The sequence below is a fragment of the Sphingobium phenoxybenzoativorans genome (assembly GCF_001757355.1).
Classification (GTDB): Bacteria; Pseudomonadota; Alphaproteobacteria; order Sphingomonadales; family Sphingomonadaceae; genus Sphingobium; species Sphingobium phenoxybenzoativorans.
Window position 1 is genome coordinate 1 of the sequence record NZ_MINO01000031.1, and the last position, 43,406, is coordinate 43,406.

Below are 43,406 nucleotides of genomic sequence, written 5' to 3' on the forward strand. Positions count from 1 at the left end.
CGATGGCGCGCCCTGGACGGAATTGCGCATTGACGGCGGCATGGCCGCGAATGACTGGATGGCGCAGGACATTGCCGGCATATTGGACATGCCCGTCACCCGCCCCGCCTTCGTCGAAACCACCGCCAAGGGCGCCGCCATGCTCGCCGCTGTCGGCGCGGGCCTGTTCCCGGCGCTGGAAGACGCCTGCGAAGCAATGGCGGGACCGAGCGAACGGTTCATTCCCGCGCTTGACGAGGATGTGAGAGCGAAGCGTCTGGCGGGCTGGGATGAGGCTTTGGCGGGGGTGTTGAAAGGCTAACTGCGTATGTTCCCCGTCACCCCGGGCTTGACCCGGGGTCCCGCTATTTTAGATTTCAACAGTGGAAATTCGACCTGATTGAGCGCAGCAATCCTGACTGACGGGATATGTTCGAATTGCTAAACAGAGAGCAGCGGGACCCCGGCTCAGGGCCGGGGTGACAAGAGGAGAAATGGCGGCGATTTGGCCCTATCCGGCCACCCTACCCCAACACCCCCTTCACCGCCGCCTCGGACCGCGCATGCAGCGCCCAGAAATCGCGCACCTTCTCCCCGGAAAGCACGCCCTGCAGCACCGCCAGATGCGAATGCCATCCGCCGCCGAAATTCGCCATCGGCCCCGGCCCGCTGATGCCGCTATGGGTCAGGACCAGCCGGGTGCGTTCGCCCTCCGGGAACAGCCTGAACTCCGCCACGCCTTCCTTGCCGCCGTCCCATGTGAACGCCAGCAGCCGGGGGGCGTCGAACTGCTCCACCGTCTCCCGCCCCACCGCGCCCTTGCTCGCGGCATATTCCGCCGGATAGGGCACATCGTCGGCCGACAGAGTGTCATGGTCGAACAGCAGCTCGACAGTCCCGCCCACGCATGGCTCCATGGGTCCGCCTGCAAACCACTGGCCGCGCAGCTCCGCGTCCGTCAGGTAACGCCACACCGTCTCGACCGGCGCGTCCAATATCCGTTCGAACCGGATGGTGTCCGCGCCGATGCGTTCGATCTCAACCATGTCCATTCTCCAATAGCGTAGCCAGCGACCCAAGGATCATCGTCCAGCCCTTGCGGGTCTGCGCCTCATAGGCGGCCCATTGCGGGTCCATCTCATGCGTCAGGGTCAGGGTGCATCCGCCCCCGTCAGCGGGCGCGATCGCGATCGACACCCGCGTCCATTCTTCTTCGCCGGAGGGGTCGGCGCGAAACAGGAAGACCAGCCGCTCCGGCCTGTCGATCACCTCATAGCGGCCATAATGATGCGCATCACCGCTCCCTCCGTTCCCGCCGGGCCGCCGCTCTACAATCTCGAAACCGCCGCCTACGCGCGCATCGATCTCCACCTTCACCATCTCCCCGCCCGGCGTCGCGAACAGAAAGCGTCCCGCCATTGCGGGGTCGAGCCAGGCGTCGAACACCCGCTCCGGCGCAGCGTCGAAGGCGCGCGTGACGGTCAAGATCACGGGGGCCTCGCTCATGCCTTCGACTCCTTGTCAGCGGCGAGCAGAGCATCCAGCCGGTCCAGGCTGACCGTCCAGAACCGCTCCCATTGCGCGATCCAGCGTTCGGCCTCGGCCAACGGTTCCGGCTGCAGGCTGCACATCTGCGTCCGGCCCACCTTGCGCCGCGACACCAGTCCCGCCCGCTCCAGCATCTTCACATGTTTGGATGCCCCGGCGAAGGACATGGCATAGGGCTGCGCCAGTTCGCCAATGCTCCGCTCGCCAAGCGCCAGCGCCGCCAGCATGCCGCGCCGGGTGGGATCGGCCAGGGCCATGAAGGTCATATCGAGTCGTTCAACCATATGGTTTAATATTGTGGATTGACGGAAAAAGTCAACCGATCGGCTTACTGTTTATCCTGCGCCTCTCGGCCTGTCCGCCAAATCCGTTCGCTTCGAGCGTGTCGAGAAGCCTTGGCGCCCGTTCCCGGCGCGCTCGAAACGAACGGAAAAGAGCCTGTCTTTGGCCATGCCGTTCATGCCGAAGCTGCCGCAGATATCAGCCCCGATAGGCCGCGCCGCCTATCGCGCTGACAATTCCTGCCGCCCTTCCTTGCGCCAGGCCGCCAGCCGCACCTGATACACCGCATAGGCGTCGTAAAATTCCAGGAAAGGCGCCTCCAGGCTGGCGATCGCTTCCGGCGCATAGGCGCTCAACTCGGACGATTTCCGCGCATTGGCCGCCCTTCCCACCACAATCGCCCGGTCGCAGAACCTCTCCTGCACCGGCGGCAGCGCGAAGAAATTATAGACGCGCGTGTTCAACCGGTCGCGCGCGTCCACGCCCTTCGATCCAAGGCGCTCCTTATATTCCGCGTCGACGGCCTTGTTGGTCTTGGCCAGGATCGTCTTATGCGCGTTAAGCAACTGATTATATTGCACGCGCGCGGCATCCTGCTTCAGGCAGGACAGCGCCGCGACATTCAACGCCATGCGGACATGCCACAGCGTCGCCGCTTCGCTCAATTCCCGGTTCGGGGTGATCCGCTGGCCGTCCTTGCCGACGGCCGGGATGGTCATGCCCGCCGTTGCGCCCATGGGCGGCCTTGGCATGGATGAGGGCTTGGCGGCTGGTTTGGAGACGCTGGCGATCGGCTTTCGTTTGCCGCCTGCGCATCCGGCGAGCAAACCCGCCGTAACCGCCACAGCGATACATTGCCTGATAATGGCGCCCATGAATAAGCCCCCCTCTCCCGCTGGGCCTATTCATACCATTATGGTTAACTTAATTAGTTAATGATTCCATCGACTTACCGCAAAAGCGACTCGGATCACCGCTTTCGCGATATATATGCGAAGGCGTGTGTTGGATTTTCCTGCCAAACCCTTGAACCGCCACGATTAAACCGGCTTGAAAAAAGCCAGATACCGTCGCGTTCCTCATCGCATTTGTTGGGCGCAATGCGTTTAGTCGGCGAACAAAAGGACCGGCGTTTCCAGCAGCTTGCGGATCGCCTGAACGAAACTCGCGGCGTCCCATCCGTCCACGACCCTATGATCGCAACTGATTGACAGGTTCATCAGCTTCGCCGCCACGATCTCGCCATCCTTGATCACTGGCCGCTCAATCACCCGGTTGGGGCCTATGATCGCCACTTCCGGCCGGTTGATGACCGGCGTCGTCGCTACGCCGCCCAGCGGCCCCAGCGAAGTCAGCGTCAGGGTGGAGCCGGACAATTCCTCCGACTTCGCCTTGCCGCTCCGCGCCGCCTCGGCCAGCCGGACGATCTCGCTGGCCAATTGCCAGACATTGCGGTTCTGCGCGTCGCGGATCACCGGCACCATCAGGCCCGCATCGGTCTGCGTCGCCATGCCCAGATGCACCGCCCCATGCCGCGTCACCACGCCCGCCTCGTCATCATAGCGGGCATTGATCATCGGGAAGCCCGGCAACGCCTTGCAGATCGCGACGATCAGCAGCGGCAACATGGTCAGCTTCGGCCGGTCGCCCCGGTTCGCGTTGAGGTCCGCCCGCATCGCCTCTAGGTCAGTGACGTCGATCTCCTCGACATAGGTGAAATGCGGGATATTCCGCTTGGACGCCGCCATATTCTCGGCGATCCGTCGCCGCATGCCAATGACCTTGATCGCCTCGTCAGGCCGGGTCGCCGATCGTCCGGCAGGCCGGTATCCCTCGCCCGCGCCATAGAGCAGATAGGCGTCCAGATCGGCATGACGGATGCGCCCGTCGGCGGTGCGCACCTGCGCCAGATCAACGCCCAGCGCCTTCGCCCGCGCCCGGACAGCCGGGGAAGCGAGGACTTTGGCGCTCTCCTCTCCGTTCGGGCTGAACTTGTCGAAGCCCTGCCCTTTCCCTTCCACAACAGTCGAAGCCAAGGGCAGCCCTTCGACAGGCTCAGGGCGAACGGGAGGGGGAACGGCAATCTGCTCAACCCCCGGATTCTCCGCCTCCAGAACATCTTCCTCCACCGCAGGCGACTCAACCGCCGCGGGCGGCGCGACCTCCCCCTCGCCTTCCGTCTCGATCACCACCAGCATCCCGCCAATGGCGATCTGGTCGCCCGGCTCCCCGGCCAGTTCGACCACCGTTCCGGCGACCGGCGATTCCATCTCGACGGTCGCCTTGTCGGTCATCATGTCGGCGAGCGGCTGGTCCTCCTCCACCGTATCGCCCAGCTTCACATGCCAGCCGACAATCTCCGCCTCGGATATGCCTTCGCCAATGTCGGGAAGGCGGAACGTGAAACGCGCCATGCTGGTCAGTCCTTCAAAATCTTGGCCATGGCCTCGCGGATGCGGATCGGCCCCGGAAAATACGCCCATTCAAGGCTGTGCGGGTAAGGCGTGTCGAAACCTGTCACACGCTCGATCGGCGCCTCCAGATGGTGGAAGCATCGCTCCTGCACCAGCGCCGACAGCTCCGCGCCGAACCCGCCGGTCCGCGTCGCCTCATGGACGATCAGGCAGCGGCCGGTTTTCCTGACGGACGCCTCTATCGCCTCGATATCCAGCGGCACCAAAGTTCGCAGGTCGATGATTTCCGCGTCGATATCCGCTTCCGCCACCGTGCTGGCGACGACATGCACCATCGTACCGTAGCAGAGGATGGTCAGCGCCTCGCCCTCGCGCACCGTGCGCGCCTTGCCCAACGGTATCCGGTAATATCCCTCCGGCACCTGCGCATCGGCATGCCCGGCCCAGCTTTTGGCGGGCCGGTCATAATGGCCGTCAAACGGGCCGTTATAAATGCGCTTGGGTTCGAAAAAGAGCGTCGGATCATTATCCTCGATCGCCGCGATCAACAGGCCCTTGGCATCGTAAGGCGTGGACGGGATCACCGTCTTTATGCCCGATACATGCGTGAAGATGCCTTCCGGGCTTTGGCTGTGCGTCTGCCCGCCGAAAATGCCCCCGCCAAAGGGCGATCGCACCGTCATCGGCGCGATAAACTCGCCCGCCGACCGGTAACGCAGCCGCGCCGCCTCGCTGACGAGCTGGTCCAGCGCCGGATAGATATAATCAGCAAACTGGATCTCCGGCACCGGCCGCAACCCATAGGCCCCCATGCCGACCGCCACGCCGATGATCCCGCATTCGGTGATCGGCGTGTCGAACACCCGGTTCTTGCCATATTTTGCCTGCAGCCCCGCCGTCGCGCGGAACACGCCCCCGAAAAAGCCGACATCCTCGCCCATGACGACGACGTCGGGGTCGCGGCCCATCATCACGTCCAGGGCGCTGTTGATCGCCTGGATCATGTTCATCTGTTTGGCATCGCCCGGCCCTACGGTCTCGGTTCCCGCGCCGGGGACGACTTCTGAAACAACCTCAGCCATGACGACCATACTCCACCCCACAGGCCGTCACCCCTGCGAAGGCAGGGGTCCCGCTTCCTTGGCTGCGCCGGAACAGTAGCAAGATCCCTGCCTTCGCAGGGGTGACGGAATGAATGTGCGGCATGCTCATAGCCCGGCCGCCTTCTTCTCGTCGATCGCCTGCTGAAGCTGCTCCTTCAGGTGCCAGGGCATCTCCTCGAACACATCCTCGAACATCGTTTCGAACGGCTGATGCATGCCATGGCCCAAAATGCCGTTCTTCTCGGCCTCGCGGGCGGCATCCTTCACCATGCTGGCCAGTTCCGCGTCCATCGCGGCGTGCCGCTCCTCGTCCCAGATGCCCAGGCCAATGCAATGCTGCTTCAGCCGCGCGATCGGGTCGCCCAGCGGCCAGTGGCTGCCCTCATCGGCGGAACGATACTGGCCCGGATCATCGGAGGTGCTGTGCCCCTCCACCCGATAGGTAAAATGCTCGATCAGCGTCGGTCCTGCATTACTGCGCGCCCGGTCCGCCGCCCAGCGGGTCGCCGCATAGACGGCCAGCGCGTCATTGCCGTCAATCCGCAGCCCGGCGATGCCATAGCCCACAGCGCGCGCCGCAAAGGTCGTTGCCTCCGCCCCGGCAAAGCCGGAAAAGCTGCTGATCGCCCACTGGTTATTGACGACGTTCAGGATCACGGGTGCCCGATAGACGCTCGCAAAAGTGCAGGCCGAATGGAAATCGCCCTCCGCCGTCGACCCTTCGCCGCACCAGGTCGCCGCGATCCTTGTGTCCCCCCGCGCCGCGCTGGCCATCGCCCAGCCGACCGCCTGCGGATATTGCGTGGTCAGGTTGCCGGAAATGGAGAAAAAGCCTGCTTCCCGGACCGAATACATGATCGGCAACTGCCGTCCGCGCATCCGGTCGGCCTTGTTCGAATAAATCTGGTTCATCATGTCGACGATGGACCAGTCGCGCGCGATCAGCAGGCCCTGCTGCCGGTAGCTGGGAAAGCACATATCGTCACGGTCCAGCGCCATAGCCGCCGCTACCGCGACCGCCTCCTCGCCCGTGCACTTCATGTAGAAGCTGGTCTTGCCCTGCCGCTGCGCCCGGAACATCCGTTCGTCGAACGCACGGGTCAGCGCCATCGCCCTCAGCATTTTCAATAGGGTTTCGGGCGGCAGGTTGGGGTTCCACGCGCCAACGGCATTGCCGCCCTCATCCAGCACGCGGACCAGGCCATAGGCCATGTCGCGCATATCCCCGGCTGCGCTCGTCTCGTCGGGTCGTGGAGCCGCATCTGCGGCGGGAATGTCGAACCCGGAAAAATCGGCCTGATCGCCCGGCCGGAAATGCGGCTCCGGCACATAGAGGCTCAACGGCGGCAGATTGCGCCCCGCACGATCCCCTGCTGTCCGATCTCCGGCTCCGTTTCGCTCAGCCATCCCAGCTCCAGTCAATGCATCGTAATATTGTTACCCTACAGCGTTATCATATTACAGACGTAGGAAAAGGCAAGTTTTGCTGACCTATCTGACTTTGCCTCCCGTCATTTTCCCTTTGCCGTTCCAGCCTAGACCGCGACCGGCGCTGCGATATGGCCCTGCGGCGCATAGTCCAGCACCTCGAAATCCTCGATCGCATAATCGAAAATGCTCGAAGGCCTGCGATTGATCCGCAGGCGGGGCGCGCCGGAGGGAACCCGCGCAATCTGCGCCTCCACCAGATCCGCATGGTTGAGATAAAGGTGAACGTCACCGCCGCTCCACACCACCTCGCCCGGCTCCAGGTCGCATTGCTGCGCCAGCATGCGGGTCAGCATGGAAAGGCCGAAGATATTGAAAGCGAAGCCCAGCCCAAGGTCGCAACTGCGCTGGAACAGCATGCCGGAAAGCTTCCCGTTCGCCACATGGAATTGATAGGTCATGTGGCAGGGCGGAAGCGCCATTCCCGCCAGTTCCGCCACATTCCAGCCGGTGAACAGCAACCGGCGCGATCCGGGGTTGGTGCGGATAGCCTCCACCAATTCGGCGATCTGGTTATATCCCTGCTCCGCACGGCGGAACAGACCTTCCCCCGCCGGTTCATAACGCGGCCAGTTCACCCATTGCGCGCCATAGACAGGGCCAAGGTCGCCCCAGCGGGTCGCAAAAGCCTCATCGTCGATGATCCGCCGTTCAAACGCATCGCGATCTATGTCCTCGCCCGTTTCCCGGCGATAGCTGTCCAGCGGCCAGTCCGTCCAGATGTGGACCCCCTGCTCCACCAGCGGCCGGATATTGGTGTTGCCCGTCAGGAACCACAGCATCTCCCGCGCGGCGGCCTTCCAATAGACCCGCTTGGTAGTGAGCAGGGGAATCGCGTCGTCCGCCAGGGAAAAGCGCATGGTCGCCCCCAGGATGGACCGTGTGCCCACGCCCGTCCGGTCGATCCTCTCATCGCCATGCAGCCATATATGGCGCATCAGGTCGAGATATTGTTGCTCATAATGGGGCGTTTGCCGGGCGTGCGAGTCTGCGATCATGAAGCCGTTCTAGACGAGCGCGGGCGGCAGACCAAGCAGCGCGGCCCTCCCTCCGAAATGGACAAGCATGATGCCAATTGCCTCCATAACGGAGAAAGGCGGCGTGGCGCACGGGCCGCGCTTGCAGCCAAAACCCCAGCATGCGCTCCCATGAAGCCCTGCAGATGATGGCGCCAGAGGCGACCGACAATGAACAAGCTCTGGTGATTTTTATCGACGAGGCATGCAGTCCTGTTCACGTCCTGCCGCTCCGGGGTCGTCCGGGTCATGTCGCGCTTCCCATGCGGACGATCGTGCAGGAGGCGCTGGTCAGGCAGTGCCGCTTCCTGCTGCTCTACCATAGCCATGGCGCTGGCGATCCCTCGCCCAGCCCGGACGATATCCTGACGACGCGCTTGCTCTGCCGTTTGCTGAAACCCCTGCATATCCGTCTGGCCGACCACGTCATATATGCCGGAAAAAGGCGATTCAGCTTTCGCCAGTCGGGGCTGTTATAGGTCCCTGCAATAAACCCGGCCGGGACGCTTGCAACATCCAGACCCCGACTCTATAGACCGCCGCCTGCCTGCCGGACCCGCACATGCGATTCCGGCTCGGTCGGGGAGTAGCTCAGCCTGGTAGAGCACTGTCTTCGGGAGGCAGGGGCCGGAGGTTCGAATCCTCTCTCCCCGACCATTTTACATAACATCAGTCTTGCATCGCGCATTTGCCTGGGTGCGGCGGCCGTCCGGACGGGCAAGACCACTTCTGACGCGATGGCTCGATCGGGGCAAACTACCCACCACGAAAAAGCCTGCGCCGCCGGAGCGACGCAGGCTTCTGCGGTCCCGAAAGGGATGCTTTTTCTTTTTCAGGCCCTCGCGGCCACAACCGTCGATTCTGTGAGCAGCGCATTCAGTGCGGCGGCCTGTGAGGAAAGACTGTCCACGCGGGACAGGGTTTCGGCCACTTCCTCCAGCTTCTCGCGCATGTCCCCGTTCAGCAGCTCCGGCGCGCCGGCAAACCCGGCCGCAACCGCATCCGCCAACAGGCTGATGACCTCGCGGAATTTGACTGCAAGATGGGCGTTCGGTCCGGCCCATGCCGGGGCCGCGCCCCACCACAGGACATCGACGATGCGCGGCAACTCGGCGGCCGCGAAGATCGCCGCGGCAAGACCGCTCACCGCCTCAAGAAGCGCCTGCTTGAGCTGAGGAAAATCAAGTGATTCATCGTCCAGGCTGGCCTTCAGGCGATCCAGCTCCACCTGCAGCGCGGCAGGATCAAACATCTGGATGCGCGCGCCCGCCATGGTCCCGCTGCTGTCGCCAAAACCCGTCGGCGCTTCGAGCGCATTGATCAATGGATGATATTCGACCTCATCGTTCCAGGAAAACTGGCCGCGGAAGAATACCTCGTCATAACCGCTGGGAACGCCGGAGAAATAGACCGCCGCCCGCTTGCCACTCTGGACGATTTTGTAGAGCGCCAGTTCAAGCGTGTTGACCGGCCAGCCAAGGTCGACAGCGGACCAATAGCCGTCAACCGGAGTGGTTTCCGACAGGGCAAGGGCGTTGATCAGAAGATGCGTGGCCTGACGCAGATTCTGCACATTGAAATGCCGGTCCGGACCATGGAGCCCAACCAGCCCTCTTTCGATGCCGTCTACGATATCCTGCGCAACCACGCCATTTTCCATGACATGGGTAAAGCGGGTGCAGCGGAAGCGGGTCGATGTGCTGGCCCGCGCGGCCACCGCCCACTGCGCCTCGGCCAGCTTCTTGCTGCCGGTATACACATGGTCGGTCACATAGGCGAAGCATTTGCCCGTGGAGGAATAGATCGCGTCCTCAACGCCATGCTTCAGGCAAAGGTCGATGACGTTGCGCGTGCCAAAGACATTGGTGTCGATCGCCTCGCGCACCACCACCTCTGCGCGGCCGGGTTCGCGGATGCTGGCAAGGTGGAATATCACCTGCGGCCTGAACGCTGCGACAATCGCATCGAAAGCCGCAAGGTCGTTGATATCGACCCGGTGCACCACCGGCTTCAGGGCGTGCGCCTCTCCGTCGGGCTGATAATCATGTTCGGCAATGTCGACGATCGCGATCTCTGCCGCGCCCAGGCGCGCAAGGATCGGGATCAGCCGCGAACCAACGGCGCCCAGACCGCCAGTGACGAGGATCCGGTTGCCCTTGATGCGGGCGGTCGCAGCCGCTTCATGCAGGTCGACGGTCCGGTTCATCGCCAAAGCGACCGGGCTGTCATCCAGCTTCCCGTCCGCCTTGAACAGGGCGATCAACTGATCGGTCGCATTCTGCAGTTCTTCGGCGACCGCCGCCGATGGCGTGGCGCCGGCGGGGGCAATCGTCGATATCCAGCGAATGACGTCCTCACTCGTGGCGGTCTGCCGTTCCAAATCCATATACCATTCCCCCCGGAACATCCGACTTCAACTAAAAGGAGCGACCCGTTCAGTAGAGCGCGCAGCTTAACGGTTTGCTGCACCCGGCGGACAACGCCCCGCTTTTTTCGACGGCGCTATTCTGTTTCAACAGCGCCGGACCACGCATTCATGCCATTATCCAGATTATAAAGGCGTGAAGGCAGATATCCCGCCGCGGCCAGAGACTTGATGACGGCGCTGCTCCGCATGCCTGACTGGCAGACCAGCACCAGATCGCGATCCTTGGGTAGATCGGTCTCGCCAGTTTCCTGCAGGACCTGTTCCAGATCCGGCTTGGAGAAAGCGCGGGATCCGGCGATCCTGCCCGACAGCCATTCGGACGGATTGCGGACGTCCACGATGACCATGTCGTCCTTGGCCGCCAGCCGTTCCTGCAGCTTCTCGCCAGAGATCGTCCGGCCTACGGGAGCTGCGCAGACCATCACGGTCTCCTTGAGGATGATGTCCTCCGGCGCCTTGCTGCAGGTCGGGCAATTCTCGTCCTTGGCGAGTTGCACCGTCGTAAAGCTGAGGTCGAGACCGTCATAGATCAGCATGCGCCCGATCATCGGCGATCCGATGCCGCTGATCAGCTTGATGGCCTCGGTGGCCTGCAATGCTCCGATAACGCCGGGCATAACGCCCAGAACGCCGGCTTCCGCGCAGTTCGGCGCGAACTCAACCGGCGGGGCTTCCGGGAACATGCACCGGTAGCAAGGGCCATGGCGCGCATCGAACACGCTAAGCTGACCATCAAAGCGCAGAACGCCGCCGAACACATTGGGCTTGCCCAATTTCACGCAGGTGTCGTTGACCAGATACCGGGTCGGGAAATTGTCCGTCCCGTCGATCACCACATCATATTGCGAGATCAGGTCCAGCGCATTGTCGATGTTCAACCGGACGTCATGCCGCTCGATCACCACATCGGGATTGAGGTCCAGCATACGCGCCTCGGCCGAAGCGTTTTTCAGCGTGCCGAGCACTTTATAGCCATGCGCGATCTGCCGCTGCAGATTGGTCTCCTCGACCACATCAGCGTCCACCAGACCGATCCGGCCTATACCGGCCGCAGCCAGATAGAGCGAGGCCGGGCTGCCGAGACCGCCAAGGCCGATGAGCAGGACGCTGCCCGCTTTCAGAGCGCGCTGCCCTTCAATGCCGAACTCCGGCATGATGAGATGGCGGCCGAAGCGGCGAAGCTCCTGATCGCTCAATTCGGGCATCATGCCCATGGAGACGGGGGCGTTCATCCGCCGGCCACGCTGGCGATGATCTGCACTTCGTCGTCATTCCCGATCGGGGTGGACAGGCCATCGAGAAGGCGGATGTCCTTGCCGTTCTTGCAAACCACCACGAATTTGCGCAGCGCATTGCCGGAAAAAAGGTGATTGCGAAGATCGGCGGAGTTCTCGGAAAATCGCGCCAATGCTTCCTCAACCGTGTTGACCGGAATGGTTACGCGCGTCTGCTGCTCCGTGTAACGACGGAGCGAACTTGGTACTATGATGGTTGCCATATAATCCCCCTCAGAATTACCGCCCCTAATAGTAGGGAGCATAATTTTGAGTTAGCAAGGCGCTAGAATTGGCATGAATAGCCTTGCTGTTTCATTCCTGAACAACGTGAAAAAACATTAATGTCTGGTGTGTTTCCGAGTATGGCGCGCCGCTCCGGAAAGGACCATTCTGGAGGAAAATCCGCGAGGAAACGGTCGGCGACTATCCAAAAGGAAAGCTGTCCATAACATCTGGGCGCAAGGCTATGGAATGTCGGCTAAATGTAGCGCTGGATTACCGCATCGGCTTTAATGCCGGAAGATTGTCCTTAAACGGGCATGCCGGGAAAGCATGCAGCGCCACGGAAGAAAAATAATCAGCGTGCGCGGCGCTTTAGCCCCATGAGGGTTCAGGCAAGCCAGTCGTCCCGGCCACCGTCCGCGACAAACCAGGCAACCAGCCCCGCCCCGATGATCAAGCCAGAAATAAACATCATGATCGCGACCTATTTTGGTTAATCTTCTTTTAACTAGAATCGCAGACGTGAAGAATAATGGTTAACAAATGGTTAATTTGAAGGGGCCACTCCCCGCACTAAGACCAAGGTATGCCGCTATTTTATCCTAAATGGCTAGTGAGTAGCGGAAAGACCGCCGGCGACCTGCTCTGGGGTCAACCATCTCAACGGCGATTCGTGCGAGTCGCTTTGGCCTAATTGAATACGACCTGCGGTCCTTGCGATCTTGTCGCACGCCGGGCGGCCAGCGCCAGCACCACGCCAATCAGGACTGTGGACAATAGGGGTTTGGAAATAGGCATAAGGGTCCTCCGGTTCGCGATAGCGCTGAAACGGACAGGAAATGGTTTTGCTCCCGAAACGGCCCAGGCAACCAGATCAGACGCCTCCTATTTCTGGCGGGCCGAAAGGGTTCGGACAATCATACGGTCAAGCGGGCGTGAGGCGCGGCGCAAACAACTCCGCCACCTGCCTCACAGACGTTTCGGCCGCCTGGCGATCCGGCGTCTCATTCGCGTCATTATAGCCGAACCAGTCATTCTCCCCCACTTCCTGCACGACGATGCCGTCGCGCCGGGCCAGGATGTTCAGCGATTTGTGGTAAACCCCATAAGTGACGCCAGCCTGAGGGATAAGCCACGCAATCTGGCCGCGGACGGGAATGACGCTCTCATCCTTCCAAAGCGCCCTCGCGCCATAGCCGGTGCAGTTGATGATGACCTTCTGCTTCAACTTCATGATGTCGTTCGGCTCGTGGAAGGTCATCGGCACCACCTTGCCGCCCGCGATCAGAAAGTCGTTCATCAATTGCCGGGAAAGATCGGCGACGTTGAAGGTCAAAGAACTGTTGCGATAGGCGAACGCGGTCGGAAACGGATGTTCGCCCGGTCCCAGCGGCTGCGAACGCGGCGTGATGTCATGAAGACGATGTTCTAGGCGAGAAAAGCCGGTTGCTTCTTCCGGTCGAGCCGCCTGCCGCTCAACAGGGGAAAGGTCGGACAGGGCATAGCGATCCGTCCACTCGACCGGATCTCCGGCTGATCCCAGAAAACCCTGAAATGCGGCGAATGAGGTCCGCGCCATGCTTTCCCAGCGATCGCCAAAGCCGGGATCGACATCCTTCTCCATCGCGACGCGGGAATCGGGGGACCATGTTCCCGTGGCCCTGGCCGACCGGACATCAGGAAATTGCTCCTTCGCATAGATGGTGACCGCCAGCCCTGCCCGCTGCGCGGTCAATGCAGCGGTAAGACCCATCGCCCCCGCGCCAATCACCGCAACCTCTTTCGGGCTGACCTCCATCGCCTTTCCGACGGCCACCGCCGCCGATCCCCAGGACAGCGACCATCCGCTCCCGCCATGCCCATAATTGTGGATGACCAGCTTGCGGCCGACTTCCTCGGCCTCAATCCTGGGTCCCGCCGCACGAAACGGGCGCAGGCACACCGTCACCCGGAACATCCGGTCGATCGATGCGCGGATGGGAATGATATGAGAATCGCGATCGAGCAGAAGCGATGCGGCGCGCACTGACCCGCCCGCCGACAGACCAAGAGCGCCGGCGCCCAGTATACCGCGACCGAGAAAGCTTCTTCTGTCCATCATTGTCCCCCTGAACATGTCGAGTCGGAATGACCAAAACCTTCATGACACAGGAACGGTCCAGCCGCCGATATCCCTCACGCCATCCTCCCAAATGGCGCGTCCGGCCACGCCGCCACTGGCGCAAGCCGGGCAATGCTGTATTTCATCCGCCACCGGCAACGGTGGAACTCACCACAAATATATTGGCCCAGGACCGCAAGGACACAGACATGAGCGTCGCATTTCGCCGTGAAAGCGATGAGGAACATCTGGAACCCAAGTTCGAGATTCCGATACCTCCCGGCCCCAATCTCGTCACGCCGCGTGGGAAGGCGATATTGGCCCAGAAGGCAGAGGCGGTGCGCGCCGCCATAGAAGAAGCCGCCACCGATGAGGAACGCGACCGGCTGAAACGCGACCTGCGTTACTGGGACACGCGCCTTACCACAGCGGAAATCGCGCCATCCCCTGCAGAGGGCGAGGCGGGCATCGGATCGCGCGTGATCTTCATGATGGGCGGCAAAAAACGCAGCATCGCCATTGTCGGTCATGACGAGGCAGACCCTGCATCTGGCCTCATCGCCTTCTCGGCTCCTCTGGCGCGCGCCTTGATCGGCGGTGCCGTGGGCGAGACCGCGCCATTTAACGGCGTCGCCGATGCACTGGAGATTCTCGACATCGAGGTCGCAGAGGGTTCGCTTGCCCCATAATTATGACGCGATAGTGCTTGGGGCCGGCGCGGCGGGACTGATGTGCGCGGCGACGGCTGGACAAAGGGGTCGCAAGATCCTTCTAATCGATCATGCCGATCAGGTGGGGAAGAAAATCCTCATTTCCGGCGGCGGCCGGTGCAACTTCACCAATCTGCATGTGGCGCCGGACCGCTACCTTTCCGCCAATCCGCATTTCGCCAAATCCGCGCTTGGCCGATACCGGCCAGAGGATTTCATCACCCTGGTCGATCGTCATCGCATCGCCTGGCATGAAAAGACACTGGGCCAGCTTTTCTGTGACGGCTCCGCGCGACAGATCGTTGCGATGCTGCTGGAGGAGTGTCCGGCGGCAGCAGTCGACATAGCCGTAAATCGTACAATCACCGGCATCGACCATGCCGACGGACGGTACCGTATAAGCTGCGGCGCTGACGAGGCGTCTGCACCCGCCCTTGTGCTGGCCATGGGCGGCCCCTCCATTCCGAAAATGGGTGCGACCGGTTTTGCATATGACGTAGCCCGCCGGTTCGGAATGAAGATTGTGGAACCTCGCCCCGCCCTCGTGCCACTGACGCTGGGCGGCGAGGAGACCCTGTTCCGGGCGCTTTCCGGCGTATCCGCGCCAGTCGCCGCGCGGGCGGGTAAGGCCAGTTTCCGGGAAGCAGCGCTGTTCACGCATAAAGGGCTATCCGGCCCGGCGATATTGCAGATATCCTCCTATTGGCGGCATGGTGAAGCCGTGGGCATCGATTTCCTGCCGGACCGCAAGGCAGGCTGGCTGAAGGAAGCCAAGCGCGCACGGCCCCGCTCATCTCTGCGCTCGATATTGTCGGATTGCCTGCCGACCCGGCTTGCGGACGCCCTCGCCGATCAGGCGGCGCTTCCTGGCGAGCTTGGCAATCAGCCCGACCGGATGATCGACGCGGTGGAGCAGCGCATCGCCAACTGGCAATTCCATCCGAATGGCACGGAAGGATTCGCCAAGGCTGAGGTCACTGCCGGCGGCATCAGCACCGCGGACCTCTCATCCCAGACAATGGAAAGCCGCCGCCTGCCAGGTCTTTACGCCATTGGAGAAGCTGTCGACGTGACCGGCTGGCTGGGCGGATATAATTTCCAATGGGCCTGGGCGAGCGGATGGGCGGCGGGACAGGCGATATAGAAGGATGACGTCAAGGGCGGCGATTACGCTTGTCCATAGCCCGCCCCCTGCCTAATTCAGACAACCATATAAAGGAGACATGCGATGACCACCGCCCTGCAGGATATCCCCCTCAAGACGATTCGCAACGAGGACAGTTCGCTGGGCGCCTATGCGGGCAAAGTGGTTCTTGTCGTGAATGTTGCGTCAAAATGCGGGCTGACGCCGCAATATGAGGGGCTGGAAAAGCTTTACGAGACCTATGCCGATCAGGGCCTGGTGGTGACGGGGTTCCCGGCAAATGACTTCGCCGGACAGGAACCCGGCACCGAGGAAGAAATCGCCCAGTTCTGCCAGACCAACTATGCCGTGAAATTTCCGATGTTCGCCAAGATGAGCATCGTAGGGGAAGGCAAGCATCCGCTATATGAGGCGCTGACATCCGCCATGCCAAAGGCACAGGGAGACGGCGACTCTTTCCGGGAAAAGCTGCGCGGATATGGCATGACGCCAAATCCCGAACCGGAGGTGCTGTGGAACTTCGAGAAATTTCTGATCGGGCGGGATGGGAAAGTCGCGGCGCGCTTCGCCCCGACGACCCCGCCGGACGATGCAGCCCTTGTCGCCGCGATTGAAGCAGAACTGGCGCAATAACCTCTTGCAACCCGCCTGTCATGCCATCAGGCGACAACTGCCTGATGGCCGCATAGGGTCGATATCATGACCGACAACCCGTCACAGCCATCGGAGGACTATCGTCCACCGGGCCCGTTTTCGATTCCCATCTTCCGCATGGTGTGGATCGCCAGCCTGGGGTCAAACCTGGGAGGACTGATCCAGTCGGTCGGCGCATCGTGGATGATGACCTCGCTGGCGAGTTCCCCCGCCATGGTGGCGCTGGTGCAATCGTCCACGACTCTGCCCATCATGCTGCTGTCCCTCTGGGCAGGCGCGGTCGCCGATAATCTCGACCGGCGTCTTGTAATGCTGTGGGCGCAAATATTCATGCTCGCCGTATCGGCGGCGCTGGCGATCTTCGCCTGGTATGGCCTGCTGACGCCCTGGCTTCTGTTGACCTTCACTTTCCTGATTGGATGCGGGACGGCGCTGAACGGTCCGGCGTGGCAGGCGTCGGTGGGCGACATGGTGCCAAGACCAGCGCTGCCCGGTGCAGTGGCGCTGAACGCCATGGGTTTCAATATCGCCCGCAGCGCTGGGCCAGCGATTGGCGGCGCCATCGTCGCAGCGGCCGGAGCGGCAACGGCCTTCCTTGTCAACGCGATCAGCTATCTTGGCCTGATCGTGGTCCTCGCGCGCTGGCGGCCCGCCCGGCCCGCCCGTGCTCTGCCGCGTGAAAATCTGGGCGCAGCGATGAATGCGGGCATCCGCTACGTCGCCATGTCGCCCAATCTCCGCAACATCATTTCCCGCGCCGGCCTGTTCGGCCTGGCCTCCAGCGCTGTGCCCGCCCTGATGCCGCTCGTCGCGCGCGACCTTGTGACGGGCGGCCCGCTTTCCTATGGCGCGCTGCTGGGCAGCTTCGGCGTCGGGGCGGTCATCGGGGCGCTCAACAGCCGTGCGCTGCGTGAGCGGTTTTCGACAGAATGGATCGTCCGGCTGGCGACGGTCGTCATCAGCGCTGGGGCGGCCATAGCCGCGATCAGCACATGGCTTCCCCTCACCCTTGCCGCACTGCTGCTCGCTGGCGCCGGTTGGGTGGTCGCCCTTTCCACGCTCAATGTGTCGGTGCAGATGGCCGCGCCCAGATGGGTGGTCGCGCGCGCAGTCGCCCTTTATCAGATGTCGGCTTTTGGCGGCATGGCGGCGGGAAGCTGGATATTCGGTGAAATCGCCGAGCTTCACAGCATCACCATGGCCCTTTTGCTGGCTGCGCTGCTTCAGCTTGTCGGAATGGCTCCCGGTTTCCTGAAACCGCTTCCGGAAGTTCATGATCTCAATCTCGATCTGCTGAACCTGTGGTCCGAGCCGGAAATCGCCGTATCGATCGAACCCCGCAGCGGCCCCATTGTCGTCACCATAGAATATCGCATTGCGGAGCAAGTCATCGTCGAGTTCCTCACCGCGATGAACGAGCGCCGCCGTATCCGCGTGCGCGACGGCGCGCGGCACTGGACGTTGATGCGCGATCTGGGAGAGGCGGACCTGTGGGTGGAGCGCTATCATGTTGCGACCTGGCTGGACTATCTGCGGCATAACCAGCGCCGCACACATGCCGATGCGGACAATTTCGCGATAATCCGGGAACTGCATTCCGGCCCGGACGCGCCGCGGGTTCACCGCATGATCGAACGTCAGACCGGTTCCCTGCCATTCGCGCTGACGGCGGGATCGCGGGAAATTTCCATTCCGCTTACCGACCCGTCCGGTTCGCGCTGATAGTGTACCAACGGGCAGTTTGGCGGATGCCGATCTTCGTGATAGCTTCGCCTTGCTACATCGGAGGCGCGCATTGGACAGAATTGCGATCGTCGATTTCGAGGCTTCCTGCTTGCCGGAGGATGGCGAGTCCTATCCCATAGAGGTGGCCTTGGTGCAGGTGGGCGGTCCAGCAAAAAGCTGGCTGATCCGCCCGGCCCAGAAATGGCAATATTGGGACTGGTCCGATGAGGCGGAGAAACTGCATGGCATCAGCCGGGATCTGCTGATCCGCAAGGGCGTTCCCGCGCAACAGGTGCTGACTGAACTGGCGCAAGCGGCGCAGGGATGCCGGGTGTTCGCCGACAGCGATCTGGACGCTTATTGGCTGGAAACCCTGGCGGAGGCATGCCGCCGTCCCCCGCCATTCCCGATCCTCTACCTGGGTGAGTTGTTCCAGGAAATGCGGACCACGACCGGCGCGATAGAGCGGGCCGAAGCCATCGCTACCGTCCGCCTGCCGCAACAGCATATCGCCTGCAAAGATGCGCGCAGACTTGCCCTGGCGGTGGAACTGCTGGCCGCCGCCTGAATATTCAAGTCAGGGCGCTAGCGGCGGGCACAAATTCCAGACCCAGATCGCGGGCCACGGCTTCATAGGTGACCTTGCCATCCCAGATGTTCAACCCGGCAAGCAAGTGCGGATCGCGGCGAAGGGCTTCCTTCCACCCCAGATCAGCAATGCGAAGGGCATGCGGCAGCGTCACATTGTTAAGGGCATAGGTGCTGGTGCGCGCAACCGCGCCCGGCATGTTCGCCACGCAATAATGGACCACGCCATCGACCACATAGGTCGGGGCGGCGTGAGTAGTCGCCCGGCTTGTTTCGAAACATCCGCCCTGATCGATCGCCACATCAACCAGCACGGCGCCCTTCTTCATGGTCTTGAGCATCGCTGCGCTGACGAGCTTGGGAGCGGCGGCGCCGGGGATCAGCACCGCGCCAATCACCAGATCGGCCTGGGCGACGCATTCGGCCAGATTGGCGCGATTGGAAAAGCGTGTCTTGGCCCGCGCCTCAAAATAGGTGCCCAGTTTCTCCAGCACTTCCGGGCTGCGGTCCAGGATCGTGACGTCCGCGCCCAGTCCCGCCGCCATTTGCGCTGCATTGAAGCCGACCACGCCGCCGCCGATCACAGTAACCTTTGCCGGCAGCACGCCCGGAACGCCGCCCAGAAGGACGCCGCGGCCGCCGTGCGCCTTTTCCAGCGCCGTCGCGCCGGCCTGGATCGACATGCGTCCGGCAACCTGGCTCATCGGCTTCAGCAGCGGCAGGCCGCCGAATGAGTCCGTTACCGTTTCATAGGCGATGCAGGTCGCGCCGCTCGCGATAAGGTCGCGGGTCTGTTCGGGGTCGGGCGCAAGATGGAGATAGGTGTAAAGAATTTGTCCCGGACGCAGCATCGCCCGTTCCGCTTTCTGCGGTTCCTTCACCTTCACGATCATTTCCGCCCGTGCGAATATTTCGGCCGCCGTGGGGAGGAGCGTGGCCCCGGCCCTTTCATAGTCAGCGTCGCTGGCGCCTATGCCTTCTCCGGCTCCGGTCTCGACAAGCACGTCATGGCCATGGGCGGCGAGTTCATGGACGCTCTCCGGGGTGAGACCGACGCGATATTCGTGATTCTTGATCTCCTTCACCGTGCCGACAATCATCATCCATCTCCCGAATATTCGTGCTCCGGCAGTTTATCCCATCTTTGCTGGAATTAATTCCCCACTTACAATCCGATTTCGCGCTATTCGGGAAAAAATTCCTACATCGAGCGATTATCAGGAATATCTGGCATGAACCGCACCGACATCATCATTCTCAACGCGCTTCAGCGCGATTCGAACCAATCCATCGCCCAGATCGCGGAAAAAGCCGCTCTATCGACATCCGCATGCCATCGCCGTCTGCGCGCGCTGGAGGAGGAGGGCTATATCCGCAACTATTCCGCCCGGCTCGATCCCCGCAAGCTCGGCCTTGGACTGCAAGTGTTCGTGGAAATCTCTCTCACGAGCCAGAGCCAGGATGACATGAACAGGTTTGAGGATGCCGTGGGGCGGTTTGACGATATTCTCGAATGCCATCTGATGTCCGGGTCCGCCGACTATATGCTGCGCGTCGCGGCGGCCGACATGGATCATTTTGACGTCATCCACCGTACATGCCTGTCCCGCCTGCCCGGCGTTTCCGCCATGCATAGCAGCTTCGCCATTCGCCGGATCAAGGAATGGACGGGCTATTCACTGGAACGGCTTCAAGCATAAGGTCGCGTCGGACCGCCACCCTCTATCCGGCCAGTTTTGCAGCCCGTTCCCGCCACGCCTCCGCAAGCAGCGGCATCGCCGCCAGTTCCCGTACCGCTGCGGGATCACCTTTATGTCCCCCGCCGATCAGCAGGCGGAATACACGTGCAACCGGCCATTCGGGCTGGGGCCTGTCGATCAGCGCCATGTGGGTATCGACCGAAGCATCGGCTTCCCCCTCCTGCGCCACGCGGAAATATATGCCGCATCGCGCCGTCTTGACGATGGTCGCCATCACATCCTTCGCGCCGAAACGATGATCGAGCTTCCAGCAGGGCTGCCGCCCGTGACTGACTTCCAAGACGGCGCTGCCCAGCGTGAACCGGTCGCCAATGCATATCTCGCTTTCGGTGAGGCCGGATGAGGCAATATTCTCACCAAACGCCCCCGCTTGATCCAGCAGGGCATGGCCCGGTTTGCGCTCCCGCCAGAACGGATAATGGTCCTGCGGATAGAGATGGATGGCCTTGTCCCACCCGCCATGATGCACCCGGTCGGCAACGGCGTCGCCCTCCAAGCCAAGCCATCCGATCCTGACCAGACCTGAGATGGGCATTTTGGCTATGGCGCTATATTCCGCGTCGCGGAACGGCACGGGAGTCCCTCTCAACAGAGCATGTATGGTCATACCGGCCTGGGTCATGACGCCATGGTGGCAGATGATGCGCGGGAACAACAGAGCCGGAACGAATGCATTGGCCCCAAACCGCCCTTGGCGTTTCTTCCGCCCTCGTCTAAGGGGCGTCGATGGATGTCACCGGCCTCCGCATCGCCCTCTTTAGCGGAAACTATAATTATGTGCGCGATGGTGCGAACCAGGCGCTGAACCGGCTTGTCGGCTATCTTCTGCGGCAGGGCGCTCAGGTCCGCGTCTATTCTCCAACGACCAGCACGCCCGCCTTTGAGCCTGCCGGCGATCTGGTGAGCGCGCCCTCCTTTCCCATGCCTGGGCGTGGCGAATATCAAGTGCCCTATCGCATGTCCGCCCGATTGAGGCGGGACATCACGGCGTTCGCGCCCAACCTCGTCCACGTGTCCAGTCCCGATCCGCTGGGCCATCGGGCTGTATCCTATGCCCGCAAGCGCAATCTGCCCATCGTGGCATCCGTCCATACCCGTTTTGAAACCTATCCCCGCTATTATGGTCTCGCGTTTCTGGAGCCGCTGATGGTTGCGGCGCTGCGGCGTTTCTACCGGCGTTGCGACGCTCTGGTTGCGCCATCCGACTCCATGGCGCAGGTTCTGCGCGACCAGCGCATGAGCTATGACATCGGCATCTGGACGCGGGGTATCGACCGGGAGATTTTCAACCCTGGCCGCCGTGACATGGAATGGCGGCGTAGCCTCGGCATCCAGGATGATCTCCCCGTCATTGGCTTTACCGGCCGCCTGGTGATGGAAAAGGGCCTTGACGTATTTTCCGATGCCATCGATCTTCTTCAGGCGCGGCAAGTCCGCCATCGCGTTCTGGTAATCGGCGATGGTCCGGCGCGGAGCTGGTTCGAAAATCGCCTGCCGGATGCGACATTCCTCGGTTTCCAGCAGGGGCAAGATCTGGGCCGCGCGGTGGCCAGCATGGACATGCTGTTCAATCCGTCGGTCACGGAGACATTCGGCAATGTGACGCTGGAGGCGATGGCCTGCGCCCTGCCCGCCGTCGCCGCGCGCGCCACGGGAAGCGAATGCCTTGTCACCGATGGCGTCACCGGCCGCCTGATCCGCCCTGGCGCGATCAACCAGTTCGCGGACGCCCTTCAACATTATTGCACTGATGCCGAAAGCCGCCGCCGTGCGGGACTGGAAGGCAAGACGGAAGCCGACCGTTACGGCTGGGATCAGGTCAATCAGGCGCTTGTAGACACCTATCTGCGCATCGTGCGGCAACGGCAACGAGGTGCAATGGCGGCCGCCAGCCCTGTTCCATAAGATGTCATTCTCCCTATATCCTCGATAGACCGGAGTGAGAATGGCTGATCTTTTCAGGGATGAAGCGCAGAATGGCGAAGAAGCGGTGCGGGAGGATGCGCCGCTCGCCGATCGCCTGCGCCCGCGCAATCTGGGCGAGGTGGTCGGGCAGGAACATCTGACGGGACCGGAAGGCGCGATCGGCCGGATGATCGCGGCGGGACGGCTATCCTCGATCATCTTCTGGGGTCCGCCCGGCACAGGCAAGACAACGATATCCCGCCTGCTTGCCGATGCGGTCGACATGCGCTTCGAACCCATTTCGGCGGTTTTCTCCGGCGTAGCCGATCTCAAGAAGGTTTTCGCCACGGCTCGTGAGCATGCAAAGCTCGGCCGCAAGACCCTCCTTTTCGTGGATGAAATCCACCGCTTCAATCGCGCCCAGCAGGATAGCTTCCTGCCTTTTGTTGAGGACGGCACCGTCACACTGGTCGGCGCGACGACCGAAAATCCCAGCTTCGAACTGAAAGCCGCGCTTCTGTCGCGCGCGCAGGTGCTGATCCTCCGCAGGCTCGACAGCGACGCGCTGGAAAAACTTCTCGACCGTGCGGAAGCGCTGACCGGGCGCCCGCTTCCGCTCAATCCCGCCGCGCGTGAGGCATTGGTCGCAAGCGCAGACGGCGACGGACGCTTTCTGCTCAATCAGGCGGAAACGCTCTATTCGGTGAATATCCCGGAACCAATCGACTCTGCCGGTCTTTCCGCCCTGCTCCACCGCCGGGTCGCGGTTTATGACAAGGACCGGGAGGGGCATTATAATCTGATTTCCGCACTGCATAAGGCGTTGCGCGGTTCCGATCCGCAGGCCGCGCTCTATTATCTTGCCCGCATGCTGGTGGCGGGCGAACAGCCGCTCTACGTTCTGCGCCGCATCGTCCGTTTCGCCAGCGAGGATATCGGCCTTGCCGACCCACAGGCGCTGATCCAGTGCCTTGCCGCCAAGGACGCCTATGAGTTTCTGGGAAGCCCGGAGGGCGAACTCGCGATCGTGCAGGCGTGCCTCTATTGTGCTACGGCGCCCAAATCCAATGCGGCCTACACCGCCCAGAAGGCCGCGTGGAAATCCGCCCGCGACACAGGGTCGCTGATGCCGCCGCAAAACATTCTCAACGCGCCGACGAAGCTGATGAAGGAGATCGGCTATGGCAAAGGCTACGCCTATGACCATGACGTCCCAGAGGGCTTTTCCGGCGACAATTATTGGCCGGAGGAGATGCAGCCGCAATCATTCTACCACCCCGCCGATCGCGGTTTCGAAAAACGGATCGCTGAACGCATCGCCTATTGGAACGATCTGCGGGCGAAGGCGCGGGGCTGATGGCGGCGAAACGCGATGTCGCGCGCGGATAATCGCTTTGCCCGGTTCGTAGCCATTGATTGGTCGGGCGCGAAGGGATCGAAGCATAAGGGCATAGCGATCGCGACCTGCACGCCTGGCGAAGATGCGCCGATGCTGGTGACGCCGCCCATGACCGCATGGTCGCGGCAGACGGTTGCCAACTGGCTTGTGGCGCAGGCCGCTTGCGAACCCACCTTGTTTGGTTTTGATTTCAGCTTCGCGCCGCCTTTTGTCGATCGACAGGGCTATCTTCCCGGTGATGCCGTTCCTCAGACCGCGCCGGAGTTCTGGGCCTATATCGACCAGTGCTGCGCCGACGAGGATCTGGGTGCCGCGAGTTTTCTGGAAAGCACGCACCGCCGCCATTTTTATTTCGGCAAGGCTGACGGCACCAAGGCGGACTATATGCACCTGCGCCATTGCGAGGCGCATTATAACGCCGGTGGCGGAGGAAAGCCCTCGACCGTCTATGACGCGATCGGCGCTGCGCAGGTCGCCAAGGCCAGCTTTTCCGGGATGCGCCTGCTACACCAGGTGCGCCCCTATGTACCGGTATGGCCATTTGACCCATTGCCTGGCGCAGGCTCTCTGATCGTCGAAATCTACACCAGCATCGCCGCCCGCGCCGCTGGCCGTCCGAAGGGCCGCACCAAGGTTCGGGACCCGGCATTGTTGGACATGGCGCTCGCCGCCCTTGGCAGCGCGCCACACCGACCCATGCCGCGTTATGACGATCATAGCACCGATGCGATCATCACGGCGGCGTGGATGCGCAAAGCATCGGACGACGCCCGTCATTGGTCGCCACCGCCGCTCACCCGTGAAATAGCGGCAACCGAGGGCTGGACGTTCGGCGTCCTCTGATAGTAAGGGGGCGTCCGCGCCGGCTTAGCACAGTGGTAGTGCAGCGGTTTTGTAAACCGAAGGTCGGGGGTTCAAATCCCTCAGCCGGCACCAGCTTTCCCCGCCACGACCTTGCATCACAAACAGTGAAAGGCGACGTCTGAAGCATCAGGCGGATCGAATTTTGTCATGCCTCAGCAAAGGGCGGGAAATAGTGAGGACGTAAATCCGGCAGTGATGATCGGCAACATAGCCCGGCATCAAAGCAGGAGAAAGTCATGAGCTTCAGTCTTATCGCACTGGCCGCCGCGGCCGCGACTCATACCGTCCAGATCGAACATCGCGGCATGCAGATGGACGCCATCTACAGCGCGCGTACGGAAATACAGACCCGCACCGTTGGCGCGGCTACACCCAACCGAGCGGATGGGCAGCGATGCCGCTGGACCGCGACTCTGGTGGTGGATCGCAAGCTCACCCACGGCCCGGCGCTGGCGCGCATATTGCCCAGCGACCACAAATTGTCGGGCAGCCAGCCCGGCGCCTGCACACGCGACCGTTCCGCGATCGAGCGCGAGGTAGCGCGTCGTGATGATGCCGTGCGTGATCATTTGCTGGCTGTCGCGGCCAGAGATCAGGCGCCGCTGCTTGCGGAGCTGGATGCGATCCGCAACCTGGCGTCGAACTAGCATGCACCGGTGGGCGGCGGCGATCCTGTGCGGCATAGTATCGGCTGGGGCGTCCGCCGCCCAGGCCCAATCCTTTGACGGGCCATCCTTTTACCTGGAGGCGGCAAGCGACGAGCGGCGGCGGGGATTGAGCTGGAGCGAAGGCGATCCGATTGTCCGGGGCGGCCTGTCACTGCCGGTAACCCACGACCTGACGCTGGATACGAACATATCGACCCTGTCCGATGGCAAACGCCATGGCGACGCTGCAGTGGTCATCGATCTCAGAGCCGCCTATGCGCGGCAGATCGGCGCATGGCGTCTGGCGGCGGAGGGAAGTTATCATGCCTTTCCCGGCGCATCGGGTCAGGGCTATGGCGAATTGGGCTTAACGGGCGGCATCTTGCTTGGCCCCGCCAGTCTTGATCTTCTCGCCCAATACGCACCCAGGCAGGCAGCGATTGGGGGAGATAATCTCTATCTTGGCGCGAAGCTTGGCGTCGGCATTCCCGGAACGCCACTTACCCTATCCGGCCATGCCGGCCATTCGTCCGGTGATACCCGGAACGCCATCCGCGCGGCCCGCTTACGGCCGAACGGAAGCTATTGGGATCATGGCGTTGCGCTCAATTACCATAAGGGCCTCTGGACCGCAGGCCTGGGTTACGCGAATAGCAGCATCGACAGAGCGGCTGACCGGCATGCGGGCGCAACCGTCATCGGGCGGTTCGGCATCGCTTTTTAAGGCTCGCCGGACCAGCGCGTCTGCGGATCAGAATACCGCCTTTGCTTCACCGCCCATCATCTGCTCGCGCACAAGCGGAATGGGCGGGCCGCCATAGCTCAGGAAGCCATCGTGGAAGGCTTTCCAGGCCGTGCGGCCGCCCTTGTCCTTGGTCCAGTCCTCGCGGAGCTTGCGGATCAACAGCTTGGCCATCGTATAGTTGAGATAAGCCGGGTCATAGGTACCCCGCGCAGCCTGCTGCCGCGCATTGCCTTCATCCTGATAGCATTGCTCGACAAACATCTTGCGGGACTGTTCCTGGGTCATGCCCCGCGCATGCATGCCGATGGCCGACAGATAGCGGCAGTCGCGCAGCAACGCATTGGAAAGCTGGCCTATATGCGTTTCGGGATCGCCATTGCCCAGACCGGCGTCCCACATCATCTCCTCCGAATAATGCGCCCAGCCTTCTGCAAAAGCGTAGCCCACGAAAATCTTACCGAAGGTGAATTTCGACCGGTTGCTGTGCAGGAAATTCAGGAAATGACCCGGCCAAACCTCATGGACAGAGGTAAACAAGAGGTCCTTCTCACCCGGCACATATCCGTCCTGCACCGCCTTGCTCCACGCCGGATCGGGCGGTGAGATATAGTAGACGGAAGGCAGCCCCTTCTCATAGGGTCCGGGTATATCGATATAGGCGCTGTTCTGCCGGTTATAGGGCGGCGATTCCTCGACTTGCGCTTCTTCCGTGCCGGGGATCGATACGATGTCCTTCTCGGCGATGAAAGCCTTCAGGCCGGGCAGTTGCTTGCGCGCTGCAGCGACCACGCCTCCTTCCGGCTTGCGCGCATTCATCTTCGCCATACAAGCGCGAATATCCGCACCCGGCGCGAATGTGGCGCATGCGGCTTTCAGGGCATCCTGATTCCGCTTCAGATCGGCCTGTCCCACCTTCTCCAATTCATCGAGCGGCGTATCGACCATCTCCGTCGCGTTCAGCATGCGGGAAAAGCGATCAGCCCCAAGCGCAAAATCCTGAGTTTGCGTTTTCCTGCCGCTCTCCAGCCAAATGGCCAGTTCGCGCATGGACTTCGACGCGGCGCCAGCAGCCTCGTCAAATTCCTTCTGCAGCGCCTCATCCTTCACAGAAGCAAAGGCGGCCTTTGCGTCGCCGGTATAATAGTCCGCCAGCCCCTTGAACCCTGCCGTGCCGAAATCGATGAAACTGGCGGGCATCGGCATTTTCAGGTTCGCCCGGATGTTGACCGCCGCGCCCGGCACCGTCTTGGCGAAGGCGATGAAAGCCTTCATCCGCGTCGCCGGATCGGCATAGGGCCTGGCGATGTAGACGTTCGGATCAAGCCCGCTCTCGATATAGAAGGACGGGTTGCGGTGCGGCTTGTCGGCATCCTCCAGCCAGAACAGCCTGCCCTTGACCACGGAGATCAGATATTCTCGTTCGAACGCCTGTTCCTTGGACAGCTTGCCAGTGTCGAACCCTTCCGCCTTATTTAGCGCGCCCTTCAGGAAATCTATCTGCGCTTTCAGACCCGCTTCGCTCCAGTCCGGCAGTTGTCCGTCAAAATCATGCCGCCCCTGATAGACCGCGAAATAAGGGTCATGCTTGAAATAGCCTTCGATGAATTCCTTGCTGAAACCATCCCATTGGGGGTCGACGCCCGCACCATCCGTCACTGTCACCGCCTGGTTGGACGGTCCTTCCGAACAAGCCGTGAGAGGAACGGCAGCAAGAAGCAGACTCAACAGGACATGACGCATCGGTGCGGCTCTCCTTCAAAAGCGCGATATTCCCGTGATTCGGGTGTATTAACTAACCATGCCACAAATAGCCCCGCGCGAAACACCCCCACCCGGCAGATGGCGCAGCTTTCCGGCGCGCAAGAAATGCTGAGACGGATGCGGGCTTTGGCGGAAAAGCACAGCTTGCGAGGGGGGTACGGGTAAGACTAAGGACGTGGCGATGTCTTCCCCGCATACGCCCCATCCCCTGACCTTTCCCAATTTCCGCGCCTATATCGTAGCGCGGCTGGCGGCGGTTATTGCGCAGAACGGGATGATGATCGTCATCGCCTGGCAGGCATATAATATCGCCCGCCAGACGATGGGCACGCACGCCGCCGCCGCCCAATTGGGCCTGATCGGTCTGGCACAGTTTCTGCCGCTGTTCCTGCTGACGCCAGTGACCGGGTGGGCGGCCGACCATTTCGACCGCCGGATGATCGTGCGCAGCACGCTTTGCCTCATGATAACCGGCGTAAGCCTGCTCGCATTCGCGACCTATGAAGGCTGGATCACGCTGCCCCTGATCTTCGCCATGGCGGTGCTGGTCGGCATCGTCCGCGCATTCAACGGCCCGGCGTTCAGCGCCCTCGCGCCAAACCTGATCCCCAAGGAAGTGCTGCCCAACGCCATCGCGATCTCCAGCGTCGCATGGCAGGGCGGCGCGATCGTCGGTCCCGCCATTGGCGGGTATATGTACGCGATTGAGCCTTGGGCGGCGTATGCGTGTAGCGCATCGTTGCTCTGCCTCGCGCTTCTGGCCATGCTGCTTGTCGGCCGCGTGCCGCAATCGCCGCGCGACACCAGCCGCCGCCCGATAGCCCAGATGATCGATGGACTTGCTTATGTCCGCCAGAACCGGCTGGTGCTCGCAGCGATCACTCTCGATCTGTTTGCCGTGCTGCTGGCCGGGGCTACGGCTTTGCTGCCGGTCTATGCGCGCGACATTCTTCATGTCGGTTCGCGCGGGTTGGGCCATCTGGCCTCCGCACCGGCAATCGGCGCGGCGGTGACAGCGCTCTGGTTCTCCTTCCGGCCGCTGAAAAATGAGGTTGGCTTGAAGATGCTGGCCTCTGTCGTTGTCTTCGGCCTCGCCACGATCACCTTCGGCGCAACGGCGTTCATCGCGGCGCCCTACGCCATGCCCGTCGCCCTTGCCGCCATGGTGGCATGGGGGTCGGCGGACATGTTCTCCGTCTATGTTCGCACATCGCTGATCCAGCTTCATACGCCGGATCAGATGCGCGGCCGGGTGGGCAGCCTTTCGCAACTGACCATTTCCGCATCCAACGAGCTGGGCGAAGCGGAATCGGGCTTTCTGGCCGCGCTGATCGGCCCGGTAGCCGCCGTCATTGCAGGCGGCGTGGGAGCCATTATCATTACACTTGTATGGGCGCGGCTTTTCCCGGAGCTTCGCCTTGCCCGAACCTTCGACCCACCCGACAAAAGGGAGGCGGACTACAGCCAGGAGAAAGTCACATGAAGGCGTCCAACATATTGGAAACCATCGGCAAGACCCCGCATATCCGCATCAATCGCCTGTTCGGCGACGCGCAGGTATGGATCAAGTCGGAACGCACGAATCCCGGCGGTTCCATCAAGGACCGCATCGCTCTAGCCATGATCGAGGCGGCCGAAGCATCCGGCGCGCTGAAACCCGGCGGCACGATCATTGAACCGACATCGGGCAACACCGGCATCGGTCTCGCCATGGTGGCGGCGGTCAAGGGTTACAAGCTGATCCTCGTCATGCCCGAAAGCATGTCGCTCGAACGGCGGCGTCTCATGCTCGCCTATGGCGCATCCTTCGACCTGACGCCGAAGGAAAAGGGCATGAAGGGCGCGATCGAGCGCGCGCTGGAGCTGATTGCGCAGACGCCCGATAGCTGGATGCCGCAGCAGTTCGAAAATCCCGCGAATATCGATGTGCATGTGCGCACGACGGCGCAGGAAATCCTGGCCGACTTCGCCGATGCGCCACTCGATGCGCTGATCACCGGTGTCGGCACCGGCGGTCATATCACCGGTACGGCGGAAGTGTTGAAGAAAGCCTGGCCGAACCTGAAGGTTTTCGCCGTCGAGCCAACCTTGTCCCCGGTCATCAGCGGCGGACAGCCCGGCCCGCACCCCATACAGGGGATCGGCGCGGGCTTCATTCCCGCCAATCTGCATACCCAGCTTCTGGATGGCGTGATCCAGGTCGATCCGGCGGTCGCCAAGGATTATGCCCGGCGGTCCGCCAGCGAGGAAGGCATGCTCGTCGGCATTTCCTCCGGCGCCACGCTGGCGGCCATCGCCCAGAAGCTGCCGGAGCTTGGCGCGGACGCGCGGGTGCTTGGGTTCAATTACGACACGGGCGAGCGCTATCTGTCCGTGCCGGACTTCCTGCCCGAATAGCTTGCCTTTACAGCCCATCCGTCGCATCGCGGCACGCAACCGATGACGGAGGATGGGCTGAAAGTGGACGTGACCGAGACGGCGGGGCAGCCCGGCGTTGCCGCGCTCCTGCTGTGGCTGGCTATCCTGGCGGGCGTGCCGATGGCGGTCGCATGGCATGACGGCCCGGCGGTGCGTGCGCCCGCAGCCCGCGCATATGCCTTCCGGCCGCGTACGCCGCCACCCGCCGTCGAGCCGATGGAGCTGGTCGCGCTGGACAGGGATCAGGCGCGGGCATTCAACGCCGCCATCCCCTTCTCCACCCTGCCCAATCCTGCTGCGCGTCCGTTCAGGTTCGCCGGACTCGCCCCTGCACTTGCCCGCGCTACCGACTGTCTGGCGGCGGCGATGCTCTATGAGGCGGGCGACGATCCGGTCGGCGAACGGGCAGTCGGGCAGGTCGTGCTCAATCGCCTGCGCCATCCCGCCTTCCCGAAAACCGTCTGCGGCGTGGTGTTCCAGGGGTCTGAACGCACCACCGGCTGCCAGTTCACTTTCACCTGCGACGGCGCACTGGCGCGCATGCCATCCCCCGGCGGCTGGGATCGCGCCCGCGCTCTGGCGAAGAAGGCGCTTTCCGGCGCCGTCTATGGAAAGGTGGGATATTCCACCCACTATCATACCGACTGGGTGGTGCCCTATTGGAGCGGCACGCTCGACAAGGTGGCCGCCGTCGAAACCCATCTGTTCTTCCGCTGGATTGGATGGTGGGGCACGCCACCAGCCTTCCGCCGTTCGGTAAGCGGGGACGAGCCGCTCATCGCCCTGCTCTCGCGAATCTCGCCCGCTCATGCCACCGATGGCGAAACGGCGCTGGGTATGCAGTCATCATCCGCGGCGGGAGCATTGGCGGCCGCGCCCCTGCGGTCCTTCGGTCCTGAACAAATCGGCAAGCCGTTCGGTGGAGCGCGCCTGATCGCCGTGGACCAGGCATCCGCCGGCTTTATCGTCCTGATGGATCGCAAGATGCCGCCGGACGATTTCCCGAAACTAGCCGACACCTTCTGCGGCGGGCGCGTCCAGTGCCGCATTCTGGCATGGATGGAACCGGCAAAGGCGGCCGACAAATTCCCTGTCGACCCCGCCCTCCTGCCATCAATGGCGTTCAGCTATATCCACGATGCCGGAACCGGACTTCAGCGCGCATTGTGGAATTGCGGAGACTTTCCACGCGCAGCGCCCGTCGAATGCATGCGGGACAGGGAGCCGGCTCCCGCCGCCGCGCCTGTCATAGTGCCGCCCGCGCCAGCGAAGGCTCCACCCAAAAAGGTGGAGCATGTCGTCATCAGGCCGCCAGAAACATCTCCGGCTCCAGCGCCATAAGCGCTTCGGCGCCGCCCTCTATCTTCCGCCGCAGCGCCCCTGCATCGGGCATGATCCGCTCGGCAAAGAAGCGCGCCGTGACAAGCTTGGCTTCGAGGAATTTCGCGTCGCCCTCGCCTGCGTCCAGCAATGCAGCGGCGGCGGTCGCCATGCGCAGCCACATCAGGCCGGTCGCGACGATGCCCATGATGTGCATATAGCTGTGCGCGCCAGCGCCCGCATTGTCGGGATTGGCCATGGCGTTCTGCATCAGCCACATGGTCGCGGCCTGCAATTGACCATTGGCCTTTTCCAGCGCCTCGGCGATGCCCGCAGTCCTGGGGTTGGCCTTGCCCGCAGCCACTTCGGCGGCGATGATCTTGAACAGAGCCTGGATCGCGCGCCCGCCATTGGCTGGCAGCTTCCGGCCGATCAGGTCCATCGCCTGGATGCCGTTCGTGCCCTCATATATCTGGGCGATGCGGGCATCGCGGACATATTGCTCGACGCCATTCTCGACAATGTAGCCATGGCCGCCATAGACCTGCTGACAGGCCACCGTGACATCAAACCCCTTGTCGGTGGTGTAGCCCTTGATGACGGGCGTGAGCAGCGAAACCAGATCGTCTGCCGCTTGCCGCTCCTCCTCCGTCTGGGCCTTCTCGCTAAGGTCCACCTGCAGGGCGCCCCACAGGCACAGCGCGCGCAATCCTTCGGTCAGCGCCTTGGCTTCCATCAGCATCCGGCGGACGTCAGGATGGACGAAAAGCGTGTCGGCCTTTTCCTGCGGCTCCTTGGGACCGGTCAGCGCCCGGCCCTGACGCCGTTCATGCGCATATTGGGCCGCATTTTGATAAGCGATCTCGCCCTGCGCCAGCCCCTGCAGGCCGACGCCAAGCCGCGCGGCGTTCATCATGATGAACATTGCCGCCAGGCCCTTATTCTCCTCACCGACCAGCCAGCCGGTGGCGCCATCATAATTCATGACGCATGTCGCGTTCCCGTGCAGGCCCATCTTATGCTCCAGCGAGCCGCAGGACACCGCGTTACGCTCACCCAGCGATCCATCATCGCTCACCAGGATCTTGGGCACTACGAACAGCGATATGCCTTTGCTGCTCTCCGGCGCGCCCGGCGTCTTGGCCAGAACGAGGTGGATGATATTCTCGGTCAGATCCTGCTCCCCGGACGAGATGAATATCTTCGTGCCGGTGATGGAATAGCTGCCATCGGCGTTGGGGACCGCCTTTGTCTTGATAAGGCCCAGATCCGTACCGCAATGGGGTTCGGTCAGGTTCATAGTGCCGGTCCATTTGCCCAGCACCATGTTCGGTACATATTTGGCCTTCAGCTCGTCGCTGCCTTTCGCCAGCAAGGCGGAAATCGCGCCATTGGTCAGGCCGTTATACAGTTCGAACGACTGGTTGGCGGACAGCACAAACTCTCCGAATGCCGTGGAGATCACAGCAGGCAGCCCCTGCCCGCCATATTCCTCCGGTCCGTGGAGAGTCGTCCAGCCGCCCTCGACGAACTGGGCATAGGCTTCCTTGAAGCCCGGCGGCGTGGTCACAGAGCCGTCGGCATTACGTACGCAGCCAACCTCATCGCCAATCTGGTTCAGGGGGAACAGGACCTCAGCCGCAAACTTGCCGCCTTCCTCCAGCACCGCGTCCACCACATCGGAGGATAGGTTCGCAAATCCAGGCAGATTGGCATATCTGTCCAGGCCGACGATATGGTCGAGGACAAAGCGGACGTCCCGCACCGGGGCTTTGTAGCTGGGCATCTCTATTCTCCGATTATGGTGATTTTTTAAACGGGCTTCCGGCGAGTCTAATGCCCACCGCTGCCTTCAACCATGGCGACGAAGGACGACAGCTCATGGATCGCCGCCTCGATATCTTCCTTCTGGCGCTCCAGAAGCGCGATCCTTGCCGTACATTTGTCGACAGTCACGCGGCGCTGCGCCTCCCGCCCGTCGTCAAGATCGTAGAGGTCGATCATCTCGCGGATATCGGACAGGCTGAAGCCGACCCGCTTGCCCCGCAATATCCAGGCAAGGCGCGCCCGGTCTCTACGGGAATATATCCGGGACAGGCCCTGCCGCTCAGGCGCGATAAGCCCCTCATCCTCGTAGAAACGAAGCGCGCGGGCAGTGACGCCAAACTCTGCGGACAGATCCGAAATCGAATAGCTGTCCCGCTCATTAAGGTCGGGCATCTCGATGCCCGCGATCTGGACCATCTTGTTCATGACAATAAATTAGTTGACGTTTACGTTCACGTCAAGTGGTTCATCGCCCCTCGCACAGCGGTTCGCCATTGCTGTCCGGCAACGATCGCGCCGCGCTGGCGTCGGACAGCAGGCGAGGGAAGGCCACACCTTCCAGCGATCCGCGACCGCTGCACACTTCCACGCATTTCATGTCGACAACACCGGGCATCGCGATCCGGTCGCCATCATATTGGGCGACGATCAGGCATTGCGAACCGCCAGTGAAACGCAGAATCAGCTTGTCGCCCACCTGCCGCGCGGTCCCCTCGCCACGGCAATATTGTTCAGTGCCAAAGATCGCCTCCAGCCCAAAACGGTATCGCCTCCCGTCTCCGGGCGTGATGCACAGTGAATCCCGCCCGGCTTCATGCCGCCGCTGATAAAGACCCGTTACAGCCGTTTTCCCGGCATCAGCGATAACGCCAGCCTCCAGCGCGGCTTGCTCCAAAGCCGACTGTTCGCCAGATTGCCGACCTGCCGAGGGTACGGAACCCCGTCCTTCCTGCAAAGGCGAGGGATCACGACAGGCGGCAAGCAGGAGAAGGAGCGCGAAACTAGATCGCCGCATCGACCCCTTCCAGGCCGTTGGGCGTCACCCGCCGGAAGAAGCAGCTCCGCTGTCCGGTATGGCAGGCTGGGCCGGGCGCGTTCGCAATCACCCACACCGCGTCCTGGTCGCAATCGATGCGCACGTCCACGACCTGCAGCATGTTGCCGGAGGTCTCCCCCTTCTTCCAGAGCGCCTGCCGGCTGCGCGACCAGAAATGCGCAAAACCGCTCTCCACGGTCAGCGCCAGCGCCTGCGCGTTCATATGCGCAAGCATCAGGACCTGGCCATTGGCCGCGTCAGTCACCACGGCGGCAATCAATCCGTCGCGGTCATATTTGGGGTTCAGGGTAAGGCCCGTGTCGCGCATGTCATTCATTGCGCCGGTATAGAACGCCGCCCGGCCGATGCCAAAGCCCAAAAACCGGCAATCTCCCCCTATGGACTGGTGCAACCGGCAGATGACGCGTCGCTATTTACAGCCGATCAGGCCGCATCATCCTGGGAGCGAGTCATGCGGATATTGATTGCCGGCCATTTGACATTTGACGGGCAGGATTGCGCCGCGATCATCCGGGAAGGCCGGAAATTTATCGAAGCCAGCCGGGCGGAAAAGGGATGCATCGCCTATAACTGGTCGGTCGACCCGCTGATCCCCTCAACGATCCATGTATTTGAGGAATGGGAAAGTGAGGCCGCCCTCGGCGCGCACTTCCGGGACCCATCCTACCTGTCCATGCGCGCGCATCTCGAAAGCTTCGCGCTGACCGGTTTCGACGTCTCGCTTTACAGCGCCAACGGTAAGGAGGCGGTCTATACCGAGGAGGGACAGCCGCGCAGCGCGATATTCGGCGTCCCGATCGGGAAATAGCTCAACCGCGCCCGATCAGCTTCTGCGCCATGCTGTCCGCCACATCAGCGGCAGGCCGGTCGCTGGCGCGGCTTTCCGCCCATATCGTCCGCAGCCGGCCGGGAATCTGTTCGATCCGCCCGTTGACCTCATCCCGGTCGCCCTGCCCCAGATATTCGAGCGCCACATTGATGATGCCGCCCGCGTTGATCACATAATCCGGGGCGTAGAGAATCCCGCGCCCATGCAGCCGCGCCGCGTCCGCCCTGGTCGCAAGCTGATTATTGGCGCCGCCCGCCACAATGGGCGCCTTGAGCAGGGGAATGCTATATTCGTTGAGGATCGCGCCAAGGGCGTTGGGACTGAACAGGTCCGCCTCCACCCCGATGATCGCATCGGCGGACACCGTAACCGCGCCAAGTTCATCCGCCAGCGCCTGCGCACGCTCGCCATTCACATCGGCCAGCGTCAGCCGCGCCCCGTCCTTGGCCAGATAACGCGCCAGTCCGCCGCCCACGCTGCCTACGCCCTGAATGGCGACATGCACGCCCGCAACGCTATCCTTACCGGCCGCCTCGGCGATCGCTGCCTTGACGCCCAGATAGACGCCATAGGCGGTCAAAGGCCCCGGATCGCCGCCAGCCGCGCCTTCGCCCACCGGCAAGCCGGAGACATGGCGGGTGCTGCGCGCAATCGCGATCATGTCCGCTTCGGAAATGCCGACATCCTCGGCCGTCACATAGCGCCCGCCAAGGGAGTCGATCGCCTTGCCGAACGCCTCCAACATGGCCGGGGTCTTGGACCGGTCCGCATCCGCCAGGATGACGCCCTTCGCCCCGCCCATCGGCAGGCCCGCCATCGCATTTTTGTAGCTCATGCCGCGCGAGAGCCGCAGCGCATCGGTAATGGCGTCCGACCGGTCGGCATAATGCCAGAAACGCACTCCGCCGGCACCCGGCCCAAGCGCGGTCGAATGCACGGCGATGATCGCGGTCAGCCCGCTCGCGCGATCCCGGAAAAGGTGAACGCCCTCATGATCGTCAAAATCCGGCAGGTCCCAGGGAGCGGTCATTCAATCCTCGTAACTTAATTACAGGAGATCGCAATAATATGCCAACCGGCAAAAAGCCAGACGCCGAATAGCGTAAAATCGGGAAGATGGGGCGATCGACGGGATCCGAACCCGCGACCTCCGGTACCACAAACCGGCGCTCTAACCAACTGAGCTACGATCGCCACGGGACCCGCAGGGTCCAGAAGAAGGCGGCTCATAGGGCGCGCGCCGCCCCAGCGTCAAGCATCGATTTGGCCTTTGCCGCAGCGCTGAATCAAAAAGACCGGGCTTTCGCCCGGCCTTTCCGAATCCTTGATGCGCAGCGCGCAAATCCCTTTCAGGCCCCTCTCCGGACCAAAATATGGATATTAGTTGACGGCGTCCTTCAGACCCTTGCCCGCCTTGAACTTCGGCTGGGTCGACGCCTTGATGGTCATCGTCTCGCCGGTGCGGGGGTTACGGCCGGTCGAAGCCTTGCGCTTCGAAACGGAAAAGGTGCCGAACCCGACCAGGCGGACTTCGTCACCCTTCTTCAGGGCAGCGGTGATCGAATCAAAAACGCCTTCGACCGCCTTGCTCGCATCGCTCTTGCTGAGCCCGCTGCCATCGGCGACCGCGCTGATGAGATCCTGCTTGTTCATGCCTTGGGAACCCCCTTAGTTTCTCTGGTTAATGGGTGTGGTGAATTAGGAATCGGCTTAAGGCGCGACAATAAGGCTCAGGAAAATTCCAGAGTCAAAGGGAAAGCGACGAAAACCGTTCACCGACCCAAAATGCCCTGTTTTTCTGGTCTTTGACGGGCCGATCAGTGCCGAATCGCCGCTTCCGACTCGCCGCCATGCGCCATTGGCGGCTGCGCAGCGAGGTCATCCTCCTCGGTCCAGCTTATGGCTTCGAGGGGGGAAGCCAGCGCCTTCGCCAGCACCTGATCGACATGGGAAACGGGAATGATCTCCAGCCCGTCGCGAATATTCGCCGGGATCTCAACCAGGTCCTTTTCATTGTCGGCCGGGATCAGCACGGTCTTGATGCCGCCGCGCAGCGCCGCGAGCAGCTTCTCCTTCAGGCCGCCGATCGGCAGCACCCGGCCGCGCAGCGTGACTTCGCCGGTCATCGCCACATCCTTGCGGACAGGGACGCCGGTCAGCGTGCTGACGATGGACGTCACCATGCCGATACCCGCAGACGGACCATCTTTGGGCACCGCGCCTTCGGGCAGGTGAATGTGGATGTCCTTCCGGTTGAAGATGCTGGGCTTGATGCCATAGCCGGGTGAGCGCGCCTTCACATAGGAGAAGGCGGCCTGAATCGACTCGCTCATCACATCGCCCAGCTTGCCGGTCGACCTGATCATGCCCTTGCCGGGAACGGTCACCGCCTCGATGGTCAGCAGTTCGCCGCCGACCTCGGTCCAGGCAAGGCCGGTCACTGCACCGATCTGATTTTCCTCCTCGCCGACGCCATGGCGGAATTTCCGCACGCCGGCATAATCGGCCAGATTTTCCGGCGTGATCGTGATCTGAGTAAATTCGCCCTCGACGATCTTGCGCAGCGCCTTGCGGGCCAGCCGGGCAACCTCGCGCTCCAGCGTACGGACGCCGGCTTCGCGGGTATAATAGCGGATCAGGTCGCGAACGGCCTCCTCGGTGACAATGAACTCGTCTTCCTTCAGGCCATGCGCCTCGACCTGCTTGGCGATCAGGTGCCGCTGCGCAATCTCAACCTTCTCATCCTCGGTATAACCCTCCAGCCGGATGATCTCCATGCGGTCCAGCAGAGGCTGAGGCAGGTTCAGGCTGTTGGCGGTCGTGACGAACATCACGTCGGACAGGTCGACGTCGATCTCCAGATAATGGTCCTGGAACTTCGCATTCTGTTCGGGATCGAGAACTTCGAGCAGGGCGGAGGCCGGATCGCCCCGGAAATCCTGGCCCAGCTTGTCGATCTCGTCGAGCAGGAACAGCGGGTTCATCGCGCCAGCCTTTTTCAGGTTGGTGACGATCTTGCCCGGCAGCGAACCGATATAAGTGCGGCGATGGCCGCGAATTTCCGCTTCGTCGCGCACGCCGCCCAGCGACTGGCGCACAAACTCGCGGCCCGTCGCCTTGGCGATGGAACGGCCGAGCGAGGTCTTGCCGACGCCCGGAGGGCCGACGAGGCACAGGATCGGCCCCTTCAGCTTGTTGGTGCGGGCCTGCACGGCGAGATATTCGACGATGCGGTCCTTGACCTTCTCCAGCGCGAAATGATCCGCGTCCAGGATTTCTTGCGCCTTCTTGAGGTCAGTCTTGACCTTGCTTTTCTTGCCCCAGGGCAGGCCAAGCAGCACGTCCAGATAGTTGCGCACCACGGTCGCCTCGGCGGACATGGGCTGCATGGTCTTGAGCTTCTTCAGCTCGGCATTGGCCTTCGTCTTGGCTTCCTTGCTGAGCTTCAGCTTGTTGATTTTCGACTGCAGCTCGGCAAGTTCGTCGGCCTCCTCGGCCTCGCCATTGCCCAGTTCGCGCTGAATCGCCTTCAACTGCTCGTTGAGATAATATTCGCGCTGGGTCTTCTCCATCTGGCGCTTTACGCGGCCGCGGATCTTCTTCTCGACCTGCAGCACGCCCAGCTCGCCCTCCATGAAGGCAAAGGCCATTTCCAGCCGCTTCATCGGGTCCGCCTCAACCAGCAGCGCCTGCTTGTCGGAAACCTTGAGGTTGATGTTCGCAGCAACGGCGTCGGACAGCTTGCCCGCATCCTCTATCTCGCGGAGCTGCACCGGCGTCTCGGCCGGCAGTTTCTTGTTGAGCTTTGCATAATTCTCGAACTGCTCGGCGACCGACCGCATCAGGGCGGAGGCTTCCGGTCCCTCGGCGACAACATCCTCCACCACCTCGACCTCGGCGCGCAGATAACCCTCGTCCGGGATCAGCTCCTTGAGCAGAGCGCGCTGCTTGCCCTCGACAAGCACCCGCACGGTGCCGTCGGGCAGCTTCAGCAGTTGCAGCACCGTCGCGACAACGCCGGTGTCATAGAGCGAGTCGCGGTCGGGATCATCCTCGGCCGGGTCCAACTGGGACACCAGGAAGATGTCCTTGTCAGCTTCCATCGCCTTTTCCAGCGCAACGACGCTCTTGTCGCGGCCGACGAACAGGGGGACGATCATCTGCGGGAAAACCACGATGTCGCGCAGCGGAAGCAGAGGATAGGTAGTGGTCATGCAGTCTCCGTTGGCCGGTCCGTTCCGATGAACCGCCAGCCTTTGATGCAGCTATATGGGCGCACGGCCCCCGGCAATCAATCATGCACCATAGGACCGCCCGCCTTAACGGAAGGCGAACATACCGATCATGCCGGAGTAATCCCGCCGGTCAGAAAGGCAGCTTGAAGCCCGGCGGCAGGGAAAGGCCGCTCGTCATCTTGCTCATTTCCGACTGGCTGGCCTCATCCGCCTTCTTGCGCGCATCGTTAAACGCGGCGGCGATCAGGTCTTCCAATATCTGCTTTTCCGAAGGCGCAAGCAGCCCTTCGTCGATGGACACGCCGACGATGCGGCCCTTGGCGGTCGCCGTGACCCGCACGATGCCGCCGCCCGAAACGCCCTCAACCTCGATCTTGTCGAGATTTTCCTGCGCCTTGGTCAGCTCCTCCTGAACCCGGCTGGCCATGCCGAGTATCTCGTTGAGATCCTTCATCCGCTCGCACTCCATTGCTCATTGTCTTCGACCAGATCGGCGTCCGGGAACGCCGTCATCGCCGCCCGCACCACGGGCGTATCCAATATCGCCTGCCGGGCCTGCATCTCGCTCTCGGCCTTCTGCTCGCCAAGGGTTGGTTCGCCCTCGCCCTCCGCCAGCGTCACGACCCAGCGCTGACCGGTGGCGGTCTTGAGCGCCTCGGTCAGTTTCCGCAGGAAATCGTCCGCGACCGGCCGGGCCATGTTCAGCGCCAGCTCCGGCGGCGCATAGCGCACCAGCCGCGCCTCATGCTCGATCTGATCGGCGAGGAAACCGGAATTTTTCCACAAGGCATCGACCAGCGCGGCGAAGGTCGGCGGCCATTGCGCCGCGCTTTCGGAGCCAGCGCCGGGGGCATCCTTCGCTGGCGCAGCCTGTCCCGCGCCACCGGACACCCCGCCCTGCTGGATCATCCGCGCCAGATCGCTGGGATCGGGCAGGCTGGCGGCGTGAACGATACGCAGCAGCGCCATTTCGCACGCCTCGCGCGGCAGCCCGGCATTGGCGACCTCATCATGCCCCTTGAGCAAGAGCTGCCATATCCGGTGCAGCGGCGCGAAGCCGATCTGGCTGGCCCAGTCCGCCAGCATCTCCCGCTCCTCGGCCGATTGCGCCGGATCGTCGGCGCCGCGCCCTGCCTTCGCGATGGTCACGGCATGAACCAGCTCCAGCAGGCCGCGCATCAGCGCCAGCGGCTCGACGCCAAGCTGATGCTGCTCATCCAGCGCCGCCAGCATGTCCTGCGCCCTGCCCTCCAGCAACAGCCCCAGCAGCCTGCGGGTCGCGCCGCGATCGGACAGGCCCAGCATCTCGCGCACCTGCGCGGCGGTCACGGTCGGCGCGTCGCCGCTGGTGTCGGCATGAGCGATCGCCTGGTCGAGGATCGAAAGGCCGTCGCGCGCCGACCCCTCCGCCGCCTGCGCGATCAGCGCCAGCGCGTCCGGCTCCGCCTGCACATCCTCCGCCTGGGTCACATGGGCGAAGTGCGCGGCCAGCTTTTCCGCCGGGATGCGCCGCAGGTCGAAACGCTGGCAGCGGGAAAGCACCGTCACCGGCACCTTGTTCACCTCTGTCGTGGCGAACAGGAATTTCACATGCGCCGGCGGCTCCTCCAGCGTCTTGAGGAGCGCGTTGAAGGCATTCTTCGACAGCATGTGCACTTCGTCGATGATGTAGATCTTGTAGCGGGCGGACACCGCCGCATAGCGCACGGACTCGATGATCTCGCGCACATCGTCGACGCCGGTATGGCTGGCGGCGTCCATCTCGATCACGTCGATATGGCGGCCCTCGGCGATCGCCCTGCACGGCTCACACACGCCGCACGGGTCGATGGTCGGACCGCCCTGCCCGTCCGGGCCGATGCAATTCAAAGCCTTGGCGATCAGCCGCGCCGTGGACGTCTTGCCGACCCCGCGCACGCCGGTCATCAGGAAGGCATGGGCCAGCCGGCCGCGCTTGATGGCGTTGGCCAGCGTCTGCACCATCGCATCCTGGCCGATCAGCTCGTCGAAATTCCGCGGGCGGTATTTGCGGGCAAGCACGCGATAGGGCTGAGGGGAATCGGTCATGAGGCCCTTATTAACCCTAAGCGCCGGGCCTGTCGAAAAGGCCCGTATCGCGTGGAAACGATGGCTTGCGGGACATGAGGTGGGAGCCGGAACGACCCGCGGCAAAATCGTTGTGGCTGCTTCCGTCAGGACCTGACCAGGTTGGCGACGACCGCGCCCGCCCGACTCCCGGCGCGGCATATGGGGGAAAGCTTATGGATTGGCAAGATCGGGCTGACACGGGCGCCGGGACGGCTTCGCCCGGCCGCGCCATGCGCGCGAATGCGAAGGCGAATGCGACGGTGTCAGCACTTTTTGCGCAAAATTATCATGATATATCAGTGATTTAAAAATAGGATTTTGTAGGAACCTTCGCCTTTGTTGGACTATAAACCGCAGCGCATGCAGTCCGTTTCCGGCCGGTTTTCAGATGGCTTGTGCAGGAAGAACAACGCGCCGCAGCGTCACATGCCCTGCATGTTCCGGCTTTCCGCGGGCATGCGCACGGTCAGCGTATCATAGCTCTCGTCGATCACGATCTGGCACGAAAGCCGGCTGTTGCGCGTGGCGGACGCGGCGAGGTCAAGCATATCCTCCTCCGCTTCGCTGGCGCGCGGCAGCTTAGCGAAATCGGCGGGATCGATGATGACATGGCATGTAGAGCAGGCCATCTGCCCCTCGCACGTGCCCTCCAGCGGCTGGCCGTTCGCCTGCGCCACGTCGAGAAGTATCTGCCCCGGCTGCGCGAAAACCTCATCGCGTTTCTTGCCGTCGGCACTGATGAACTTGACCCAGACCATAGATTACAGCGCCCCCTGCGGCGGCATGTCCTGTTGGCCCGCCGCTCGATTGATCGCCTCTCCGGCCCTCTCCAATTCTTCCAGCGTCGTGTATCGGCCGAATCCGATCCGCACTGATCCCCCAGCCTCTTTCTGCGACAATCCAAGGGCTTGCAAGACATGGCTTGGCCTGCCTGACCCGCTCGCACAGGCAGAACCGAGCGAAAATGAGACATCCCGGCAATCGGAGAGCAATCTTGCCCCGTCCAGACCCGCCCGGCGGATGTTGAGATTGCCATGATATCGCCGGGTCATACTGCCATTAACGATCCAGCCGGGAAACAGGGCCAATGCCGCGTTCCAGAGCGTTTCAACATGCGCGGCGTCACTTTGCATGCCGCTACCAAGCAGCCGCGCGGCCGCACCGAAACCCGCACAAAGCGCAGGCGACAATGTGCCGGAACGCAATCCTCCCTCTTGCCCGCCGCCATGGATCAGCGGCGGCAGGGCAAGGCCGTCCCGCAGCCACAGGCCGCCAATGCCCTTCGGCCCATGCACCTTGTGGGCGCTGATCGCGATCATGTCGGCATTGGCGGGTATGGGAACCCTGCCGAAACCCTGCACCGCGTCGCACAGGAACAGCGCCCCGGCATCCCGCGCCAGGGCGGCGAGCGCCTCGACCGGCTGGATCACGCCGATCTCATTATTCACCAGCATCGCCGCGACCAGAGCCGTACCCTTGTCGATTTCCCGCCGCGCCCGCTCCAGATCGACAAGGCCGTCCGGGCCGACGGGCAGCAGCACCGCCTCATAGCCATGATGCGCCATCGCCTCCACCGTATCGCGCACCGCCGCATGTTCGGTCGCGATCGTGACGATCTTCCGCCGGTCCGGCCCGGCAAGGCGCGCGGCTCCGGCGATGGCGATGTTCAGCGCCTCGGTCGCGCCGGAGGTGAAGATCAGCCTGCCGCCGGGCAATCCCAACGCCGCCGAAACCGCGTCCCGCGCCACCTCCACGACCGCCGCCGCCTGACGCCCCATCCGGTGCGCACTGTGCGGATTGCCGAACTGATCGCGCAGCAGCGGGACCATCGCCTCAAACGCCTCCGGCGCGAGCGGCGTTGTCGCCTGATAG

Annotated in this window: 43 protein-coding genes, 3 tRNA genes and 1 other RNA gene; 19 read left to right on the plus strand and 28 right to left on the minus strand. The window is 62.5% G+C overall.

The genetic code is table 11. The features are described from left to right. On the plus strand, positions 1–301 hold a 301-nt coding region (locus BHQ40_RS14510; protein WP_253183367.1), incomplete at its 5' end, for an FGGY-family carbohydrate kinase. A gap of 202 nt (positions 302–503) precedes the next feature. On the opposite strand, the gene BHQ40_RS14515 is transcribed toward BHQ40_RS14510, so the two are convergent. The 8 genes from BHQ40_RS14515 to thyA form a co-directional block, all read right to left on the minus strand. Continuing rightward, complete coding sequence (locus BHQ40_RS14515) at positions 504–1,025, minus strand: SRPBCC family protein (protein WP_070156580.1); 522 nt, start codon at positions 1,023–1,025, stop codon at positions 504–506. Continuing rightward, entirely contained in the window at positions 1,018–1,485 is a 468-nt protein-coding gene (locus BHQ40_RS14520) for an SRPBCC family protein (protein ID WP_070156581.1), read from the minus strand. Before BHQ40_RS14520 ends, BHQ40_RS14515 begins: the two co-directional genes overlap by 8 nt. Next, on the minus strand, positions 1,482–1,793 hold the full coding sequence (locus tag BHQ40_RS14525) for an ArsR/SmtB family transcription factor (RefSeq protein WP_216094889.1): 312 nt from the start codon (positions 1,791–1,793) through the stop codon (positions 1,482–1,484). Before BHQ40_RS14525 ends, BHQ40_RS14520 begins: the two co-directional genes overlap by 4 nt. A gap of 237 nt (positions 1,794–2,030) precedes the next feature. Beyond that, on the minus strand, positions 2,031–2,684 hold the full coding sequence (locus tag BHQ40_RS14530; RefSeq protein WP_070156583.1) for a hypothetical protein: 654 nt from the start codon (positions 2,682–2,684) through the stop codon (positions 2,031–2,033). Positions 2,685–2,915: 231 nt separating this feature from the next. Next, positions 2,916–4,223: a dihydrolipoamide acetyltransferase family protein gene (locus tag BHQ40_RS14535; RefSeq protein WP_070156584.1), complete on the minus strand. Its 1,308-nt coding sequence runs from the start codon at positions 4,221–4,223 to the stop codon at positions 2,916–2,918. Positions 4,224–4,228: 5 nt separating this feature from the next. Then, positions 4,229–5,233: an alpha-ketoacid dehydrogenase subunit beta gene (locus BHQ40_RS14540; protein ID WP_139139314.1), complete on the minus strand. Its 1,005-nt coding sequence runs from the start codon at positions 5,231–5,233 to the stop codon at positions 4,229–4,231. 198 nt (positions 5,234–5,431) lie between these two features. After that, positions 5,432–6,733, minus strand: a complete 1,302-nt coding sequence (locus BHQ40_RS14545) for a 3-methyl-2-oxobutanoate dehydrogenase (2-methylpropanoyl-transferring) subunit alpha (RefSeq protein ID WP_070156586.1) — start codon at positions 6,731–6,733, stop codon at positions 5,432–5,434. 128 nt (positions 6,734–6,861) lie between these two features. Continuing rightward, positions 6,862–7,812 carry a thymidylate synthase gene (gene thyA / locus BHQ40_RS14550; RefSeq protein ID WP_070156587.1) on the minus strand — a complete coding sequence of 317 codons (951 nt, stop codon included), beginning with the start codon at positions 7,810–7,812 and terminating at the stop codon, positions 6,862–6,864. A gap of 140 nt (positions 7,813–7,952) precedes the next feature. On the opposite strand from thyA, the gene BHQ40_RS14555 reads away from it, so the two are divergent. Together BHQ40_RS14555 and BHQ40_RS14560 are read left to right on the plus strand one after the other, a co-directional pair. Beyond that, a complete protein-coding gene (locus BHQ40_RS14555; protein ID WP_070156588.1) occupies positions 7,953–8,309 on the plus strand; it encodes a JAB domain-containing protein in 357 nt (118 codons plus the stop codon). A gap of 101 nt (positions 8,310–8,410) precedes the next feature. Beyond that, a tRNA-Pro gene (locus BHQ40_RS14560) sits at positions 8,411–8,487 on the plus strand. 175 nt (positions 8,488–8,662) lie between these two features. Here the strand turns inward: BHQ40_RS14560 and BHQ40_RS14565 are convergent. The 4 genes from BHQ40_RS14565 to BHQ40_RS14580 all read right to left on the minus strand — a co-directional run bounded on the left by BHQ40_RS14565 (position 8,663) and on the right by BHQ40_RS14580 (position 13,858). Continuing rightward, positions 8,663–10,216 carry a polysaccharide biosynthesis protein gene (locus tag BHQ40_RS14565; protein ID WP_070156589.1) on the minus strand — a complete coding sequence of 518 codons (1,554 nt, stop codon included), beginning with the start codon at positions 10,214–10,216 and terminating at the stop codon, positions 8,663–8,665. A gap of 116 nt (positions 10,217–10,332) precedes the next feature. Further along, positions 10,333–11,490, minus strand: coding sequence for a molybdopterin-synthase adenylyltransferase MoeB (gene moeB, locus BHQ40_RS14570; RefSeq protein WP_139139313.1), 1,158 nt, complete (start codon positions 11,488–11,490; stop codon positions 10,333–10,335). After that, a complete protein-coding gene (locus tag BHQ40_RS14575; RefSeq protein ID WP_070156590.1) occupies positions 11,487–11,756 on the minus strand; it encodes a MoaD/ThiS family protein in 270 nt (89 codons plus the stop codon). The genes moeB and BHQ40_RS14575 overlap by 4 nt, the downstream gene beginning before the upstream one ends. Before the next feature lie 926 nt (positions 11,757–12,682). Next, the gene (locus BHQ40_RS14580; RefSeq protein WP_070156591.1) at positions 12,683–13,858 is read right to left on the minus strand and encodes an FAD-dependent oxidoreductase; all 1,176 of its coding nucleotides are present in this window, start codon (positions 13,856–13,858) and stop codon (positions 12,683–12,685) included. A gap of 209 nt (positions 13,859–14,067) precedes the next feature. Here BHQ40_RS14580 and BHQ40_RS14585 point away from each other — a divergent pair, with 209 nt between their 5' ends. The 5 genes from BHQ40_RS14585 (at position 14,068) to BHQ40_RS14605 (ending at position 18,659) form a co-directional block, all read left to right on the plus strand. Then, positions 14,068–14,547 (plus strand): GreA/GreB family elongation factor, encoded by a 480-nt coding sequence (locus tag BHQ40_RS14585; protein WP_070156619.1) that lies wholly within the window; start codon positions 14,068–14,070, stop codon positions 14,545–14,547. Then, entirely contained in the window at positions 14,495–15,712 is a 1,218-nt protein-coding gene (locus BHQ40_RS14590; RefSeq protein ID WP_070156592.1) for a BaiN/RdsA family NAD(P)/FAD-dependent oxidoreductase, read from the plus strand. Before BHQ40_RS14585 ends, BHQ40_RS14590 begins: the two co-directional genes overlap by 53 nt. 84 nt (positions 15,713–15,796) lie before the next feature. Next, a complete protein-coding gene (locus BHQ40_RS14595) occupies positions 15,797–16,345 on the plus strand; it encodes a glutathione peroxidase (RefSeq protein WP_070156593.1) in 549 nt (182 codons plus the stop codon). Positions 16,346–16,411: 66 nt separating this feature from the next. Next, complete coding sequence (locus BHQ40_RS14600; RefSeq protein WP_070156594.1) at positions 16,412–18,088, plus strand: MFS transporter; 1,677 nt, start codon at positions 16,412–16,414, stop codon at positions 18,086–18,088. Between the two features lie 73 nt (positions 18,089–18,161). Further along, positions 18,162–18,659 carry a 3'-5' exonuclease family protein gene (locus BHQ40_RS14605; protein ID WP_070156595.1) on the plus strand — a complete coding sequence of 166 codons (498 nt, stop codon included), beginning with the start codon at positions 18,162–18,164 and terminating at the stop codon, positions 18,657–18,659. A gap of 4 nt (positions 18,660–18,663) precedes the next feature. On the opposite strand, the gene ald is transcribed toward BHQ40_RS14605, so the two are convergent. After that, the gene (ald, locus tag BHQ40_RS14610; RefSeq protein ID WP_070156596.1) at positions 18,664–19,779 is read right to left on the minus strand and encodes an alanine dehydrogenase; all 1,116 of its coding nucleotides are present in this window, start codon (positions 19,777–19,779) and stop codon (positions 18,664–18,666) included. A gap of 132 nt (positions 19,780–19,911) precedes the next feature. On the opposite strand from ald, the gene BHQ40_RS14615 reads away from it, so the two are divergent. Beyond that, on the plus strand, positions 19,912–20,379 hold the full coding sequence (locus BHQ40_RS14615) for an Lrp/AsnC family transcriptional regulator (RefSeq protein ID WP_070156597.1): 468 nt from the start codon (positions 19,912–19,914) through the stop codon (positions 20,377–20,379). Between the two features lie 22 nt (positions 20,380–20,401). Here the strand turns inward: BHQ40_RS14615 and BHQ40_RS14620 are convergent, their stop codons facing one another. Continuing rightward, positions 20,402–21,061, minus strand: coding sequence for an MOSC domain-containing protein (locus BHQ40_RS14620; protein WP_070156620.1), 660 nt, complete (start codon positions 21,059–21,061; stop codon positions 20,402–20,404). Positions 21,062–21,165: 104 nt separating this feature from the next. Between BHQ40_RS14620 and BHQ40_RS14625 the strand changes: the two genes are divergently transcribed. The 6 genes from BHQ40_RS14625 (at position 21,166) to BHQ40_RS14650 (ending at position 25,978) form a co-directional block, all read left to right on the plus strand. After that, entirely contained in the window at positions 21,166–22,344 is a 1,179-nt protein-coding gene (locus BHQ40_RS14625) for a glycosyltransferase family 4 protein (protein WP_070156598.1), read from the plus strand. A 40-nt stretch (positions 22,345–22,384) separates the two neighbouring features. Continuing rightward, positions 22,385–23,701, plus strand: coding sequence for a replication-associated recombination protein A (locus tag BHQ40_RS14630; RefSeq protein ID WP_070156599.1), 1,317 nt, complete (start codon positions 22,385–22,387; stop codon positions 23,699–23,701). 15 nt (positions 23,702–23,716) lie between these two features. Further along, positions 23,717–24,586 (plus strand): hypothetical protein, encoded by an 870-nt coding sequence (locus BHQ40_RS14635; protein WP_070156600.1) that lies wholly within the window; start codon positions 23,717–23,719, stop codon positions 24,584–24,586. 18 nt (positions 24,587–24,604) lie between these two features. Continuing rightward, positions 24,605–24,679 (plus strand) — tRNA-Thr (locus BHQ40_RS14640). A gap of 164 nt (positions 24,680–24,843) precedes the next feature. Continuing rightward, complete coding sequence (locus tag BHQ40_RS14645) at positions 24,844–25,254, plus strand: hypothetical protein (RefSeq protein WP_070156601.1); 411 nt, start codon at positions 24,844–24,846, stop codon at positions 25,252–25,254. Position 25,255: 1 nt separating this feature from the next. Continuing rightward, positions 25,256–25,978: a TorF family putative porin gene (locus BHQ40_RS14650; protein ID WP_070156602.1), complete on the plus strand. Its 723-nt coding sequence runs from the start codon at positions 25,256–25,258 to the stop codon at positions 25,976–25,978. Positions 25,979–26,005: 27 nt separating this feature from the next. On the opposite strand, the gene BHQ40_RS14655 is transcribed toward BHQ40_RS14650, so the two are convergent. Next, entirely contained in the window at positions 26,006–27,739 is a 1,734-nt protein-coding gene (locus BHQ40_RS14655) for a DUF885 domain-containing protein (RefSeq protein WP_070156603.1), read from the minus strand. A 202-nt stretch (positions 27,740–27,941) separates the two neighbouring features. Here BHQ40_RS14655 and BHQ40_RS14660 point away from each other — a divergent pair, with 202 nt between their 5' ends. The 3 genes from BHQ40_RS14660 to BHQ40_RS14670 are packed head-to-tail and all read left to right on the plus strand — an operon-like array spanning position 27,942 to position 31,519. After that, positions 27,942–29,243, plus strand: coding sequence for an MFS transporter (locus BHQ40_RS14660; protein WP_070156604.1), 1,302 nt, complete (start codon positions 27,942–27,944; stop codon positions 29,241–29,243). Continuing rightward, a complete protein-coding gene (cysK, locus tag BHQ40_RS14665; RefSeq protein ID WP_070156605.1) occupies positions 29,240–30,157 on the plus strand; it encodes a cysteine synthase A in 918 nt (305 codons plus the stop codon). The genes BHQ40_RS14660 and cysK overlap by 4 nt, the downstream gene beginning before the upstream one ends. 42 nt (positions 30,158–30,199) lie before the next feature. Beyond that, positions 30,200–31,519: a cell wall hydrolase gene (locus BHQ40_RS14670; RefSeq protein WP_070156606.1), complete on the plus strand. Its 1,320-nt coding sequence runs from the start codon at positions 30,200–30,202 to the stop codon at positions 31,517–31,519. Here the strand turns inward: BHQ40_RS14670 and BHQ40_RS14675 are convergent. From BHQ40_RS14675 to hisI, 4 genes are read right to left on the minus strand one after another with little or no spacing between them, the layout of a single operon-like run. Next, on the minus strand, positions 31,482–33,284 hold the full coding sequence (locus tag BHQ40_RS14675) for an acyl-CoA dehydrogenase C-terminal domain-containing protein (protein ID WP_070156607.1): 1,803 nt from the start codon (positions 33,282–33,284) through the stop codon (positions 31,482–31,484). The two genes, BHQ40_RS14670 and BHQ40_RS14675, sit on opposite strands and share 38 nt — an antisense overlap. 47 nt (positions 33,285–33,331) lie before the next feature. After that, a complete protein-coding gene (locus tag BHQ40_RS14680) occupies positions 33,332–33,751 on the minus strand; it encodes a MerR family transcriptional regulator (RefSeq protein ID WP_070156608.1) in 420 nt (139 codons plus the stop codon). Between the two features lie 40 nt (positions 33,752–33,791). Next, complete coding sequence (locus BHQ40_RS14685; RefSeq protein WP_070156609.1) at positions 33,792–34,340, minus strand: hypothetical protein; 549 nt, start codon at positions 34,338–34,340, stop codon at positions 33,792–33,794. Then, on the minus strand, positions 34,327–34,698 hold the full coding sequence (gene hisI / locus BHQ40_RS14690; protein ID WP_070156621.1) for a phosphoribosyl-AMP cyclohydrolase: 372 nt from the start codon (positions 34,696–34,698) through the stop codon (positions 34,327–34,329). The genes BHQ40_RS14685 and hisI overlap by 14 nt, the downstream gene beginning before the upstream one ends. 135 nt (positions 34,699–34,833) lie before the next feature. Between hisI and BHQ40_RS14695 the strand changes: the two genes are divergently transcribed. After that, positions 34,834–35,190: a putative quinol monooxygenase gene (locus tag BHQ40_RS14695; protein ID WP_070156610.1), complete on the plus strand. Its 357-nt coding sequence runs from the start codon at positions 34,834–34,836 to the stop codon at positions 35,188–35,190. 1 nt (position 35,191) lies between these two features. Here BHQ40_RS14695 and BHQ40_RS14700 read toward each other — a convergent pair whose 3' ends face one another. The 9 genes from BHQ40_RS14700 to BHQ40_RS14740 form a co-directional block, all read right to left on the minus strand. Continuing rightward, positions 35,192–36,241 (minus strand): Glu/Leu/Phe/Val family dehydrogenase, encoded by a 1,050-nt coding sequence (locus BHQ40_RS14700; protein WP_070156611.1) that lies wholly within the window; start codon positions 36,239–36,241, stop codon positions 35,192–35,194. Positions 36,242–36,328: 87 nt separating this feature from the next. Further along, a tRNA-His gene (locus BHQ40_RS14705) sits at positions 36,329–36,405 on the minus strand. Between the two features lie 186 nt (positions 36,406–36,591). Beyond that, the gene (locus BHQ40_RS14710) at positions 36,592–36,864 is read right to left on the minus strand and encodes an HU family DNA-binding protein (protein ID WP_070156612.1); all 273 of its coding nucleotides are present in this window, start codon (positions 36,862–36,864) and stop codon (positions 36,592–36,594) included. Positions 36,865–37,028: 164 nt separating this feature from the next. Beyond that, the gene (gene lon / locus BHQ40_RS14715) at positions 37,029–39,425 is read right to left on the minus strand and encodes an endopeptidase La (RefSeq protein WP_070156613.1); all 2,397 of its coding nucleotides are present in this window, start codon (positions 39,423–39,425) and stop codon (positions 37,029–37,031) included. 151 nt (positions 39,426–39,576) lie between these two features. Then, entirely contained in the window at positions 39,577–39,900 is a 324-nt protein-coding gene (locus BHQ40_RS14720) for a YbaB/EbfC family nucleoid-associated protein (protein WP_070156614.1), read from the minus strand. Beyond that, a complete protein-coding gene (locus BHQ40_RS14725; protein ID WP_070156615.1) occupies positions 39,897–41,513 on the minus strand; it encodes a DNA polymerase III subunit gamma/tau in 1,617 nt (538 codons plus the stop codon). The genes BHQ40_RS14720 and BHQ40_RS14725 overlap by 4 nt, the downstream gene beginning before the upstream one ends. A gap of 75 nt (positions 41,514–41,588) precedes the next feature. Beyond that, positions 41,589–41,686, minus strand: an RNA gene (gene ffs / locus BHQ40_RS14730) — signal recognition particle sRNA small type. A gap of 270 nt (positions 41,687–41,956) precedes the next feature. Further along, a complete protein-coding gene (locus BHQ40_RS14735; RefSeq protein WP_070156616.1) occupies positions 41,957–42,292 on the minus strand; it encodes a 2Fe-2S iron-sulfur cluster-binding protein in 336 nt (111 codons plus the stop codon). Between the two features lie 3 nt (positions 42,293–42,295). Continuing rightward, the coding region (locus BHQ40_RS14740) for a cysteine desulfurase family protein (protein WP_070156617.1) at positions 42,296–43,406 on the minus strand (1,111 nt) is incomplete at its 5' end.

What these genes read in the sequence shown, in the direction of transcription:
- BHQ40_RS14515 (WP_070156580.1), bottom strand. Translation starts at nt 1,025, where the DNA reads ATGGTTGAGATCGAACGCATCGGCGCGGACACCATCCGGTTCGAACGG.
- BHQ40_RS14520 (WP_070156581.1), bottom strand. Translation starts at nt 1,485, where the DNA reads ATGAGCGAGGCCCCCGTGATCTTGACCGTCACGCGCGCCTTCGACGCT.
- BHQ40_RS14525 (WP_216094889.1), bottom strand. Translation starts at nt 1,793, where the DNA reads ATGACCTTCATGGCCCTGGCCGATCCCACCCGGCGCGGCATGCTGGCG.
- BHQ40_RS14530 (WP_070156583.1), bottom strand. Translation starts at nt 2,684, where the DNA reads ATGGGCGCCATTATCAGGCAATGTATCGCTGTGGCGGTTACGGCGGGT.
- BHQ40_RS14535 (WP_070156584.1), bottom strand. Translation starts at nt 4,223, where the DNA reads ATGGCGCGTTTCACGTTCCGCCTTCCCGACATTGGCGAAGGCATATCC.
- BHQ40_RS14540 (WP_139139314.1), bottom strand. Translation starts at nt 5,233, where the DNA reads ATGAACATGATCCAGGCGATCAACAGCGCCCTGGACGTGATGATGGGC.
- BHQ40_RS14545 (WP_070156586.1), bottom strand. Translation starts at nt 6,733, where the DNA reads ATGGCTGAGCGAAACGGAGCCGGAGATCGGACAGCAGGGGATCGTGCG.
- thyA (WP_070156587.1), bottom strand. Translation starts at nt 7,812, where the DNA reads ATGATCGCAGACTCGCACGCCCGGCAAACGCCCCATTATGAGCAACAA.
- BHQ40_RS14555 (WP_070156588.1), top strand. Translation starts at nt 7,953, where the DNA reads ATGCGCTCCCATGAAGCCCTGCAGATGATGGCGCCAGAGGCGACCGAC.
- BHQ40_RS14565 (WP_070156589.1), bottom strand. Translation starts at nt 10,216, where the DNA reads ATGGATTTGGAACGGCAGACCGCCACGAGTGAGGACGTCATTCGCTGG.
- moeB (WP_139139313.1), bottom strand. Translation starts at nt 11,490, where the DNA reads ATGAACGCCCCCGTCTCCATGGGCATGATGCCCGAATTGAGCGATCAG.
- BHQ40_RS14575 (WP_070156590.1), bottom strand. Translation starts at nt 11,756, where the DNA reads ATGGCAACCATCATAGTACCAAGTTCGCTCCGTCGTTACACGGAGCAG.
- BHQ40_RS14580 (WP_070156591.1), bottom strand. Translation starts at nt 13,858, where the DNA reads ATGATGGACAGAAGAAGCTTTCTCGGTCGCGGTATACTGGGCGCCGGC.
- BHQ40_RS14585 (WP_070156619.1), top strand. Translation starts at nt 14,068, where the DNA reads ATGAGCGTCGCATTTCGCCGTGAAAGCGATGAGGAACATCTGGAACCC.
- BHQ40_RS14590 (WP_070156592.1), top strand. Translation starts at nt 14,495, where the DNA reads ATGCACTGGAGATTCTCGACATCGAGGTCGCAGAGGGTTCGCTTGCCC.
- BHQ40_RS14595 (WP_070156593.1), top strand. Translation starts at nt 15,797, where the DNA reads ATGACCACCGCCCTGCAGGATATCCCCCTCAAGACGATTCGCAACGAG.
- BHQ40_RS14600 (WP_070156594.1), top strand. Translation starts at nt 16,412, where the DNA reads ATGACCGACAACCCGTCACAGCCATCGGAGGACTATCGTCCACCGGGC.
- ald (WP_070156596.1), bottom strand. Translation starts at nt 19,779, where the DNA reads ATGATTGTCGGCACGGTGAAGGAGATCAAGAATCACGAATATCGCGTC.
- BHQ40_RS14615 (WP_070156597.1), top strand. Translation starts at nt 19,912, where the DNA reads ATGAACCGCACCGACATCATCATTCTCAACGCGCTTCAGCGCGATTCG.
- BHQ40_RS14620 (WP_070156620.1), bottom strand. Translation starts at nt 21,061, where the DNA reads ATGACCCAGGCCGGTATGACCATACATGCTCTGTTGAGAGGGACTCCC.
- BHQ40_RS14625 (WP_070156598.1), top strand. Translation starts at nt 21,166, where the DNA reads ATGGATGTCACCGGCCTCCGCATCGCCCTCTTTAGCGGAAACTATAAT.
- BHQ40_RS14630 (WP_070156599.1), top strand. Translation starts at nt 22,385, where the DNA reads ATGGCTGATCTTTTCAGGGATGAAGCGCAGAATGGCGAAGAAGCGGTG.
- BHQ40_RS14635 (WP_070156600.1), top strand. Translation starts at nt 23,717, where the DNA reads ATGTCGCGCGCGGATAATCGCTTTGCCCGGTTCGTAGCCATTGATTGG.
- BHQ40_RS14645 (WP_070156601.1), top strand. Translation starts at nt 24,844, where the DNA reads ATGAGCTTCAGTCTTATCGCACTGGCCGCCGCGGCCGCGACTCATACC.
- BHQ40_RS14650 (WP_070156602.1), top strand. Translation starts at nt 25,256, where the DNA reads ATGCACCGGTGGGCGGCGGCGATCCTGTGCGGCATAGTATCGGCTGGG.
- BHQ40_RS14655 (WP_070156603.1), bottom strand. Translation starts at nt 27,739, where the DNA reads ATGCGTCATGTCCTGTTGAGTCTGCTTCTTGCTGCCGTTCCTCTCACG.
- BHQ40_RS14660 (WP_070156604.1), top strand. Translation starts at nt 27,942, where the DNA reads ATGTCTTCCCCGCATACGCCCCATCCCCTGACCTTTCCCAATTTCCGC.
- cysK (WP_070156605.1), top strand. Translation starts at nt 29,240, where the DNA reads ATGAAGGCGTCCAACATATTGGAAACCATCGGCAAGACCCCGCATATC.
- BHQ40_RS14670 (WP_070156606.1), top strand. Translation starts at nt 30,200, where the DNA reads ATGACGGAGGATGGGCTGAAAGTGGACGTGACCGAGACGGCGGGGCAG.
- BHQ40_RS14675 (WP_070156607.1), bottom strand. Translation starts at nt 33,284, where the DNA reads ATGCCCAGCTACAAAGCCCCGGTGCGGGACGTCCGCTTTGTCCTCGAC.
- BHQ40_RS14680 (WP_070156608.1), bottom strand. Translation starts at nt 33,751, where the DNA reads ATGAACAAGATGGTCCAGATCGCGGGCATCGAGATGCCCGACCTTAAT.
- BHQ40_RS14685 (WP_070156609.1), bottom strand. Translation starts at nt 34,340, where the DNA reads ATGCGGCGATCTAGTTTCGCGCTCCTTCTCCTGCTTGCCGCCTGTCGT.
- hisI (WP_070156621.1), bottom strand. Translation starts at nt 34,698, where the DNA reads ATGAATGACATGCGCGACACGGGCCTTACCCTGAACCCCAAATATGAC.
- BHQ40_RS14695 (WP_070156610.1), top strand. Translation starts at nt 34,834, where the DNA reads ATGCGGATATTGATTGCCGGCCATTTGACATTTGACGGGCAGGATTGC.
- BHQ40_RS14700 (WP_070156611.1), bottom strand. Translation starts at nt 36,241, where the DNA reads ATGACCGCTCCCTGGGACCTGCCGGATTTTGACGATCATGAGGGCGTT.
- BHQ40_RS14710 (WP_070156612.1), bottom strand. Translation starts at nt 36,864, where the DNA reads ATGAACAAGCAGGATCTCATCAGCGCGGTCGCCGATGGCAGCGGGCTC.
- lon (WP_070156613.1), bottom strand. Translation starts at nt 39,425, where the DNA reads ATGACCACTACCTATCCTCTGCTTCCGCTGCGCGACATCGTGGTTTTC.
- BHQ40_RS14720 (WP_070156614.1), bottom strand. Translation starts at nt 39,900, where the DNA reads ATGAAGGATCTCAACGAGATACTCGGCATGGCCAGCCGGGTTCAGGAG.
- BHQ40_RS14725 (WP_070156615.1), bottom strand. Translation starts at nt 41,513, where the DNA reads ATGACCGATTCCCCTCAGCCCTATCGCGTGCTTGCCCGCAAATACCGC.
- BHQ40_RS14735 (WP_070156616.1), bottom strand. Translation starts at nt 42,292, where the DNA reads ATGGTCTGGGTCAAGTTCATCAGTGCCGACGGCAAGAAACGCGATGAG.